This window comes from Sphingobium sp. L-44 (assembly GCF_056859495.1).
The window spans coordinates 1-56,013 of the sequence record NZ_JBSXOQ010000121.1 but is presented as its reverse complement, the minus strand read 5'-3'; the positions used below and the strand labels follow the sequence as shown (position 1 = coordinate 56,013).

Here is a 56,013-nt window from a genome sequence, read left to right as displayed (position 1 = left end):
CCGTGGGCCAGGAGCGACGAAATGAGGCCGCCTTCCTTCAGCATTCCACGACATTGACGGCCAGGCCGCCAAGCGATGTCTCCTTGTAGCGGCTGGCCATATCCTCGCCGGTCTGGCGCATCGTCTCGATCACCGCGTCGAGGCTGACGATGTGACGGCCATCACCCTGGAGGGCGAGATAGGCGGCGTTGATCGCCTTCACCGCGCCCATCGTATTGCGTTCGATGCAGGGGATCTGGACGAGGCCGCCGATCGGATCGCAGGTGAGGCCCAGATTATGTTCCATGCCGATCTCGGCGGCATTTTCGACCTGGCTGTTGGTGCCGCCCAGCACGGCGGCGAGACCCGCCGCCGCCATCGAGCAGGCAACGCCGACTTCGCCCTGGCAGCCCATTTCGGCAGCCGAGATGGAGGCGCGCTTCTTGTAGAGGAAGCCCATGGCGGCGGTGGTGAGAAGGAAGCGGCGCTCCCCTTCCCGATCAGCGCCGGGGACGAAGCGGCGATAATAATGAAGCACCGCCGGGATCACGCCGGCCGCGCCGTTAGTGGGTGCGGTAACGACCCGGCCGCCGGCCGCATTTTCCTCATTCACGGCGAGTGCGAACAGGCTGACCCATTCGAAGATCTGGGCGGGGCCGACGCTGGCGCCCTGCAACCGCAGCTTGTTGTGGATTGCCTTGGCCCGGCGACGCACCTTGAGCCCGCCGGGCAGCAGGCCTTCTTCTTTCAGGCCGCGATCGATCGAAGCGGACATGGCGTCGATCACGCTGTCGAGAAAGGCCTCGGTCTCACCCTGGGCGCGCCAGGCGCCTTCGTTGCGGAGAACCAGCGTGGCGATGCTAAGGCCGGTCGCCTCCCCCTGCGCGAGCAGTTCGGCGCCGGACGAGAAGGGAAAGGGCTGGACCACATTATGGCCGAGCGGAATATCCGGGTCGGCGGGAATGGCGCCAGGCAGCACCGCGCCGCCGCCGATCGAATAATAATCGCGCACCAGCGGCTCGTCCCGGCCCGGCAGCCAGGCGGAAAAGCGCATGCCGTTGCTGTGCGCCTCCAGAAATTCGCCCATGCGGAAGACCAGGTCGCGCGCTTCCTCGAACGGCACCCAGTCGAGATGGGCGCTGCCGGCGCGAATGCGGCCATCGTCGCGGATCGCCTGAAGGATGGCGGGGATGGCATCGGGATCGACATTTTCAGGGCTGTGGCCCGACAGGCCGAGCAGGATCGCGCTGTCGGTGGCATGGCCCCGGCCGGTCAGCGCCAGCGAGCCGTAAAGTTCGCACTGCACCCGCACCGGACAGGTCGGCAGCGTATCCATGAACATCAGCGCGGCGCGCATCGGCCCGACCGTGTGCGAACTGGACGGGCCGATGCCGATGGTGAACAGATCCATCACGCTGATCGCGGCGGCGCTGTCGATGCGCGATTTGGTCACGTCAATAATCCTTGGAAATACGCAGGTTGGCGCTCTGGCGGCCGAGGGTGGAAATGGCGCCTAGCAGGGACAGCCAGCGTGTCACCTGATATTCCATCCGGGTGGCGCTATAGCCCTGCCCGTCGCTGATCAGTTCGACATAGGTCTTGCGGGTCAGATATTTGCCGGCGGCGAGCGAGGTGCCCTGCCCCTGGGTCGGATCGGCCGCGATGATGCGCAGACGATCCAGGCCAGCCGCCTTGCGCACCGCATTGATCGGATCAAGCCCGCCCTCACCCTGGAGCGAACCGACCGCCGAGGCGAGCTGGAGCGCTTCGGGCGCGGACAGGTTGGTGATCGAGGTGCCGAACAGGATACGCGAGAGCAGTTCGTCCTGCGGCAGCGAGGGCACGGAATTGAAGCTGATGTCGGGCTTCAGGCCGGTGCCGCCGACATGGATGGTGGCGGTGAGATCGCTGACGTCCGCCTCCGCATCGATGTCGAGCGTCGGGTTGACCGGGGTCTTGCCGTCGAACTGGATGCGCCCTTCGCGCAGTTCGAAGCGGCGGCCGGCAAATTCATAATTGCCGCGCACCAGTTCGGCCCGGCCTGCGATCGCCGGATTGGTGACGGTGCCGCCGATATTGAGATCGGCGCGCCATTCGCTGTCGAGGCCAAGGCCGGTCACGGTCAGGCGATTGCGCGCCCGCGCCTTGACCGCCATGGTCCAAGGCTCGGCCGCGCGGGGGCGTTCGATTTCCTCGCCGCGCCGGTTGATCTCCATCACCTTGAGTTCGGGGATCTGGGCGACGGCGGCGGCGCGGCCCATGGTGAAGCGGCTCCTGTTGAGGGTGACGTCGCCACCAATCTCGCCGCCCTTGCCGTCGGAGCGGATGGTGAGCGGGCCGGTGACGGTGGCAGCGATATCGTCGCGTTCCAGCAGCGCGGCATTGTCCGCCTGGAAGGCGAGGTCCATGCCGACGCCGCCAATGCCGTTGAAGGTGAAATTGCCGGTGCCGGTCACGCTGCCGCCATTCTGGGCATTGGCGGTGAAGCTGGAGAAGACCAGTTGCGCCCCGGCGAAACGGGCACGCGCCTTGACGTTGCGCAGGCGCATGCCGGTGACCGGGCTGTTGAGCGCGGCATTGTCGGTCGCGAGCGAGCCGGTGATGACCGGATCGGCAAGCGTGCCATGCGCGTCGGCGGTGACGCTGACCGGGCCGGCAATGTCGACAATCTCCACGCCGGTCAGGCGCCAGAGCGTGTCGGCGGTGCCGTTGAAGCGCAGTTGCGCGATCAGCGGCGCGCCGTTGAGCCGTTCGACCAGGCTGCCGGTCGAGATGAGTGGGGTGAGCAGCGCCTGACCGCGGCCGATGGTCTGGCCGTCGGCGACGAAGACCATGCGGGTGGCGAGCCGGTCGAGGGTCAGCACGGCGTTGACGCCGACATCGACCGGGCGGGAGCTGAGGGACAGGCCCGAGCGGGACAGGCCACGGATGCGCAGTTCCGCCTTACCGGTCGGCAGACCACCGCGCGGGCGGCTGTAGCTCAAGGTGCCGGTGGCCATGCCGCCCAGACCCAGATTGTCATAGGCGATGTCGAGCAGGGCGAGCGGCATCTTCTGCGCGCGCGCCTCGATCCGGGTGGTTTCGCCGCCCAGTTCGCCCGCCAGTTGCAGCGTGCCGCCGGCATAGCTGATGGTCGCGGGCGACAGGCGCCAGCCATCCTCCGCACGGGTGAAGAGCGCCGCGCGGGTCAGGCGGATCGGCCGCTTGTCGATCGTGCCGCTGGCCGACAGGCGGACCCGGTCGAGATCGACCTGCGCCTCGCCCTTGAGGTCGAACAGGCGGCCGCGCTGGCCCGAGAGATTGCCCGAGACCTTGCCGCGCCCGTCGACCAGCGCGGCGGTGGCGTCGAGCCGGCCGAGCAGCATGCCGCCGACGCGCAGCCCGCGTGCCTGGGCGGTGGCGTTGATCGAGGTGCCGTCGGGATCGAGCAGGATGGTGGCATCGAGCGAGCCGCGCCGCACGGCGATGGTCGAGGGGCCGTCGAAGCTGGCGTCATTGGCGTCGAGATCGAGCTTCAACTGCTGGATGCCGCCGACCGGCTGGAAACCGATCGTGCCGCTGACCGGGCCGGCGACCAACAACTGGCCGTCGAGGCCGCCAGTGACGGGGCGGATGTCGCCGCTGGCGGTGACGCCCGAGACCGCGATGCGCGCGACGCGGACCACCGCCTGGCCGCCGGGCGGCAGCAATATGCTGCCTTCGCCGGTGAACGGGCCGAGCGTCGATCCGCCATTGGCGGTGAAGCTGTAATTGCCGTCGGCGCCGGGCAGAAATTCGCCGCGCACGTCGCGCAGGCCGAGCGCATCCATCGGCCGCGCAAGCTGGACATGAACGATCGGCCGGTCGATCTTGCCATCGAGCACGACATTGACCGGGCCATATTGCTTGTGGCTGCCATTGCCTTCGAGATGGACGGTGCCGTCGCGGTGGCGCACGCCCTTGGCATTGAGGCTGACGAGCGGCGCGTCGAGCTTCATGTTGGAGAAGCCGATCTCGCCGCCGGGCAGCAGGGCGAGCGCGCTGCGGACCGTGGGCAGGCCGCCGCCCAGCCCCCTGAGAAAGGCATTGTCGAGCCGGCGGACCTTGGCCACGGCATTGCCCGACAGGCCGAAGGCGCCATTGGCGCCGGGGGCCGCACGCAGTTTCGAGTCCAGATCGACAATGCCGAGGCCGCGAATGAAGAGGCCGCTGATCCGGCCGTCGATGCCGACATCATAGCGGCCGCTCTTGAGGTCGGCCATGACCAGCAGCTTGCCGTTCAGGCGGTCCGACCGGAAAGGCATGGGGTTGCTGAGGATCTGCTGCCCCTTGAGCTGCAGCACGCCGTCGAGCGCGAAATTGCGGACGATGCCGGCAACCAGATCGCCCTGCCCGTCGAGGCTGCGGGCGCGCAGCCGGACCGGCAGCAGCACCGGCCCGCTTTTCGCCTGACGCCCCTTGCCGTCGATGCGGACATCGTTGATCTGGGTCTTGCCGAAGGCGAGCTGGCGCGCGGTGAGCAGATATTCATAGCCAAAGCCAGCGAACGGACCGTCGAGCCGGACCTTCGCCACGACGTCGCGGCCGCGCATATCCTTGAGCAGCGCTTCAGGCCGGGCGAGGTTCATGTCGACGCGCAGATTGTCGAAGGCATTGTTGCGCAGGTCGATCGCGCCGTCGGCGACCATGTCGATCGCGGCCGAGCGCAGCGTGAGCCTGCCATCGACCACCCGGTCGGCGAGCGTGCCCTGGGCGCCGATGTTGAGGCGCGGCGAAGCGAGGCGCGGCAGCAGGCCCTTGCCGGGAATGGCGCTGCCCTCGATCGTGCCCTGGATGGTGTAGGCGCCGCTGCGCGCACCGAGTTTGAGGTCGGCGACGGGATTGCCGGCCAGGGTGGCGGCGAGGCGACCATCCCATCTGGTCCAGCGCCCCTTGCCGCTGATGCGCAGATTGCCGTCCTGATTGAGGCCGGCCATCGCCGCCAGCACGCCGCCCCTGGGCGCGTTGACGGTGACCGCCAGGTTGAACCTGTCATCGTCGGGCCGGCTGTCGAGCGTGAGGTTCAGCGCATCCTCCGCGCCGATCACGCGGGCAGACAGGTCGATGATCGCGCGGCCGCCACGAATGTCCGCATCGCCCGACAGGGTGGCCAGTTCGACCTTGCCAGTGACGGCGGGCGCGACGGTCAGCCGATCGACCGAGAACTGCATCAGGCGAATGTCGAAGCCCGGCAGGATAGGTCCCTGCCGCTCGCTGGGATTGAGTTTGGGCAGTTTGTGCAGGGTCGCCTGCGGGATCACCAGCCGGTCGATGTCGAGCCGGTTGGAGAGCCAGGCGAAGGGCCACCAGTCCAGCTCCACCCGCGGCGCGTCGAAGAAGCGGCCCTTGGGATCGGACAGGACGAGGCCGCGCAGCACCGCCTTTCGATAGATGCTGCCCTCGATCCGGTCGACATGGATGCGCAGACCCGATGGCGGGCTGACGGCGGCGATGCGCGAGACGAGGAAGCGGTGTCCGGGCGCGCTGTCGAGCCAGGCCAGCGTCGCCACCACGACCAGCAGCGCGAGCGCCAGTGCGCCCGCCAGCCAGCGCTGCCAGCGCCCGTCCCAGGCGCGGCGGCGCGGCGGCGCGGCGGGTGGCGGCGGCACGGGCGGCTGGCTGTCGGGCGGCGGCGTGGCCATCAGAAGGCCTGCCCCAGCGAGACATAGACGGCGACCTTGGCATCGCCCGGCTGCGGATTGATCGGCGTGCCGACATCGACGCGGATCGGGCCGAAGCTGCTATAATAGCGCACGCCAAGCCCCGTGCCGACGCGCAGGTCACGGAAGCGCGGCAGGAAAGTGGTCGAGATATTGCCCGCGTCGAGGAAGGGCACCACGCCGAAATTGCCGAAGCGGATGCGTGCTTCGGCGGAAAATTCGATCAGGCTCTTGCCGCCGACCGGATCATCATCCGGGCCGTAGCGCGGGCCGATCGCCTGATAGCCATAGCCACGCACCGACGCGCCGCCGCCGGCATAGAAGCGCCGCGACGGCGCGATGCGATCGACGGTGGAGCCGAGGATGGTGCCGAGCCGGGTCCGCCCGGCGAGCACGACACGATCATTGATCGGCTGATAGGCGCTGGCGTCGACCTGCGCCTTGGCATAGCCGAAGGTCGACCCCTGAAAGGAGAGTTCGGGGCTGAGGCGGCCGCCAAGGCGGAAGCCCTTGCTGGGGTTGAGCAGGTCGTCGCTGCCATCATAGGTCAGGCTGAGCGGCACCGCGCCGATGAAGAAGGTACGGCGGCTGCCGCCGGAAAAGGCGTCCGCTTCGTCCGAGGCGATGAGTTCGGCACCGACGCGCCAGACCCAATGTTTCTGGAACAGGATGTTGGTCTGCCGCTCCAGCCCGCCTGACAGGGTGATGGTGCGCGCGTCATAGGCGTCGCGGCGGATATTGCTGTAGGAAACAAGCCCGGTCAGCACATGGTCGCGCTCGCGGAAATTGTTGCGGCGATAGGTGGCCTGCGCCGTCTGTTCCTGGGTGCCGAGAACGCCGCGCAGGGTGAGCGATCCTTCGGGCGGGAAGAGATTGCGATGCTGCCAGCTGACCTCCGCGCGATAGCCTTCGCCCGTGCCATAGCCCAGTTCGCCCGCAATGGTGCGCATCGGCGCCGGGCGCAGATCGACATCCAGATCGACATGTTCGCCATCGCCCGCATCCTTCGGCGTCAGGGTGACGGAGGAGACGAGGCCGGTGGTGACGATGGCGCGGCGCAGATCCTCCACATCGGTGGCGCGGTAGGTTTCGCCGGGTTCGAAGCGAGCCATGCGCTGGAGATGGCGGGCGCTGAACACATCATCATTGTCGAGCAATATCTGGCCGAAGCTGCGATAGCCGCCGGGCGTGACGATGATGTCGAGATCGCCATTGCGCGCTTCATGGTCGATCCGCACTTCGGGTTCGTCTACCCTGGCGAAGGGATAGCCATTTTCGCCCAGCGCCGTCGCCAGCGCGGTCTGGCCCGCAAGGATGCGGTCGGCGTTGATCGGATCGCCCGACTTCATCGTGAAGGCGCCGCGCAGCGTCTCCTCCCGCGGGCCGGTTTCGGCGAGACCGGCAATCTCCACCGTGTCGAGGAGATAAAGCGGGCCCGGCGTGACATCGAAGATGACGGACAGCTTGTCGCTGCCGGCGGGCGGCGGCGCGACGCTTCCGCGCACCCGCGCGGCATAATAGCCGTCGGCGCGCAATAACCGGTCGAGCAGGTCGCTGTCTTCCTTCACCCGGCGGTTGATCTGGGCAAGGTTGGCGGCCTTCCCCTCCGACTGGTGCAGCACCGAGAGACTGTCGAAGCGGGTTGCGACCTGATTGTCGCCGATCGCCTCGATACCGCGCAGGGTGACGCCATATTTGCGCTCCTCCCCGGCGTCGGTGAAGGTGACGACCTCCTCGGCCGGGCCGGTATCGGCGGCGTCGGCGGCCTGCTGCGCCGGCTGATCGGCCATGTCGGGCTCGCTGGCTGCAACCGGATCCTCCGGCAACGGGGCGACCGTATCGGGCTGGCCCATGTCGGGCCAGTCGATGCCGATGTCGGGCATGGCATCGAGCGACGCGGAGGGATCGACCGGCGGGCTGGCGGGATCGGCAGCGGGATCAGGCGCAGGCTGGGCCGCCTGCGCGAACGCAGTGCCGGCGGTGCAGAACGCCAGGGACAAGAGACATAGCCCTGCGGCGCGCGGATCAACGGGAAAGCGGCGCCCTGTCCGCAAGCCATGGGTCATGCAACCGGTCTAGACCAAGTCGGGGCGATTATGCCAGCCAAGAGATGGCGATGGCCCAATGGTCAGAAGGCGGTGTTGAGCCGATCCATGAGTGCGCGGGCCGGACTGTCGGCCAGCGGCGCGTCCGGCGACAGCATCCGCTCCTCCAGCCGCGCCACCCGGCCATAAAGCTCCTGGCTCGCCTCGATCAGCGATCGGGCGGCGAAGGGGAAGTCGCCGGCAATGCCAGGATCGGTGGCGGTGGCGCGGCCGAGCCGATATTTCTCATCGGCCACGTCCGCATCGCCAATCTCGCCACGCTGCCAGGCGCGCTGACTGAGCAGCCAGGCGATGATGTGCATCAGCCGGGTCGTGACCTTGAGCGATTCACAGGCGAAGGACACGCGGCGCAGCGGATCGTCGGCGGCAAACTGCCCGGCCTCGTCCGCGTCGAAATAAGAGCGCGCCTCATCCGCCATCACCATCGCCTCCATATAGAGGCCATCGACAAGGCGGCGATGAAGACCGGGATCAAGGGCGGCTGCGTTGCGCATAGGCCTAGCTGACATATCGCGGGGCGATTGTCAGGGCCGTGGATGGCGCCGGAAGCCCGCCTGTCCCATTTGGGATCGCTTTACGCCGCAGTCCCGCAATTTTGCGACGCGGCGGACGCATCAGGCGATGATATCCGGGACCAGCGCGTCTTCGAGCGCGACGATCTCGTCCCGCAGCCGCAGCTTGCGCTTCTTGAGGCGCGCGACCTGCATCTGGTCGCCCACCCCGCCATCGACCAGCGCCGCGATCACGGCGTCGAGATCGCGATGCTCGACCCGCAGCAGCTCCAACCGGCGCATAATGTCTTCGCGGCTCACCAAGCCCCCGCCTTCCGAACCCAACATAGCCTCTCCTGATAGCCCGGCGCAGGCGCGCGGGCCATCGCAATTTTACCGACGGCCCATCGCAAAGCGCGAATCATCGCGAGACAGGTCCGCCGAATCATGATCTACTTCGTCATCCATCACCCTCGTAAGGAGAATGTCATGGAAAATTCCCACGTTTCAGCTCTTTCCGCAAAGCATGCCGGGCTCGAAGCCCGGATCAAGGCCGAGTCGAGTCGGCCGATGCCCGACGACATTCTCGTCGCCTCGCTGAAGAAGCAGAAATTGCGGGTCAAGGAAGAGATGCAGGGCCGACATTAAGCCCATTCCGCACGGAAAAGGCCGGGGCCGGATCACCGGACCGGCCATTTTCCTGCCAGCGGGAGGCAGCGCATCGATCCGGCCAGAACCCCGGCCAGATTTTCGACATAGTGCAACGGATGACGCCTAGCCGGGGAAGATGACCTGGCGATGACAGGCGTTGGGCATGGCAGCCTTCGCCTAACGCTCGCCCCAAGTGGAGGCGTCGCGGCGGCATGGAACAGGCCGCATATGAAAAAGCCCCGCGCGGCGAACCGGCAGGGCCTTTTGCCAACCCATTTATATCATCGATATCAGCGGCGCGTGATCGTCGCGGAACGCAGATAGTCCGGCAGGGCCTGCCGCGACACGCCATTGGCAACCGGCTTGCGCGCCAGTTGCGGATCGATCGGCGCGTCGAAGGCAAAGCCGATCTTGTCATCGCGCGACCAGGCGACCGCCCCCTCGACCAGGCCAACACCGCGCAGTTCGAGACGAAGACGCGTGCCGGCAGGAATGGCGCGTTCGCAATCCGCCATCAGGCCGGTGGCAGACAGATTGCGCACGCGCGCCTTGCCCAGATCGACGCCATCGATCGTGCTGAGGCTGGTGAGCAGGAACAGGCTGTCGCGCGGCGCGGAACGAGCCGGTCCCCGATCAGAATTTCCCGTTTCCTTGTCCATGACTATTCCCGCAAAATGACACTTGGCCAACAGGATAGTCACGCGACGTGGAGAAAGGGTTAACCGCCGCAGGGGGTTAATCGTCGCGGGAGACTTTTTCCTGACGCTCGTGCCGCTCCTGTGCCTCGACCGTCATGGTCGCGATCGGACGGGCTTCCAGCCGGCCCAGCGAGATCGGCTCGCCGGTGACTTCGCAATAGCCATATTCGCCTTCGTCGATACGGCGGAGCGCCGCGTCGATCTTGGAGATCAGCTTGCGCTGGCGGTCGCGGGTGCGCAGCTCGATCGACCAGTCGGTCTCGCTCGATGCGCGGTCGTTGAGGTCGGGTTCGCGCAGCGGTTCATTCTGCAGCACAGCGAGCGTGCCTTCAGCTTCGGACAGGATCTGTTTCTTCCAGTCCCAGAGACGCTGCCGGAAATATTCCTGCTGCAGGGGGTTCATGAATTCTTCGTCAGCCGACGGACGATAATCGTCCGGGAGTGTTACGGTCGATTTTGGCGGCTTCACACCGTCTTTATCGGAATTCAGTACCGATGCCATCTGGCTCTCCGACTCGAGAGGCCCCGGCGCTGTAAGTTCCGGGCGCCCATGACTTTTGTTTGAGCGGGCCTCATAGCCACCGCGACGAGGCGATACAAGCGGACAATGCGCACTCCGGCGCATCCCCTAGGCCAGCTGACGCACCCGGAACGGACAGCGCGACTCCATCAGGGTTTTCCCCGATCTCGCCATCCGGATGTTCATGCAGCCCATCCTTAACGTTCCACAATGACACGTTAACCATTGCGATTGACTCAAACGCCCGGTTTTTCGGACCTTTTACGGCGCAAAGATGGTTAATGCCCTTGCAGTTAACGCTTTATTTTGCGTTGGTATGCAGTAGGGAATGGCAGGGTTCACGCTACGGAAGGGTCCGATGGCGCGAATGGGTAAACAGGACTAGAGAAGATCCTATGTCGGTTCGGATGGCTTTGGCAAAATTGTGCGCCTGCACTTGTGGCGGCGCCATCATTGGCGGGGGCGCCGTCCATGTGGCGGAAAATGCGCGTCCGGCAACGGTCTACAGCACCAAGAGTGTGAAGGCCAAGCCGCGCCAGCGCGTCCTGGCCACGGCCAAGCGCCCGCCGGCCAAGAAGCCCGACCCGATCCGCTTGACCGTGACCACGCCGTCGCCGCCCATCCCACTGCCCCCGCCGCCGGTGCAGGCCGCCCTGCCCCTGATGGCGGGTGGACCGACTCCGACCGCAGCGCCGATCGGCGGTAGCAGCGGCTTTGGCGGCAGCAGCGGTTTCATCGGCGGCTTCTTTGGTGGCGGCAGCAGCGGTGGCGGCACGGTGGTGATCTCCACCACCGGTTCGACCGGTTCGAGCGGTTCGAGCGGGTCCAACTCGCCCACGCCGCCAACCTCCACCACCAGCACGACGACCACGTCGAGCGGTTCGGATTCGCCGACTCCGCCGGGTGGAACGACCACGACGACCTCGACGTCGACCTCTACGTCGACATCGACCTCTACGTCCACATCGACGTCGACCTCTTCCTCTTCGGGTGCGACATCGACCTCGACGTCCAGTTCGACCTCAACCGGATCGTCGAGCTTCGGCAGCACGTCGTCGAGCAGCTCGACCAGCAGTTCGACGTCGACCTCGACATCATCGGGCACCTCTTCGGGCACGCCGCCGCCTCCCGCGCCGCCGCCGCCGACCGATGTGCCGGCGCCGCCGATGGTGCTGCTGTTCGGCGCCGGTGCCGCCGCGCTGCTGATGCGCAAGCGCCTGGCCGATCGCAATACGGAGCTGTCCATCGAGGGCCATGGCCCGGCCAAGCCGATCCCGATCATCCGTACCGGCAATATCTGAGCCGGCACTGTCCGAGAACCAAAAAGGGCGGCCCTGGGGCCGCCCTTTTCTTTTACCGACAGGATTTCCCGCTCAACTGCGGGCGATGATCTTCTCGATCTCACCGACCGGATGATTGGCCAGATCCTTGGCGATCTCGCCGACCAGCCGGTCCTGCACTTCCTTGTGATAATGTTTGCGCATCTCGCCCAATGCCGTGGGCGGGGCGACGATGATCAGCTTCTCATAATCCTGAGCAAAGGCGCGGCGCTTGAGCAGGTCGGCCGCCTCCGCCGCGAAGCGTGCCTCTTCCAGTTCATGGAAATCGGTCTGTTCCATGCTGCTGCGATGGCTGCCAACCGAATTGAAGGCGCGGCCGGGCGCGTCCGATGCCTGGTCCCGGTCGGCCGGATTGTCCTGCACCTTCACCTCTTCCGCCTCCAGCTGGGGAAAGGCGCGGTCGCCCTTGTTGCGGAAGAAGAGCAATTTGCGCCCGTCCGCCACCAGCACCATCGCATCATGATCGATCTGCATCGCCTTCTCCTTCATTTTGTGGATGCATCACCAACGGGTGAAGGCGCACAGGGTTGCGTGGCCTCGTTCGCGGCGGCATAGGGCAGCGATGCACGACATCCGCTTCATCCGCGAAAATCCCGCCGCTTTCGACGCCGCTCTGGCGCGCCGTGGCCTGGCCCCGCTGTCCGCCGACATATTGGCGCTGGACGAGAAGAGCCGCGCGCTCAAGACGGAACTGCAGCAGGGGCAGGCCCGCCGCAACGAGGCGAGCAAGGCGATCGGCCAGGCGATGGCGGCCAAGGACATGGTTAAGGCCGAGGCGCTGAAGGCCGAGGTCGCGGCGCTCAAGGAAGGCACGCCCGCGCTGGAAGCCGAAGAGGCCGAGGTCGGCGCGGCGCTCAATGCCATGCTGGCGGCGATCCCCAACCTGCCCGCCGACGACGTGCCGCAGGGCGAGGATGAAGCCGGCAATGTCGAGCTGAGCCGCTGGGGCAATATCCGCGCATTCGATTTCGCGGCGCAGGACCATGCCGATTTCGGCCCGGCGCTGGGACTGGATTTCGAGGGTGGCGCGGCCCTGTCGGGCGCGCGCTTCACCGCGCTGCGTGGCCAGATGGCGCGGCTGCACCGGGCGCTGGCGCAATATATGCTCGACACCCAGAGCGGCACCAACGGCTATGAGGAAACCAATCCGCCGCTGCTGGTGCGCGACGAGGCGCTGTTCGGCACCGGCCAGTTGCCGAAGTTCGCCGAGGATCTGTTCCGCACCACCGATGGCCGCTGGCTGATCCCGACCGCCGAGGTATCGCTGACCAATCTGGTCGCCGAACAGATCGTGCCGACCGATGCCCTGCCGGTGCGGCTGACCGCGCTGACCCCCTGTTTCCGGTCGGAGGCCGGATCGGCCGGACGCGACACGCGCGGCTTCATCCGCCAGCATCAGTTCGAGAAGGTCGAGCTGGTCGCGATCTGCGCGCCCGAGGAATCGGACGCCGAGCATGAGCGGATGGTGCAGGCGGCCGAGGGCATTTTGCAGGCGTTGAACCTGCCCTATCGCAAGATGCTGCTGTGCAGCGGCGACATGGGCTTTGGCGCGCGCAAGACCTATGACCTGGAAGTCTGGCTGCCGAGCCAGGCCACCTATCGCGAGATCAGTTCCGTCTCCAACTGCGGCGATTTCCAGGCGCGGCGGATGAATGCCCGCTACAAGCCGGAGGGGGAGAAGGCGACGCGCTTCCTCCACACCCTTAACGGATCGGGCCTGGCGGTCGGCCGCACGCTGGTCGCGGTGCTGGAAAATTACCAGCAGGCCGACGGCAGCGTGATCGTGCCCGACGTGCTGGCCCCCTATATGGGCGGCATCACCAAGCTGGAGCCGCGATAAAAGGGAACGGGCGATGCGCATCCTCCTCACCAATGACGATGGCGTCCATGCGCCGGGGCTGAAGGTGCTGGAGGCGATCGCCCGCACCCTGTCCGACGATATCTGGATCGTCGCGCCCAGCGAGGAACAGTCCGGCGCGGGCCACAGCCTGACGCTGACCCGCCCGCTGCGCATCCGCAAGCATGGCGAGAAGCATTATAGCGTCACCGGCACGCCGACCGACGCGGTGATGATGGCGGTCGGCCATCTGATGAAAGACGCGAAACCCGACCTGGTCCTGTCGGGCGTCAATCGCGGCGCCAATCTGGCCGAGGACGTGACCTATTCGGGCACCGTCGCCGCCGCGATGGAGGGCGCGATTTCCGGCATCAAGTCGATCGCGCTGAGCCAGGTCTATGCCCGCGAGGCGATGGGCGACGCCGTGCCCTTTGCTGCGGCAGAGGCCTGGGGCGAGCGGGTGCTGCGCCCGCTGATCGCGATGCCGGCCAGCCCGCGCCTGCTGTTCAACGTCAATTTCCCCGCGATCGACCCGGACAGGGTCAAGGGCGTGCGCGTGGTGCGGCAGGGCTTTCATGACATCGACCGGACCAAGATCATCGAGGGCACCGACCCGCGGGGCTATCGCTATTACTGGTTTGGCCTGGACCGCAGCGATTCCGCGCCCGAGGGGACCGATCTGGCGGCGATCGCAGAAGACTATATCGCGGTGACGCCGCTTCATTATGATCTGACGCAGGATGGCGCGCTGGCGGCGACGGCGCAGGCATTTTCGGACTGATTAACGCTCCGGGGGGAGACCATATGGCTGGACATTCAAGGGGGCGGCGCTGGCTGCCCATGGCGCCGCTGCCGCTGCTGCTGGCGGGTTGCATCCCTGCCCCGGTACAGGACAGCGCGCCCTATGCCGCGCCCCTGCCCCCGGCCCAGCCGGCGCCCGCCATTCCGCCATCGCCCAGCATGCCGCCGCAACCGGCCCAGCGCCCCTCGTCCGAACCGCAGATGATCGAGCGCAAACCGGTCTGGACCGCACAGCAGGTGACGGCGAACGCCCGGACGGTGGCTGCCAGCACCTATAGCGTGCAGCCGGGCGACACGCTGCGCGGCATCGGCAACCGCACCGGTGCGGGATCGGACGCGATCGCGCGGGCCAATGGGCTGGCGCCGCCCTATGCGCTGCGGCCGGGGCAGAGCCTGTCGATCCCCGGCGGGCGCTATCATGCGGTGGCAGAGGGGGAGACCGGCATCGCCATCGCCGTGGCCTATGGCGTGCGCTGGAGCGACATTGTCGACATCAATGGCCTGACCGAACCCTATGTGCTGCGGCGCGGGCAGCGGCTGCTGCTGCTCGGCGGCGAGACGCCGGCCGCCCCGGTGGCCGCAGCGCCGGTCCGGGCGCCCGCATCCAGCCTGGAGCAGCGCGCCGCCGCCTTCCGCATCGATATCGACGATGTGCTGACCGGCGGCCAGCCCGCTGTCGCGGAGGAGAAGCCGCGCACGGTGGCCAAGGCCCAGCCCCGCCCCCTGCCCTCCAATGTGGCGATCGCCCAGCCCGGCGGTTTCTCCGGCCAGTTCGCCTGGCCGCTCAAGGGCAATATAATCTCGCACTTCGGCCCCGGCGAAAGCGGCGCCAAGAATAACGGCATCGACATTGCCGCGCCGATCGGCACGCCGATCCGGGCGGCGGCCGACGGCGTCGTCGCCTATGCCGGTGACAGCATCGCGGTGTTCGGCGGCCTGGTCCTCATCACCCATGGCAGCGGCTGGGTCAGCGCCTATGGCCATGCCAACCGGATCGACGTGGTGCGCGGGCAGAAGGTGACGAAGGGCCAGGTGATTGGCCTCAGCGGTGACACAGGCTATGCCAGCAAGCCGAAGCTGCATTTCGAGCTGCGCAAGGACCGGGTGCCGATCAATCCCATGACCCAATTGCCCACCCCATGAAGATCGCGCCGCCGCCTTCGGCATCGCCCATGGCCGGCTTCTTGCGGCGGCGGTCGGCGCTGCCGGTGTGGGCGGACCTGGCCTGGCGGGTTGTGCTGGTCTTTGGCCTGATCGCGATCGTGCTGGCGCTCCACTGGTTCGGGCGCGACGGTCTCAAGGACAATTATGACGACCAGATAAGCTTCATCGACGTGCTCTATTTCACCACGGTCACCGTCACCACGGTCGGCTATGGCGATATCGTGCCGGTCTCGCCCGAAGCGCGCCTGTTCGAATCCATCTTCGTCACGCCGATCCGGCTGTTCGTCTGGATCATCTTTCTGGGCACCGCCTATAATCTCTTCTTCCGCAACATCCTCTACAGGTGGCGCATGGCACGCATTCAGGCCGATCTGCACAATCATATCGTCGTCACCGGTTTCGGTACCAGCGGCCAGGAGGCGGTGAACGAGCTGCTGGCGCGTGGCACCGACCCGCGCGAGATCGTGGTGATCGACGGCAGCGAGAAAGCGCTGGACCATGCCGAGGCGCTGGGCTGCAACGTGCTGTGCGGCGACAGCACGCGCGACAAGACGCTGAAGGACGTGGCCATCCACCGTGCCCGCACGATGATCGTGTCGGCCGGGCGCGACGACACGTCGATCCTGATCACCTTGACCGCGCGTCACCTGGCCCCGCGCCTGCCGATCAGCATCGTCGTGCGCAACGAGGATAATGAAGTGCCCGCGCGCCAGGCCGGCGCCACCACGGTCATCAACCCGGTCAGCTTTGCCGGGCTGCTGCTGGCCGGCAGCACCAGCGGCAAGCATATCGCCGACTATATGGCCGATCTTGCCGCATCGGGCGGCCGGGTGAAGCTGCACGAACGGCCAGTGCTGCCGCAGGAAATCGGCCAGCCGCTTTCGGCGATCGGCACCGGGCTTGGCGTGCGCATCTATCGCGGCGACCATCCGATCGGCTTCTGGGAGGAAGGCGCGCGAGCGCTCCAGACCGGCGACTGCATCATCGAGATCGTGGAAGAAACCGGCGCCACGCCCCGCCCCGACGATCAATAGGTTCAAATCAGCGACAGACTGAACATGTTTGTTGCGTCACAGCAACATAGAGCAAAATTCGTGCTACCAACGGTGCAGCGCAGCATGCGGCCAATTGCCTTGCTGTCATAGAATGGCAACACTCCCCCTCAGGTCTGATTTTTGAGGGGTAGAATATGCGCTTGAAAAATGTCCTGAAAACCGGCGTTCTGCTGTCCGCCTTCCTTTATAATGCACCGTCTTTCGCCCAATCCGCCGCGCCGCAGGCCGAGGATGCCGGGGCCATCATCGTCACCGGATCGCGCATCCGCCAGAATCCGCTGGACCAGGACAAGCCGATCGTCACGGTCGATCAGGAAGCGATCGCGCGGACCGGCCTTTCCTCCATCGCCGACGTGCTGCAGCGCATTCCGAGCGCTGGCGGCGGCCTCAACACCAAGGTCAACAATGCCGGCAATATCGGTGGTCCGCCCGACGGCACCGGCGTCAGCTCCGGCTCGGCCGAAATCGACCTGCGCTACCTGGGCGCCAAGCGCACGCTGATCCTGGTCGACGGCATGCGCTATGTGAACGGCTCGGCGGCCGGTGGCATTCCCGCCTCGGTCGACTTGAACTCCATCCCCGCCAGCATGATCGAACGGGTCGAGGTGCTGCAGTCCGGCGCCTCCCCGCTCTATGGCTCCGACGCGGTTGCCGGCGTCGTCAACATCATCACCAAACAGTCGCAGAAGGGGCTCGATCTGTCCGCCCAGTTCGGCACCTACGAACAGGGCGATGGCGAAACCTATGACCTCAACGCCAGCTATGGCCTGCAGTCCGATCGGGTGTCGATCGTCTTCGGCGGCAATTATGTGAAACAGCAGAGCGTGCGGACCGCCGACCGCTCCATCTCGCGCTATCCCAATCCCGGCCAGACCAGCTGCGCCGACCCGATCGGTGGCTGTTCCGGTGCCACGCCCAATGGCCGTTTCATGATCGGCGACGAGGATCTGACGCTGATCGCGCCGGTCAGCGGGCGCCCGACCTATCCGGGAGACTTCAAGAATTTCACCTCGGCCGATCGCTATAATTTCGCGCCGGAAAATTATCTGCTGACGCCATCGGAACGCTATGGCGGCTTCCTCAACGCCAAATTCGAATTTTCCGACAATGTCAGCCTGCGCACGCGGCTGGTCTATCAGCATCGCAGTTCGACCACCCAGGCGGCGCCGCTGCCGCTGTTCGTCGGCCCGGATGCGGGCAACGGCAATCTGCTCGACACGATCAGCATCGATGCGACCAATCCCTATAATCCGTTCGGCTTCACCTTGTCGTCGGGTGCCAATGGCGAGCCGGCTACCTATTCGCTGATCGCCCGTCGCTTCGTCGAGGGCGGGCCGCGCATCTTCAGCCAGGATGTCGACACCTTCACCATGCAATCGACGCTCGAAGGCTCCTTCGGGGTCGGCGACAAGACATGGTATTGGGACGTCAACGGCATGTATGGCAGCAATGACGCGCATCAGGTGTTCACCGGCAACCTGAACGCCGCCAAGCTGTCCCAGGCACTCGGTCCGGTCGCGGGCTGCACCGGCGATTGCGTACCGTTCAACATCTTCGGCGGGGCCGGGTCGATCACCCAGGCCATGCTCGACTATGTGACCTTCGACCAGAAGGATCGCAGCACGCAGGAATTGTGGGACGCCACCGCCAACCTGTCGGGCGAATTGTTCGACCTGCCGGGCGGCGCGGTTGGCTTCGCCGTCGGCTACGAGCATCGCAACCAGCGCGCCAGCTACACCCCCGACCCGATCATCACGGCGGGCCTGGGCGCCGACGTGCCGACCAGCCCGGCCGCCGGCAGCTTCAATGTCGATGAAGTCTATGGCGAAATCCGCATCCCGATCCTCGCCGACGTGCCCTTCTTCCAGAAGCTGGAACTGGACGGCGCGGTGCGCCATTCCAACTATAGCAGCTTTGGCAGCAACACGACCTTCACCGTGTCGGGCCTGTGGAAACCGGTCAGCGACCTGCTGCTGCGCGGCGGCTATGCCGAGAGCCTGCGTGCGCCCAGCATCGGCGAAATGCATGCCGGGCGGTCGCGCACCGATCAGACGATCAACGACCCCTGCACCAGCGCAGCGGGCGGATCCTGGGACAATCCGACCGTGCGCGCCAACTGTATTGCCAATGGCGTGCCGGCCGATGGCAGCTATGACGAGCCGACCGGTGGCCAGCTGGGCGTCTTTTCCAGTGGCTCGACCAACCTGAAGCCGGAAACCGCCAAGACCTGGACCGCCGGCATGGTCTACAGCCCGGCCTGGGCACGCAACGGCTTTGCCAGCGCGCTCAGCCTTGAGGTCAATTATTATAATATCCGCCTAAAGAACGCGATCGACTCGGTGCCTGCGACGCTGACGCTGCGCCGCTGCGCCTTCGATGCCGATCCGGTCAGTTGCGCATCGATCAGCCGCACGCCCAGCGGTCTGGTCGCCGGCATCGACGCCACGCTGCAGAATCTCAACGCCATCAACACCGACGGCATCGACGGATCTTTAATCTATCGCTCCAAGCCGGTGGGCGACGGCACGGTCGGCCTGACGGTCAATGCAGCCTATCTGCTGAGCTATGACATCAAGGCCCCGGCCGAGCTCAATGCGCCGACCATCAAATGCGCCGGCACCGAACGCTGCGGTTCGGTCGACCAGGCCTATCCGCGCTTCAAGGCGACCACCACGCTCGACTATTCGGCCGATGCCTGGGGCGTTTCCTTCACCGGCCGCTATATCAGCAAGGTGACGGAGAGCGACGGCCATGTCATGGGATCGACCTTCTATGGCGACATGCAGGCCTATTTCTCGCCGGCCTGGCTCGACCATCGCACCCGGCTGACGATCGGCGTCAACAACCTGTTCGACAAGGATCCGCCGGCCTGCTTCACCTGCGACAGCGCCAATTTCGACCCGACCACCTATGATGTGCCGGGCCAGTTCGGTTACATCCGCCTGTCCTACAAGATGTAACGGATCAAGGGCTTAGCTAGAACGAAGGGCGCGTCCATCCGGGCGCGCCCTTTGTCTTTTCGGCTACCCCGTGACATTTGGCGCAAAAATCCCTATGTGCGCGCCGATCATGGCAACCAAAATCCCAGACGCGCCGAAGATCGGCATGGTTTCGCTCGGCTGTCCGAAGAATCTGGTCGACTCCGAACGTATCCTGACCAAGCTGCGTTCCGACGGCTATCAGATGTCCGCCGACTATGCCGGCGCCGACGTCGTGCTGGTCAACACCTGCGGCTTCCTAGATTCCGCCAAGGAGGAATCGCTCGAGGCGATCGGCGAGGCCATGGCCGAAAATGGCCGCGTCATCGTGACCGGTTGCATGGGCGACGAAGCGGACGTGATCCGCGCGAAATTCCCGCAGGTGCTGGCCGTTACCGGCGCGCATCAATATGAGCAGGTGGTCAATGCGGTGCATGATGCATCGCCGCCCATCCCCAATGCCTTCATCGATCTGGTGCCCGAGGGCGGGCTAAAGCTCACGCCGCGCCATTACAGCTATCTGAAGATTTCAGAGGGCTGCAACCATCGCTGCTCCTTCTGCATCATCCCCTCGATCCGTGGCGACCTGGTGTCGCGGCGCATCGACGCGGTGCTGCGCGAGGCGGAAAAGCTGGTCGCGGCCGGCACCAAGGAATTGCTGGTCATCAGCCAGGATACCTCGGCCTATGGCGTCGACACGCGCCATGAGCCGCGCATGTGGAAGGGCCGCGAGGTCCGCGCCCATATGACCGACATGGCGCGCGAGTTGGGCCAGTTGCGCACGGCGGACGGCGTCGCCCCCTGGGTCCGCCTCCACTATGTCTATCCCTATCCCCATGTCGACCATGTCATTCCGTTGATGGCGCAAGGGCTGCTGACGCCCTATCTCGACATTCCCTTCCAGCATGCTTCGCCGAGCGTGCTCAAGGCGATGAAGCGCCCGGCCAATGAAGCCAAGGTGCTGGATCGCATCCGCAAGTGGCGCGACATCTGCCCCGACATCGCGATCCGCTCCAGCTTCGTCGTCGGCTTCCCCGGCGAGACCGAGGCGGACTTCCAGTATCTGCTCGACTGGCTGGACGAGGCGCAGCTCGACCGCGTCGGCGCCTTCCGCTTCGAGCCGGTCGAGGGCGCTGCCGCCAATGACCTGCCAGGCGCGGTGCCCGAAGAGGTCAAGGAAGAACGCTATCAGCGGATCATGGAAAAGACCGCCGCGATCAGCGCCGCCAAGCTGCAGGCCAAGGTCGGCCGGGTCATGCCGGTGATCATCGACGAGGTCGGCGAGCCCGACGAGGAAGATGGCAGCATCGGCGCCACCGCGCGCAGCCAGGCTGACGCGCCGGAAATCGACGGCAATGTCTTCCTGCGCGACGTCGGCGAAGGCCGCAAGGCCGGCGACATGTTCGACGTGCTGATCGAGGATGCCGACGATCACGACCTGTACGGCGTGCCGGCCTGACCGATCGGGAACCGGATATCAGGGCCTGGCGAAGGCATCCTGATATTCGGTCTTGATCGCCTTGTAGATCGCCGCATCGACCGGCAGCTTGATGTCATAGCTGCCCTCGGCATAGGGGCCGGCGCCATAGGGGCCGATCGTCACCTGGATGCCGTCGATCAACTTGCCGTCGCGCGATGTCGGCGCCAGCACCTGCTTCATCGGATCGATGCATTTGGTGAAGTCGTCATCGCCCGGCACCACCGGCGCGCCGCGCTTTTCCGCCCGCGCCCGGTCCAGCGCCTCGCAGAAACTGTCATGGATCGCCGCTGCAAAGGCCGCTTCGGAGGTCAGCAGCGCGCCGAAATCGGTTTCGCGCCGCCGCTCCCTGTCCCACAGCAGCGCTTCATAGCCGGTCATGCCATGGGCGCCGCCAGTATACATGTAATTGGCGGATTCGAGCGCCAGGAAGCGCGGCGTATCGGCCATCACGCTCCAGCGCGTCTCGCGGCTGTGGGCGTGGAAGGGGAAGCCCGCTTTCCTGGCTGAGTCCCGGTCCTGCGTCGCCATCTTGAGCGCATCGGCCTTGTTCTCGGCCATGGCGCGGGCAAAGCGATCGACCAGCGTCGGGATCGCCGCCGCCTGCGCCGGATAGGCGTAGAGAAATTCCAGCAGCTCGGTCTTGTCCGACTGCTCGAATGGTTTGGCGGGTGGGGCTGCGGGGCGCGTGGTGCCGGCCATGCGATCGGCAAAGGCACGCATCGTCGCATTGGCGGGCATGTTGCCGCCGGGCGTGTCGTCCTCAGTCGATTTCGAGCAGCCGGACAGCAACAGGGCTGCGAGCAGCAGCCCCGTCGTCCCGTTCCCCCACCCTGCCCGCATCAGTGCGGCTTGGCCGTCAGGCAGCGTTCGCTGATCGCCTTGCGCGCATAGTCGCCGGCGAGCGCGCGATGGATATTGGGCCAGCCTTCGGCCACCAGCGCCTGCTCGACCGCATGGGCGTTGGCGAACTGGCCGCTTTCGGCCAGCGCATAGGCGCGGGCGCGCAGCGCCTGCAGGCCGCTATTGTCGGAACGGATCATGGCTACTCTCCTTGCCGTTTATTATGAACTGGAACCTAGGCACTCGGGCCACAATAGGCAAATGCCCTGACGGCCGACCGGGTTTCCACCGGGACGAAAGAAGATGCAAAAATGGCCCGTTCCCATGTGGAGCGCTTTCTCCTACATCCCTGTGCATGACCGAATTTGCCGACCTGCTCAAAGCCGATAATGGCCAGCCCGCCCGTTCCATCCAGTTGATCGAAGCGGCCGAGCTGGACGCCTGGTTCACCGCCCAGCCCGAGCGGGTCCGCGCCCTGATCAGCGCCCAGAAATTCCACGCCAAGCCGAACGAGCATGCGATCATCCCCGGCGAGGGGCAGAGCGACTGGTCGGTCGTGGCCGGAGTGGCCAAGCGCGACGCGCTGGGTAGCTGGTGCCTGGCCAGATTGGCCGAAAGCCTGCCCGAGGGCAGCTATCGCCTGGCCGAGGGGGGCACCGGCGCGGCGGCGCTGGGCTGGCTGACGGCGCAATATCGGTTCGAACGCTATCGCAAGGATGAAGGCGCGGCCGGCCCGCGCGTGCTGCTGACCGGCGACGTCGCCCGGATCAAGGCGATCGTGCAGCAGGCCGAGGCGGTGGCGCTGGTCCGCGATCTGGTCAACACGCCGGCCGCCGACATGGGGCCGCAGGATCTGGAAGATGCCGTCCGCCAGCTGGCGCAGGCCCATGGCGGCGAGGTGCAGGTGACGCGCGGCGATGCGCTGGAGCAGGGTTTCCCGATGATCCATGCCGTCGGCAAGGCGGCGGACAAGAGCTTCGCCCCGCGCCTCATCGAAATGAGCTGGGGCGATCCCAGTGCGCCGCGCATTGCCGTGGTCGGCAAGGGCATCTGCTTCGACAGCGGCGGCCTCGACATCAAGCCATCATCGGGCATGCGCCTGATGAAGAAGGATATGGGCGGCGCGGCCCATGCGATCGCGCTGGCCCGGCTGATCATCGGCGCGCGCCTGCCAGTGCGGCTGCACCTGCTGGTGCCGACCGCCGAAAATGCCATCAGCGGCAATGCCTTCCGCCCCGGCGACATATTGCGCAGCCGGCAGGGGCTGACCGTGGAGATCGGCAATACCGACGCCGAGGGGCGGCTGGTGCTGGGCGACGCGCTGACCCGCGCGGGTGAGGAAAAGCCCGAGCTGATCGTCGATTTCGCGACCCTGACCGGCGCGGCGCGCGTCGCCGTCGGCCCGGACCTGCCGGCGCTGTTCACCAATGACGAGGCGCTGGCGAGCGACATCGCGGCGGCCGGCACGGCGGTCGACGACCCGACCTGGCGCCTGCCGCTGTGGGACGGCTATTATGACATGCTGAAGTCCGACATTGCCGACATGAACAATGCCGGCGAAGGCGGTTTTGCCGGCGCGGTGACCGCCGCCCTGTTCCTGCAGCGCTTCGTGCCGGAAGGCACGGCCTGGATCCATCTCGATACCTTCGCCTGGCGACCGGCGGCGCGTCCTGGCCGGCCCAAGGGCGGCGAGGCGCTGGGCCTGCGCGCGGTCTTCCGCCTGCTCCAGCAGCGCTATGACGGCGCGCGATAGCCAAACTGCAATATCCTGCGATCCGTTACGCAACCGGATTGGCTATCATGCGTTAGGGGGGCATGAACGCGCTCGCTTCCCCGCAACAGGCCGCCCAGATCGACCGTCCCGGCATACAGCCGCTCAGCCAGTGGATGCGGACCCTGGTGGATTATGTGCGATCGGGGAAACCCGACCTCACCAACCGCCAGATGGCCCTGATGCTGACCGTCTATATCGGCGATGGCCCGCATACCGTGCGCGGCCTGGCCGAGCAGTTGCACGTATCCAAGCCGGTCATCACCCGCGCGCTGAACAAGCTTTCGGCGCTCGGCTATCTCCGACGAGAGCGGGATGCGGCCGATCGGCGCAATATTTTCATCACCCGCACGTCGAAGGGCGCGGAATTCCTTGACGCCTTTCACCATTTCATCGCAGGAACCGCGCGCGATGACAGGCCAGATCAACACCACGCGGAACGCACCGCCTGAAAGAACCCGGTTCAAGCTGGACGGCAGATCCGTAGCGCTCGACCACCGCGTCCATGCGGCGCGTGGCGATCTTGCGGACATCTCGCTCGCCGGCGTGCTCTTTTCCGCCCATCATGCGCGCGCGGTCGAACTGACCTGCGTGGCGCCCGGTGCGCCGATCCTGTCCCAGCCCTCGCACAATGCCGAGGCGGTCAGCGAATTGCTGCGCGGCGAAAGCTTCCATGCGCTCGACGTCACAACCGACTGGGCCTGGGGCTTTTGCGGGCATGACGGCTATGTCGGCTATATCCGCCGCGACTCACTGGACGTGAAGGAGGCGGTCAGCCACCGCATCGTCAACCAGAGCGCGCCGCTGTTCAGCCGCGCCGACATCAAGGCGCCGATCGCCGATCACTGGCCGCTGGGCGCCCGCTTCGGCGGCGAGGCCGAGGACAGCTTCCTCGCGACCGGCGACGGCTTCATCCATGGCCGCCATGCCGCCCCGCTCGACTCGCGGGAAAGCGACTGGGTCGCGGTGGCGCAGCGCTATCTGGGCCAGCCCTATGTCTGGGGCGGCCGTGGCCATCGCGGCATCGACTGTTCGGGGCTGGTGCAGGTTGCGCTGGGCGAATGCGGCATCGCCGTGCCACGCGACACCGACCTGCAATGCGAGGGCATTGGCGCGCCGATCGAGGCGAGCGCGCCGTTGCAGCGCGGCGACCTGGTCTTCTTCCCCGGCCATGTCGGGATCATGACCGACGCCACCCATATGCTGCACGCCAACGCCCATTGGATGGCCGTGGTGGTCGAGCCACTGGCCGATGTCGTCGCCCGGCTGGCGCCCGACCATGAACAGCCGATCATCGCGCGGCGGAGGATTGCCCCATGACGACGAAGATCTTCATCGACGGCGGCCATGGCACCACCGGCATCGAGATTGCCGATCGGCTGGCCGACCGGCCCGAACTGTCGCTGATCACGGTCGATGAAAAGGATCGCCGCAACATGGCGGCCCGGCGCGACGCGCTGAACGCGGCCGATATCGTGATCCTGTGCCTGCCCGACGATGCCGCGCGCGAATCCGTGTCGATGATCGACAATGACCGCACCCGCGTGATCGACGCATCGACCGCGCACCGCGTCGCCGACGGCTGGACCTATGGCTTCCCCGAACTGGAGCCGGGCCATCGCGAGCGACTGGCCAACAGCCGCTTCGTCGCCAATCCCGGCTGCTGGCCGACCGGCTTCCTGGGCCTGGTCCGTCCGCTGGTACTGGCCGGCCTGCTGCCGGCCGACTGGCCGGTGACGGTATCGGGCGCGTCGGGCTATTCGGGTGGCGGCAAGGCGATGATCGCCGAATATGAGGGCGCCGAGGGCGCCCCGACTGCCTTCCGCGCCTATGGCCTGAGCCTGGCGCACAAGCATGTGCCGGAAATGACCCGCTATTCGGGCCTGGCCCATCCGCCGCTGTTCGCGCCGGCCGTCGCCAATGCCTATCGCGGCATGCTGGTGGAAGTGCCGTTGCAACTGCGCGCCATGCCCGGCACGCCATCCCCGGTGGACATCCATGCCGCGCTGGCCGCCGCCTATGCAGGATCGCCGATCGTCAGCGTGACACCGCTGGCCGACAGCGAAGCCATGGCACAGATTGAGGTCGAGCATGTCGGCGCGACCGACCGCCTATCGCTGTCGGTGTTCGGCAATGCGCAGAGCGGACAGGCCCGCCTGGTCGCAACGCTCGACAATCTGGGCAAGGGGGCGGCGGGCGCCGCCGTGCAGAATCTCAATATCCTGGCCGGCCTGCCGGAAACTGCCGGCCTGCGGCTCTAAAGCGCCTTCAGCCAGACAGCAAAAAGGGCCGGCGCGTTCCATGACGCTCCGGCCCTTTTGCGTTCAGAAGATCAGTGGATCGTGCCGAGCGGCTGGTGATGAGCGAGCAGCACGATCAGCCGCTCGATCTGGCGCCAGTGGCAGAAATGGATGTGGTTGCCGAGGTCGCGGCTGCGATCGGCCCGCGCCGCCGCCTCATAGCCGGCATTGGCGCCGAAGGTCGCGATCAGTTCCGTTGCATCCTCATAGCTCTTTCGATCCGAAAGATATGGCATGTGCATGCGACCCCCGATTTTTGCGCGCCCTTTCCCCTCCCCTATCAACCCCCATGCCAGTTTGGCGCTTTGGCGCAGCAGGCCGATGACGAGGGTGAACAGGCAGTTAGCCAAGTCCCGCAGCGGGACAGGCGCGCCATTTCGGGACGCCGGCCGTTCCGATCCGGGACAGGGGAGACGCGGGCGACAAGCGACTGGCCATGGGCGGCGGGCCATGGCAAGGATGAGCCATGAACAAGGCGAAGAATCCGACCGGCGCGGGCGCCATCATCGCATTGCTGATCATGGCCGGGGCGATCGGCGGCGGCCTGCTGGGCCAACCCAGCATCGGCCTGCTCGTCGGCACCGGGGCCGGCATCCTGATCGCCCTGCTGCTGTGGCTGCGCGAACGAAAAGCTTAACTAACCACCCGCGATACGGAGCGCCTTGCCGGGCGCCGCATCGCCGCATAGATGTGGCGACATGAAGAAGCATTTCATCGCCATCCCCCTCGTCGCGCTGGTCATTGCCGGCGGCGCCTTCCTCTACTTCGCGCAGGGCGACACGGCCCAGTTGCCGGCCGGCGCCGATGTCGGCCGGGAACCGCGCTTCACCACGCCGCGCAACGAGTTTTTCCCGACCGTTAACATCGCCGAGGTCAAGCCGTGGAAGGCTGGAGAGAAGCCGGTCGCGGCCAAGGGTCTGGTGGTCGAGCGCTTTGCCGAGGGGCTGAGCCATCCGCGATCGCTGCTGCGCCTGCCCAATGGCGACATATTGACGGCCGAGACCAACAGCCAGCCCCGCCCGCAGACCGGCATCGTCAGCCGCGTGATGAATTTCCTGATGAACAAGGCCGGCGCCGGCGTCCCCTCGCCCGACCGCATCAGCCTGCTGCGCGACACCGATGGCGATGGCAAGGCGGACACCAAGACGGTGTTCCTGAGCGGCCTCTATTCGCCCTATGGCATGGCGCTGATCGGCGACACCCTCTATGTCTCCAACACCAATGCGCTGATGGCCTTCCCTTATAAGGAAGGCGAGACCAAGATCAGCGACAAGGGGCGCAAGATCCTGAACCTGCCCGCCCAGGCGCCGAACATGCACTGGACCCGCAGCCTGACCGTCGGCCCCAACGGGCTGCTCTATGTCGGCGTCGGATCGAACAGCAACATCGGCGAAAATGGCCTGGAAAGCGAAGCGAACCGCGCCGCCGTGCTGGAGGTCAATCCCAAGACCGGCGACTATCGCATCTATGCGTCGGGCCTGCGCAATCCGGTCGGCCTGGCGTTCGAACCCAAGAGCGGCGTGCTGTGGGGCGTGGTCAATGAGCGCGACATGCTGGGCGGCGACCTGGTCCCCGACTATCTGACCCGCGTCGAATTCGGTGCCTTCTATGGCTGGCCGTGGAATTACTGGGGCGGCTATGAGGACCGCCGGGTCCAGCCGCAGCGGCCGGAAATCCGCGAATATACCAAGCGCCCCGACTATGCGCTGGGCAATCATGTCGCGCCGCTGGGCCTCAGTTTCTCCAAGGATGTGCAGCTTGGCGCCGCCTATGGCAATGGCGCCTTTGTCGGCCTGCATGGCAGCTGGAACCGCAAGCCGGCCGCCGGCTACAAGGTCGTGTTCATTCCGTTCGAGGATAATGGCGAAGTCGGCAAGGCCAAGCCGACCGACGTGCTGACCGGATTCCTCGACGCACAGGGCGCGGCGCGTGGCCGCCCGGTCGACGTGACCGTGGACGCCAAGGGCGCACTGCTGGTGGCGGACGATGTCGGCGGTGTCGTCTGGCGGGTGACCCGCGCACAATAATCTTGGGCGCCCGGCCGATGCGTCGAAAAAACTTGTTCGCAAGACCAGACGCTTAATTTCGGCCGGGCGACAGCCGGGATATATTGCCCCGTTCGCGCGCTGATGCTTCATGCGACAGGCGTCCAAGATGAAACCGATCGAACCGGCGGAGCTATATCAGCTGCGGGCGGACAGCGCGCGGCGATCCCTTCATCACTTGCGCATGGAAGCGCTGGGCCAGCCGGACCGACGACAAGGCTATGACCTGGAGCATGACCGACGGCTGGCGGAAATGTATTTCAACACCTTCGCCGCGCTCGCCCATCGACAACGTCACAGCGACACGCTGAGCCTGGCCCGCGTCATCAAGACGATGGCGGATGCCGCGCCGCTGTGCGACACCGCCGTCGATCCGCCGCGTTGCCGCAAGGAACTGGACCGACTGGTCGACGAATTTCTGAGCCTGGCCGAAAAGGACAGCGACTGAGAATCAGACCGAGAGGCCGTGGCGGCCGGCGAGTTCGACCACATATTGCCAGGCGACGCGGCCCGAGCGGCTGCCGCGCTGGGTTGCCCACTGGATCGCGTCGAGCGGCTCGACGCTGAGTCCCAGCGCCTGGGCATAGCCCTCGACAATGGCGACATAGGCGTCCTGATCGAGCGCATGGAAGCCCAGGCTGAGGCCGAACCGGTCCGACAGCGCCATCTTGTCATCGACCACGTCGCGCGGATTGATCGGATCATCCTGTTCCGACAGGTTGCGCGGCACGATATGGCGGCGGTTGGACGTCACATAGAGGCGGACATTGGCCGGACGCGCGGCGGTGCCGCCCTGGAGCAGCGAGCGCAGCGCACGGGCATCCCCCACGCCTTCGTCAAAGCCCAGATCGTCGAGGAACAGGATGAAGGGCCGGGTCGTGCTGCGCAGCAGGGTGAAGAGCGCCGGCAGGCTGGCCAGTTCATCGATCGCGCATTGCAGCAGGGCGATGTCCTGCCCTTCCGCCTGAAGCTTGCCGACCACCGAAGCCACGGTCGCCGACTTGCCGGTCCCCCGCGCCCCCCACAGCAGCACGTCATGCGCGGCATGGCCGGCGGCATGGCGACGGCTATTGTCCAGCAGCGCGCTCTTTTGCGCATCGATGCCGGTCAGCAGGTCATAATCCACCGGGTCGAACGCATCCACAGCGCGGATCGCCACCCCGTCCCACACATAGGCGGGAGCAGCCGCAAGGTCGGCAGAGGAAGCCGGCGGCGGCGCGAGCCGTTCGAGCGCTTCGGCGATACGGGTCAGCAGGGCGTCGTTCATGGCGCCGGATTAGCCGGGCCACGCCGTTGCGGCAAGCTTTGCCAACAATGTCATGTCACTGTCGCAATGGCCTTTTACTGCAGCGTTCCGGGGTCTATATCGCGGGGGTCGTGACTATCCCAAATCCAGCCTTTTCCACCAGGGTCTGCCGCTATGGCGCGGAAGCGCTTCGCGAGGCAGCCTTGCTGATCCGCGCCGGCGAGCCCGTCGCCGTTCCCACCGAAACCGTCTATGGCCTGGCGGCCGATGCCACCGATTCCCAGGCGGTCGCGGGCATCTACAGCGCCAAGGGGCGGCCCAGCTTCAACCCGCTGATCGTCCATGTCGCCGACATGGAGATGGCGCGGCGGCTGGCCGATTTTTCGCCCCAGGCCGAGCAGCTTGCCGCCCGCTTCTGGCCGGGGGCGCTGACCATGGTGCTGCCGGTGCGGGCCGATAGCGGCCTGTCGCCGCTGGTGATGGCCGGCCTGCCGACCGTGGCGCTGCGCCTGCCCGCCCATCCGGCGATGCGCGCGCTGATCCGCGAGAGCGGTAGGCCGCTGGCGGCGCCTTCGGCCAATCGCAGCGGATCGATCAGCCCCAGCCGGGCCGAGCATGTGCTGGCGAGCCTCAACGGCAAGATCCGCATGATCCTGGACGAAGGCCCGACCAGCGAAGGGCTGGAATCGACCATTGCCGCACCCGAAGCGGACCGCATCCGCCTGCTGCGCCCCGGCCCAGTCACGGCCGCGATGCTGGAGGAGGCCAGCGGCCTGCCGGTCATCACGGGGAAGGACAATGCGAAGATCGAGGCGCCCGGCCAGCTCGAAAGCCATTATGCGCCGTCGAAGCCGGTGCGGCTCAACGCGCTGCGGGCGGAGAAAGATGAATATCTGATCGGCTTCGGGCTGATGCCCTGCCATCTGAACCTGAGCGTCGACGCGGATCTGCGCGAGGCAGCGGCCAATCTGTTCGCCGCGCTGCACGTCGCCGATGCCAGCACCCAGGAGCGGATCGCGGTCGCGCCCATCCCCGACGAGGGGATCGGCACCGCCATCAACGACCGGTTACGTCGCGCCGCGGCCTGACCGGTCGATCTGACGAATTTCGGGGCTCAGCCGCAATTGTCGTAGCCGGCCTTGCGGCATTCGCGGCGGCGCTGTTCGTCGGCCTTCTTGCGCGCCTTGCCTTCCTCGGCCTCCTGCTTGCGCATCTTGCGGCCATAGTTGCGGTCGGCCTCGTCCTGGCTGGTCGTCGCCCAGTCCGCCGCCTGCGCACCTGCGCGAACCGGCAGGGTCACGATATCCACCGCCGTCCTGGCGATGCAACCCGGCAGCATCAACTGCATCGCCGGCGCCAGCAGCATGATCATCCTGGTCATTCTCAAAGTCCCCCGACTCGTCCGTTGCGCTGCATCTGCCATGGTCGACATTAACCATAGGCTAAGAACGCGGCGAAACGGGACGAGCCGTCGGGAAATCGGCCAGGCCGAGGCTTATTCCTCGATGCGCGCAGCAAAACCCTTGCGCAGCTTGGCCAGCTTGGGCGGGATCACCGCCATGCAATAGGGATTCTGGTCGCCGACCCGCTCCCAATATTTCTGGTGATAATCCTCGGCCGGATACCAGGGGGCGTCCGCCTCGATCGCGGTCACGACCGGATCGACCTGGTCCACCTGCGCCCGCGCGATGCCGGCCAGCGCCTCGGCCTGCTGCTCGGCCGAATGGGGGAAGATCGCCGAGCGATACTGCGTCCCGATGTCGTTGCCCTGGCGGTTCAGCGTCGTCGGATTGTGGGTGGCGAAGAAGATGTCGAGCAGGTCGGCATAGCTGATGACGGCCGGGTCGAAGGCGATGCGGATCGCTTCGGCATGGCCGGTATTGCCGGTGCAGACCTCCTCATAGGTCGGATCGACCTTGGTCCCGCCGATATAGCCGCTCTGGACCGATTCCACGCCCTTGAGCGTCTGGTAGACTGCTTCCGTACACCAGAAGCAGCCACCAGCCAGCGTTGCGATTTCCTGCGCCATATATCGATAATCCTTATCCAGCTTTGGTGCGCTAGATAGGAGCAATCAGGCCGCGGTTCCAGTCTGCGCCGCATTCTGGGCCATCGCCTGTTCGGCCTTGGCCCGTTCTTCGGCGACCAGTTCCTTGCGCGACAGCTTGCCGACCAGAGTCTTGGGCAGGCTGGCCCGCACCTCGACCTCGCAGACCCGCTCATGCTTGCCCAGTTGCGGGTTCAGCCAGTCCTTGAGCCCCGGCCCGTCGATCGTCGCGCCTTCGTTCAGGGTCACGAACGCCTTGGGCTGTTCGCCGCGATAGCGATCGGGCACGCCGATCACCAGCGCTTCCTTCACCGATTCATGATGATAGAGGACCGATTCCACCTGGCTCGGGAAGACCTTGAAGCCACCGACGGCGATCATGTCCTTGAGCCGATCGACGATCCGCACATAGCCGTCGTCATCAACCTCGCCAACGTCACCCGTGCGCAGGAACTCGCCCACGAACACCTGCGCATCCGCATCCGGCCGGTTCCAATAGCCCTTCATGATCTGCGGACCAGCGAACATCAGTTCGCCCGGCTCGCCTTCTGGCGGGGGCTGGGTCGGATCCTCGCGGCTGACGATCTTGACGCGGGTGCCCGGCACGGGCTGGCCGACGGTGCCGGTCTTGTTCAACCCCTCATAGGGGTTGGCGCAGACGATCGGGCTGGTTTCGGTGAGGCCATAGCCCTCGATCAGGCGCGCGCCGGTCACCGCCTCGAACTTCTGCTTCACCTCCATCGGCAGCGGCGCGCCGCCCGAGATGCAGGTGCGCAGCGACGAGAAATCGATGTTCGGCAGGGCCGGATGATCGAGCAGCGCCTGATACATGGTCGGCACGCCGGGCAGCGACGTCGCCTTGGTCCGCTGGACGGCCGAGAGCACCTGCACCGCCTCGAACCGGGGCAGCATCACCATCTCGCCACCATTCATCACGGTCCGGTTCAGCGTGCAGGTATTGGCGAAGACGTGGAAGAAGGGCAGCACCGCGATGATGCGGTCGTCGCCCTCGCCCGCATGCGGGTCGATCCCCTGCGCCTGGCGCGCGTTGGCGGTCAGATTCTGGTGGGTCAGCATCGCGCCCTTGGGCGTGCCGGTGGTGCCGCCGGTATATTGCAGCAGCGCGACGTCGTTGACCGGATCGATGTCGGCCACGATGCATTCGCCGGAATTGGCGATCAGCCGGTCATAGCGGATGACGCGCGGATCATGCGGCAGCGGCGTCGTCTCGCCGCGCTTGAACAGGCGGAAGAGGATGCTCTTGGCGGTCGGCAGCACCTCGGCGATCGAACCGACCACCAGCTTTTCGAGGCTGCTATTGTCCAGCACCTTGAGCGCGGTCGGCAGCAGTGCCTTGGCCGACAGGGTGAACAGGATCTTGGTGCCGCTATCCTCGACCTGATGCTCCAGTTCGGCGGCTGTGTAGAGGGGGGAGAAGTTGACGACGATCGCGCCAGCCAGCAGCGCGCCATAATAGGCCGCGACATAATGGGGGGTGTTGGGCAGGTAGAGACCGACCCGGTCCCCCTTCTTCACGCCCATGGCCTGCAAACCACAGGCGATGCGCCTGATGTCGTCCATCATCGCGCCATAGCTGAACTTGCGCCCCATGAAGTCGATCATGTGGGCCTGCGGGTGGGCGGTGGCGCTCTGCGTTACCATGTCCCCCATCGACATCGGCGGGAACGTCTGCTCCCACGGCGTAGGGTGCTGATAATGCTCGCGCCAGATCTTTTCTCTGCTCTCCATTTACAGAAGTGTAAGTGGCCCGAGCGCTTTACGCAAGCGTCAACCTGTGTCTGGATTGTAGCAAAAAGGCCGCGCCGGAAAGCCGGCGCGGCCCTTGAAAATGCTGCATTGCAGCGGGTCAGAAAGAGCGTCGGATGACGCTACGTCTTCAGACCTCGCCCTTGTTGCTGCTGAACGGATCGAGGATCGTCGCGGCGCCCGAAATCAGCTCGGACTCGTTCTTGAGCGCCTGCTCGATGCGGCGCGCATTGTCCTCGCGCTCGCGGCGCAGTTCCTCGATCAGCGCCTCGCGATCGCCATTCAGACGCGAATCGGTCGGCATCTCGATGCCGGCCTTCTTCGCCGCCTTGCTGACCAGCGCATCCAGTTCGCGCTGCGAGCACAGGCCCAGCGTCACCGGATCCTTGGGCGTGATGTTGCTGATGTTCCAGTGGCTGCGATCGCGGATCGCGGCGATGGTGGTGCGGGTGGTGCCGATCAGCTTGCCGATCGCGCCGTCCGAAATCTCCGGATGGTTGCGCAGGATCCAGGCGATGCCATCGGGCTTGTCCTGGCGCTTGCTGACCGGGGTGTAGCGCGGCCCCTTGGTGCGGCGGACCGGCTCGGGGCCCTTCAGCATCTTGAGCTTGTAGTCGGGATTGCTCTCGCCCTTGTGGATTTCGTCCATGGTGATTTCATGGGCGCGCACCGGATCGCGGCCGGTATATTTGATGCCGGCAGTGTCATCGGCGATGGCCTGGACTTCCAGGATGTGGAGCCCGCAAAATTCCGCGATCTGGTCAAAGCTCAGAGCGCTATTGTCGACCAGCCAGCTGGCGGTCGCATGGGGCATGAGGGGCTGGGACACGGGGTCTTCTCCGGCTCTAAAAACGATAAGGGCCGCCCAAGCAGGGCGGCCACGACATGTCAGGGATAGAGCATCGCGGGGCGTGCGGCAAGGAAAAGCGTCAGGCGGCGCTGTCCATCACCACCGGATCGATCGGATGCAATCCGGCCAGGAATTCCTGCGCGCTGCGTTCCCAGCTGAAGCTGCGGCCATAGGCGGCACAGGCAGCCCGATCGCACAGCAGCGCGGCGGCGATGGCATCCTCCAGCCGCTCCGACAGCGCGCCGGTTTCCGGCGTGACAATATCGATCGGCCCGGTGACCGGATAGGCTGCGACCGGCGTGCCGGCGGCCAGCGCCTCGATCATCACCAGCCCGAACGTGTCGGTGCGGCTGGGAAAGACGAACACGTCCGCGCCGACATAGATCGCCGCCAGATCGGCACCGAACTGCGCACCCAGGAAACGGGCATCGGGATAGGCCCGTTCCAGCGCCCCGCGTGCCGGGCCGTCGCCGACGATCAGCTTGGTTCCGGGATGCTCGCTCGCCAGAAAGGCTTCGAGATTCTTCTCGACCGCAACCCGGCCGACATAGAGCTGGATCGGGCGCGGCAGGTCCGCCAGCAGGGCCGAGGGGGCGACACCGCCGGCAAAGGTCTTGAGGTCCACGCCCCTGCCCCATTTGCGGACATTGGCGACGCCATGGGCACGCAATTGCTGCCGCACCGACCGGGTCGACACCAGCACCGCCTGCGCCGGCCCATGGAACCAGCGAATATAGCGCCAGAACCAGCCCGCCGGCAGGCCGGTGCGCTGCGACACATAATCGGGGAAATGGGTGTGATAGGCGGTGGTGAAGGGCACATTGCCGCGCAGGCACCAGCGGCGGGCGGCAAAGCAGAGAGGCCCTTCGGTCGCCAGATGGACGGCATCGGGACGAAAGGCGGCGATCGCCTGCCCCACCACGCCCGATCGCACCAGCGCCAGCCGGATTTCCGGATAGGTCGGACAGGGAATGGAGCCATAGAGATCGGGCGAGATCACCTTCACCTCATGGCCCATATGCTCCAGCTCGGCCTGGATCGTCTGCAGCGTGCGCACCACGCCATTGACCTGCGGCGTCCAGGCGTCGGTGACGATCGCGATCCGCATGGCCCCTCTCCGCGTCAGGCCGCCATCAGCGCCGGCGTCTTTTCGCCGCGCTTGGCGATCTCGTCGGCCCAGTGCAGCACCTCCATCGCGCCGCTGGCATGTTCGACCAGCGCGGTGCAGCCCTCCACCCAGTCGCCATCATTATAATATTCGATGCCCTCGATCTCGCGCATCTCGGCATTGTGGATATGGCCGCACACCACGCCGTCGACGCCGCGCGCGCCGGCTTCATGCGCCACCACTTCCTCGAAGCGGGAGATGAAGGACACGGCATTCTTGACCTTGTGCTTGGCCATCTTGGACAGTGACCAATAAGGCAGGCCCATGCGCCGGCGCACCGCGTTGACCACCACGTTGAGGCGCATCAGCGTCGTGTAGGCCGCGTCCCCCACGAAGGCGAGCCAGCGATGCGCCAGCATGATCGTGTCGAACTCGTCGCCATGCAGCACCAGCAGCTTGCGCCCGTCGGCGGTCTCGTGGATCGCCTTGCGACGGATCTCGACCCCGCCGAAATTCATGCCGGTGAACTGACGGAACATCTCGTCATGATTGCCGGGGATATAGACGACACGGGTGCCGCGCTTGGCCCGCTTCATGATCCGCCACAGCACGTCATTATGCGCGGCCGGCCAGTAGAAGCGCTTCTTGAGCCGCCAGCCGTCGATGATGTCGCCGACCAGATAGATGGTGTCGCTGTCGACGCTGTCCAGAAAATCGATCAGCATCGTCGCGTTGCAGCCGCGCGTGCCCAGATGGATGTCCGAAATCCAGATGGTGCGATAGCGGCGACGCGCCCCTTCCCGCTCGGGGATGTGGAAGCGGTCGTCAGCCCCCTCTTCCAGTTCGCTCAGGAAGGGCAAGCGCGTGATGGCGTCCATGTCTACGTCCTCAAGGGCTGTTGTCCTTGAGGCCGAATCCCTAGCGCCGCTCTGTTACAACTCCGCACCGAATATGACGGAAATGCTACGACCTTCGACCATCCAATGCAGGGTGCCAAGTGACTTTCCCTCCCCAATGCCGCGCGAACTCAGTAGCTCGCTGCCGCAATTCAGGAGTGGCGTCTAAAAGGAAAAATGCTCGCGCAGTTCCCACTGCCGACCTGAGCGCATCAACCTTAAAACCCAATTCCGCGAGGCGCTCACCCCAGTGCATCAACTCCACGATGTTGCCGCCTGCCATCCTTGTATGATGGTGATAGACCACAATGGTCCGACCATCTCGTTGCAACGCCTTTAATTCTGCCAAAGCCACACTTTTACCGGCCTTGGCAGATCCGACACTATAGGTCGCTGGTTCAAGGCCGTTGTCGGGATCTACAAATATAAGATCGCAACCATCCACAAACTCGGCGGCTCGCGCGAACCAAGATGCTCGCAAGGCGCGTCTGGATTTTGCATCGCCAGCAGGAAGCATCGCGTTGTGATAGACAGCACCGTCAATCAGTCCGGCCCGCTCCAAAGCATCCACACTACGATCGTTGCGCTGAACAATAAGCTTCAACTTATCAAACAACACCGGATCAATGGCGCGCCATATCTGTGGTCGATCCAAATAGGCTATGTGCTTACCATCCGCATTATGGGCTTCATCAGGGTATAGCCACCACAGAACACCCAGTTTCAACCCTGGCGCCAATCGACGCAACATCGACAGCTTCACATAATCGCCGACGTCAGCGGCATAACGGTTCTGCACTAAACTATCCTCACACCGTCAGCACGATCTTCCCGAAATGTTCGCCCGCATCCATGCGGGCATGGGCCTTGGCCGCGTCAGCGAGGGCAAAGCGCTGGTCCATCGCCGGGCGCAGCTTGCCCTGTTCGACGAAGGGCCAGACGGTGCGCATGATCTCGTCCGCAACCAGGCTCTTGAAGCCCGAGGAGCGCGGCCGCAGCGTCGATCCGGTCAGGGTCAGGCGCCTGGACATCACCGTCGGCAGGAAGATGCTGGTCTTGGCACCGCCCAGCACCGCGATCGACACATGGCGGCCATCTTCGGCCATGCATTCGATGTTGCGCGGGACATAGTCGCCGCCGACCATGTCGAGCACCGCCTGCACCCCCTGCCCGCCGGTGATGCGCTTCACCTCGGCGACATAGTCCTGGCTCTTGTAATTGATCGCATGGGAAGCGCCCCATTCGAGCGCCTGCGCGCATTTGTCGTCGCTGCCGCAGGTAACGATGATCTCTATGTCGAACAGGCGGCAGAGCGAGATCGCCATGGTGCCGATGCCGCTGGTGCCGCCATGAACCAGCACCCGGTCGCCGCCAACCACATAGGCGCGCTCGAACAGGTTGGTCCACACGGTGAACAGGGTTTCGGGCAGCGCCGCCGCCTCGACCAGATCATAGTCCGCGGGCACCGGCAGGCACTGGCCGGCAGGCGCAATCGCATATTCGGCATAGCCCCCGCCCGGCAGCAGCGCACAGACGCGCTGGCCCACCAGCATGTCGGCGGACCGGCCGGCGGCGACGATCGTGCCCGCCACCTCGAGTCCGGGAATGTCGGACGCGCCGGGCGGCGGCGGATATTTGCCCTGCCGCTGCAGCACGTCGGGCCGGTTGACGCCGGCGGCGGCGACGCGGATCAGCACCTCATCCTCGCCGGGCACCGGCACCGGCCGCTGTTCGGGCACCAGAGCGTCGGGACCGCCCGGCACCGGGATGCCGATGGCCGTCATCTGCGATGGAATCGTGAAACTGTCGAGGATCATATGTGCCCCCCCGGGCCAGAGATATTGCGCCGCACCCAAAATCGACGGACGGAGCTTCGCTTCTTATTGACAGACTAGCCTACAGGGTCAACATTACCCTTTATGGACATGGACAATGATCTGCCGAGAAAGGCCGATGATCCGCTGGCCCAACTGCTCCGACAGGATCTGGGTCCCCTGTCCGTTGCGGAACTGGAAGCGCGCATCAGGGCGCTGGAAACCGAAATCACCCGCACTCGAACAAAAATTGAAAGCGCCGTTAACCATAAGGCAACTGCCGAGGCGTTATTCAAGCGATGAACCCGCGCCTAGCCCCTGACGGCCCGACCATGGGCTCCACCGGGCATGGGCAGTCTGGCAATTCCGGCGGTCAGGGCCTCTCCCTTGAACCGTCGTCGAGCAATGCCGACATAAGGTTCAAGTCAGCCCCTAACCGGGGCCAGGAGTAGAAAAGACATGCCATCTTTCGCAGCCGCCCTTGAAACCACCCTGCACAATGCGCTGACCCATGCGTCGGAGCGCAAGCATGAATATGCGACGCTGGAGCATCTGCTTCTCGCGCTGATCGACGATGAACATGCGTCGAAGGTGATGCAGGCGTGCGGCGTGGAACTGGGCGAACTGGCCGATGCCGTCACCCAGTATCTCGACACCGAACTTGACAGCCTGAAGGTGGAGGGCGCCAGCGACCCCTCGCCCACCAGCGGCTTCCAGCGCGTCGTCCAGCGCGCCATCCTCCATGTCCAGTCGTCCGGCAAGGATGAGGTGACGGGCGCAAATGTCCTCGTCGCGCTCTTCTCCGAACGCGAATCCTATGCCGTCTATTTCCTGCAGCAGCAGGACATGAGCCGCCTCGATGCCGTCAGCTACATCAGCCACGGCGTCGGCAAGGGCACGCCCACGCCCGAGCGTCAGGAGACCAAGGGGGCAGCCGAGGAGGAAAAGAAGGTGCAGGACGGCAAGGGCAAGAAGGACAGTGCCTTGGAGCAGTTCACCGTCAACCTCAACGAGAAGGCGGAACGCGGCAAGGTCGATCCGCTGATCGGCCGGTCGTCGGAAGTGGATCGCACCATCCAGATCCTGTGCCGCCGTTCGAAGAACAACCCGCTCTATGTCGGTGATCCGGGCGTCGGCAAGACCGCGATCGCGGAAGGCCTGGCGCGCAAGATCGTCGAGGGCGAAGTGCCCGACGTGCTCAAGGAAGCGGTCATCTATTCGCTCGACATGGGCGCGCTGCTGGCCGGCACCCGCTATCGCGGCGACTTTGAAGAGCGCCTGAAGGCGGTCGTCACCGAACTGGAGAAGATGCCGCATGCGGTGCTCTTCATCGACGAGATTCACACCGTGATCGGTGCCGGCGCGACCAGCGGCGGCGCGATGGATGCCTCGAACCTGTTGAAGCCGGCCCTGTCGGGCGGGACGATCCGCTGCATCGGTTCGACCACCTACAAGGAATTCCGCAATCATTTCGAGAAGGACCGCGCGCTGCTGCGGCGCTTCCAGAAAATCGACGTGAACGAGCCTTCGGTCGAGGATACGATCAAGATCCTGACCGGCCTGCGCACCGCGTTCGAGGAACATCATCACGTCAAATATACGCCGGACGCGATCAAGGCGGCGGTCGAGCTGTCGGCCCGCTACATCAACGACCGCAAGCTGCCCGACAAGGCGATCGACGTGATCGACGAAGTCGGCGCGATGCAGATGCTGGTGGTGCCCTCCAAGCGCAAGAAGACGATCACCCCCAAGGAGATCGAGGCGGTCATCGCCACCATGGCGCGCATCCCGCCCAAGACCGTGTCGTCGGACGACAAGAGCGTGCTGGAATCGCTGACCACCGATCTGAAACGGGTCGTCTTCGGCCAGGATCAGGCGATCGAGGTACTGTCGTCCGCGATCAAGCTGTCGCGTGCGGGCCTGCGCGACCCCGACAAGCCGATCGGCAACTATCTCTTCTCCGGCCCGACCGGTGTCGGCAAGACGGAGGTGGCGCGCCAGCTCGCGACCCTGCTCGGCATCCCGCTGCAGCGGTTCGACATGTCGGAATATATGGAACGCCATTCGGTCAGCCGCCTGATCGGCGCCCCTCCGGGCTATGTCGGCTATGACCAGGGTGGCCTCTTGACCGATGCCGTCGACCAGCAGCCGCACAGCGTCCTGCTGCTCGACGAGATCGAGAAGGCGCATCCCGACCTGTTCAACATCCTGCTGCAGGTGATGGACAATGGCCGCCTGACCGATCACCACGGCAAGACCGTCGATTTCCGCAACACCATCCTCATCATGACCACCAATGCCGGTGCGTCGGACATGGCGAAGGAATCGATCGGCTTTGGCGAACTGACCCGCGAGGATGTGCAGGAAGACGCGGTGAAGAAGCTCTTCACCCCCGAATTCCGCAACCGCCTCGATGCGATCGTGCCGTTCGGCTATCTGCCGCCGGAAATCGTCGCCCGCGTCATCGACAAGTTCGTGCTGCAACTGGAACTGCAACTGGCCGACCGCGACGTCCACATCACCCTGGACGAGGATGCCAAGGCCTGGCTCACCAAGAAGGGCTATGACAAGCTCTATGGTGCCCGCCCGATGGGCCGCCTGATGCAGGAAAAGATCAAGCAGCCGCTGGCCGAGGAACTGCTGTTCGGCAAGCTGGTCCATGGCGGCGAGGTCCATGTCCATATGAAGGATGAGGCCCTGGCCTTCCAGATCACCCCCGCCGCGCCCAAGAAGGGCGGCAAGAAGGGCGGCAAGGCCAAGGCGCCGGAAGGCACGAAATAAGCGGCTTTGGAGCTTAAAACAAAAAGGGCGACCCGCTTGGGTTGCCCTTTTTGTTTGCGGGCGCCCCTCCTGTTCCCCCTCCCTTTCAGGGAGGGGCCGGGGGTGGGTAGGCGCGCACCGCGCGCCTCGCTATCAATCGATCATGCGCCTCAATGATCGTCTCCATAACCTCCGTCGTCGTCTCTGCGGCTCCTGGTCGATTGACGATCCACGCCCGATCCAGGCCGGCGCGCCTTACACCTATTTCCTGCCCTCGGCCGAACGGATCGACGCCTTGCGACCTGATGATCTGGTCAAGCTGGTGATCCGCAGCCATCCGCCCGGTCGCGAATGGGATGCCGAACGCATGTGGGTGGAAGTAAAAAGCATCGCGCCGGACGGCTGGACCGGCATATTGGCGAATACGCCGTCCGACATGCCGCAACTGCGCAAAGGTAGCATGCTCGCATTCCAGTCCTTCCACATCATCGACCTCATCTACGACGGCGACAGGCAAGGTCCGGCAGAACCGCCAAGGCGCGCCTATTGGGACCGCTGCATGGTCGACCGCTGCGTGCTCGATGATAATGTGCCGGTCTATTACCTCTATCGCGAACAGCCCGACATGACGGAGGAAGGCGATTCCGATCCCGACAGCGGATGGCGGATCAGGGGTGATTATCGCGACCTCAGCGATGAACAGCTAGACGCCCGCAAGGCCGATTACATCGCGATCGGCAAGGTGCTGAACGCGGACGATAGCTGGCTGCACCTGATCGACAGCCCGATCGGATCGGCATGGCTGCGCAACTTCGAGACCGGGGAATATGAGCCACTCGAAGAAAATGAATGAATCCGTCATCCTTCTCCACGGCTTTGGCGGGCATCAGGTGCAGACCGCGCTGCTTGCCCGGCGGCTGCGCGGGGCGGGGTATGACGTCGCCAATATCGGCTATCCCAGCTGGCGCTGGCCGCTGGCCCGCGTCATCGATCATCTCCACGCCCGCATCATCGCCAGCCCGGCCTACGCCGCCCAGACCGTGCATTGCGTCGGCCATTCGATGGGCGGCCTCATGCTGCGCGCCTGGCTCTCGCGCCATCGTCCCGACCATCTGGGCCGCGTGGTCATGCTCGGCACGCCCAATGGCGGCAGCGAGATTGCCGACCTTCTCTACCGCCTGCGCCTCCATCCGCTGATCCTGAACCAGGCCGGCGCGCTGCTGCGCACCCGCCGCGACGCGGCCACGCTGGCGGCGCTGGGCGCGGTCGACTATCCGCTCGGCATCATCGCGGGCGACCGGCCGATGAACGGCCTGCTCCCCAGCCGCATCTTCCGTGCGCCCAATGACGGCAAGGTCAGCGTCGCCGCCACCCATTGTCCGGGCGAAGGCGACCATATCACCCTGCCCGTCGCCCATACCGCAATGATCTACACCCGCCCCGTCGCCGATCAGGTCGCGCATTTTCTGCGCCATGGACAGTTCGCGCGGAGCTGATGCCCCGCCCCACATGCGCGCGGCGGCCGTTGCGCAATTATTAGGGAATTGCGGTCAGATCGACAGGACGGATTGGGTCCGCAGGGATTGGGGAAAACATGGTCATGATCGGAAAATGGGCGGCAGCGGTCGGTGCAATGGTCGCGTTGGGCGGCGCTATGTTGCCGCATGTCGCCAACGCCAAGGCGCCCGGCCAGATCATCCTCACACCCCAATCCGAAGAGGCGCTGGTCATCATCAAGACCGACTGGTGGCAACCGGCGCCGTCGATGCACTCGGCGTTCAAGCTGCTGCTCTCCACCTATGTCGATGCGGAAGCCCGGCTTTCCAGTGGGCCTTTCAGCGGCACCGCGCTGTTCGAAGCCAAGCAGAAGAATTTCCTCGACGGCTATCTGATGGTTCCCGTCAAGCCGGGGCGCTGGGTCGTGCGCAGCTATTCCCAGCAGGACAGCTGGGCGCTCTGCTTCAACGCCGCCTCGCTCCAGTTCGAGGCGAAGCCGGGCCAGGTCGTCTATCTCGGCCGGTTCGACGCGCTCTCCCATCGGCAGCAATTGACCAGGCAGGCGATCGCATCAGGCAATACCAGCATTCGCGGCGGCGGCTTCGTCGATTATTTCGACCTGCCGCAGGGACCGATCTTTGCGCCGGTGGATGCGCCCCAGATCGCCGCCGTGCAGACCATGCTGGCGCGCCGCGTGCCCGGCGTCAGCGTGCCGGTGCAGGCCGTCGCCTTCACTCCCGCGACATTCGGCACCGGTTCCACTTTGTATGGCACACGGCGCTGCGGCGGCTATTTCCCGGCCAGCGGCAAGGGCAAGGCTGACAAAAGCTAAAACGGGAAGGCAGGTCGCCTAGCGGCGCGCCCCTCTCCCCGCCCCCCGTAAATTCTGCTAAGCCGACTCCAGAACAGAAAGGTCGCATGTCTTCCACGCTTTCATAGGGGAATGCATGTCCACTTCGCTTCATCTGCGGTCCGCCGCGCCACGCGCCGCGCTGCTCAGCATCAGCTTCGTCCTTCTCGCCACGCCCGGCGCCAGCCAGCAGGCCGGCGGACCGATCGCCCGCTATTCGATGGATGCCGGCACCATGTCCGGCATGGCCGCAATGGCGGGCGGCGGTGGCATGGGCGGGGCCATGTCGATGATGATGGGCGGCGGTAACCAGCCGATCCATGAACTGGTGCTGCGCCTGGGATCGACCCAGGCCGCGAGCGGCTCGCCGGCGGCCGAGCATTATATGCCCGCCGGCGCCCGGCTGGGTGCCTCCGTCCCGCTGGTCACGCCCAAGGTCACGCCGAGCGACGAGCCGGCGCTGCCCGGTGAGAAGCCCAAGGGGCGGCTGCTCATCTATTGGGGATGCGGCGCGACCGCCGGGCCGAACCAGCCGGTGGTGATCGATTTCGCCAAGGTCGCGCGCGGCCAGTTTCCGCCCGGCCTCTACATGACCGGCGCGACAATCCCGCAGGAATGGCAGGTCCGCTTCACCAACAGCAAGACCTATGGCGAATGGCCCAATGGCCAGACGCGCAAGACGCTGTCGGGCAATTCCTCGCTGATCGGCGACCATCGCATCGCCGGCAATTATTCGCCCGAGATCAAGTTCGCGCTGAACCAGGACTTCATGCCGCCGATCACGGGGCGCGCCAGCCCGGCGGCGGGCGGCGCCACCCAGTTGAGCTGGAACGCGGTGCCCAATGCGACGGGCTATTATGCCTCGGTGTTCGCGGCCAAGCAGGGCGGCGACATGGTGTGGTGGGCGTCATCAGCCAGTCAGGCCTTTGGCGGGCCGGTGTGGGACTGGCTTTCCCCCGGTGCCGTGCGCAAGCTGATCGGCGACAAGATCGTCATGCCGCCCAGCCAGACCAGTTGCACCGTGCCGTCGCAGGTGGTGCAATCGGGCGGCGAGATGCTGATGGGCAGCCTCTATGCCTATGGCCCGGAAGCCAATTTCGCCTATCCGCCGCGCCCGGCCGATCCCAAGATCGCCTGGAAACCGGAATGGATCGCCCGCGTGCGCTATCGCTCCAACACCATGTGGATGCTCAATGGCCCGGACATGGGATCGATGATGAGCCAGGGCAGTGACGACAGCGCCGATGCCTCCGGTGACAATCCGCCACCCAAGAAGAAGAAATGCAAGGGTGGCCTTGGTGGCATGCTGGCCGGCGCGATGGGCGCGGGCTGCTGAAGCTCCAGCCGGGGCGCGGCGCCACCCGTCGCGCCCCGGCCACGAGTTGCACTTGAAACGAAAGGAAAATCCGGCAAGTCTCGCGCCATTCTTCCGTTTCGAGGTTTTCATGCGACATAAGCTATTGGCCGCGCTGCTGCTCGGCGCCGCCCTCTCTCCCCTGCCGCTCGCCGCCCAGTCGGCTGCCCCGTCGCCCAGGTTCGAGGGCCGCGACATCTTCGCGCTGCAGGTCGCGACCGATCCGCAGATCAGCCCCGACGGAAAGAGCGTCGCCTATGTCCGCCGCCAGGGCGACATCATGACCGACCGGCAAAAGGGCGCGATCTGGCTGGTCGACACCGCCACCGGCGCGCAGCGCCCGCTGGTCGCCGACGCCAGCCAGCCGCGCTGGTCGCCCGATGGCAAGCGCATCGCCTATATCGCCGCCGATGCGGGCAAGCCGCAGCTGTTCGTGCGCTGGCTGGACACCGGCGCCACCGTGCGCGTCACCACCCTGCCAGACGGCCCGCAGTCGGTCACCTGGTCGCCCGACGGCAAGTCCCTCGCCTATATCATGCGTGTGCCCGCCGACCCGATGAAGCTGGGCAAGGCGCCCGACAAGCCGGAGGGCGCCGAATGGGCCAAGCCGCTGGAGGTGATCGACCGGGTCGATTATCGCAATGATGGCGGCGGCTATGTCCAGGCCGGCTATGACCATATCTTCCTGGTGTCGGCCGATGGCGGCCCGGCGCGGCAGCTGAGCTTTGGCGATTATCAGGATGGCGGCCCGTTGAGCTGGACGCCCGATGGCCGCGCCATATTGTTCAGCGCGGTGCGCAAGCCCGACTGGCAGCAGAAGATATTCGATCCGGAAATCTACACGCTCGACATCGCTTCGGGCGCGATCAGCCCGCTCACCAGCCGCGACGGGCCCGATGTCGCGCCGGTCGTCTCGCCCGACGGCAGCAAGATCGCCTATCTCGGCTATGACGACAAGCGCCTGTCCTATCAGAATACCTATCTCTACGTCATGAACCGCGACGGCAGCGGCGCCCATGCGATCACCGCCAGTTTCGACCGCAGCATCGACCGCGCCTACTGGGCGGCGGACGGCAAGTCGCTCTACGCCCAATATGACGAGCGCGGCGTCAACCGCCTTGCCCGCATCACCCTCGACGGCCATGTCACCGAACTGGCGAGCGGCCTGACCGGCACGGCCTTCGACCGGCCCTATAGCGGCGGCGATTTCAGCGTCGCGGCCAATGGCACGCTCGCCTTCACCAGCGGATCGGCACTGCGCCCGGCCGACCTGTCGGTCAGCAGCGGCAGCAAGAGCCGCCAGCTCACCCGCCTCAATGAGGATTTCCTGGGTCACAAGGCGCTGGGTCAGGTGAAGGAACTGGCCGTCACCGCGCCCGACGGCCGCACCGTGCCGGCCTGGCTCGTCACGCCGCCCGGCTATCAGCCCGGCACCCGCGTGCCGTTGTTGCTGGAAATCCATGGCGGTCCGCACACCGCCTATGGCCCGCATTTCTCGACCGACGACCAGCTTTATGCCGCCGCCGGCTATGCCGTGCTCTACACCAATCCGCGCGGATCGACCTCCTATGGCGAGGAATTCGCCCAGCTGATCCATCATAAATATCCCGGCGACGACTATGGCGACCTGATGGCCGCGGTCGACGCCGCGATCGCCGCGGGCGTGGCCGATCCGGACAATCTGTTCGTCACCGGCGGTTCGGGCGGCGGCGTGCTGACCAGCTGGATCATCGGCAAGACCGACCGGTTCAAGGGTGCCGCCACGCAGAAGCCGGTGATCAACTGGATCAGCGAAGCGCTGACCATGGACAATACCCTCTTCACCTCGCGCTACTGGTTCCCGGCCAAGCCGTGGGAAGATCCGATGGGCTATTGGAACCGCTCGCCGCTCAGCCTGGTTGGCAACGTCAAGACGCCGACCTTGGTGGTCGTGGGCAGCGAGGATTATCGCACCCCGGTCAGCGAGGCGGAGCAATATTATGGCGCGCTGCAGATACGGGGCGTGCCGACCGCGCTGGTGAAAGTGCCGGGCGCCAGCCATGGCGGCATCGCTGCCCGCCCGTCGCAATCGGCGGCCAAGGCGGCGGCGATCATCGCCTGGTTCGATCGCTATCGCGACAAGCCGGCGGCGGCCACCGCACCGGCCCAATGATCCGGCTGGCCGGAGCATATTGTTCATGATATGTTCTGACCACTTTCCAAGGAGGATGCACAATGGCGGACCCGGTTCTTCTCTATACCAACCCCATGTCGCGCGGGCAGATCGCCCGATGGATGCTGGAGGAGGTCGGCACGCCCTATGAGGCGGTGATCCTGGATTATGCCGGCGGCATGAAGACCGCCGACTATCGCGCGATCAACCCGATGGGCAAGGTGCCGGCGATCGTCCATGGCGGAAAGGTGGTGACCGAATGCGCCGCCATCTGCGCCTATCTGGCCGATGCCTTCCCCGCCGCCGGCCTGGCGCCGGCGACCGATGACCGGGCTGATTATTATCGCTGGCTCTTCTTCGCTGCCGGTCCGGTGGAGGCCGCCGTCACCAACAAGGCGATGGGATTCGTCCTGCCCGAAGGACGCGAGCGCAGCGCGGGCTATGGCTCGCTCGACGACACGCTCGATACGCTGGAAACGGCAGTCACCGGCCGCAGTTGGATCTGCGGCGGCACCTTCACCGCGGCGGACGTCTATGTCGGCGCGCAGATCGACTGGGGGCTCGCCTTCGGCACCATCCCCAGCCGCCCGGCATTCGAGGCCTATGCCGCCCGATTGCGCGAACGCCCGGCCTATAAGAGGCAGAAGGAGATCGACAACGCCCTGATCGCCGAGATGCAGAAACAGGGCTGAGCCTGTCCCTTCCCAACAAAGCAAAAGACCCGGCGGAGATGTCCACCGGGCCTTTTTCCTGTTTTCGTTCCGTTCGCTGGAGATCAGCGGCGATCGCCCATGAAGCGCAGCAGGAACATGAACATGTTGATGAAGTCGAGATAGAGGTTCAGCGCCCCCATCACCACCGACTTGCCCATCATGTCGGTGCCGGCGACATAGCTGTAGATGCTCTTGATCTTCTGCGTGTCATAGGCGGTCAGGCCCGCGAACAGCAGCACGCCGACGAAGCTGATCACCAGGTCCATCATGCTGGAACGCAGGAACAGGTTGATCAGGCTGGCGACCAGCAGGCCGACCACAACCATGATCAGGAAGGTGCCGAAGCCCGACAGATCCTTCTTGGTGGTGTAGCCGAACAGGCTGAGGCCGGCGAAGGCCGCGGCGGTCGCGAAGAAGGTCTGCGCGATCGACGTGCCCGTATAGACCAGGAAGATCGACGACAGCGACAGGCCCATCACGGCGGCATAGGCCCAGAACAGGCTCTGCATCGCGACGGTCGACAGCTTGTTGATGCCAAAGCTCATCACCATGACGAACGCCAGCGGCGCGAACATGATGACATATTTCAGGATGCCGGGGCCGGCGAGGATCTGGAGCGCCAGACCGCTCGACGCGAACAGCATCGCGACGACACCGGTCAGCAACACGCCGCTCGCCATATAATTATAGACCGACAGCATATATTTGCGCAGCCCGGCATCGAACGCCTCGCTGCGCGCGGCGCTGGCATTGCCAAAGCCTGCGATATCGGAACGGGGGTCGGACCAATTGGCCATGGGTAAAATCTCCTTGGACGGCCTTTCTCGGCCGATCGTCATAGTATCGGCGCTAACGCCTCTCAGTTCAAGTGAAAGCCGAAGCCTAACAGCGATGTCATGCTTGAAGGCAATGCCACAAGATCATGTCAAATCGACTTGCGCGAAGGCCCGCACCGGGAATGTGCCCATGCCGACGATCTTGGGCGGCACGGCGGTGAAGGCGAAGCCGGCATCCGGCAGCGCGCCCAGATTGGTCATATGTTCGCAGATCAGCACACCGGCGCCGAGAAGTTCGCGGTGCACAGGGCGACCAGTGCCGGGCCGCGTATCGTCGATATTATGGCTGTCGATGCCGACCAGCCGGGCGCCGCGTGCCACCAGCATCTGCGCCGCCGCTTCGGTCAGGAAGGGATGATCCTCAAAATAGGCCGGCGTGCGCCAGTGCCGGTCCCAGCCGGTGTGGACCAGCACCGCGCGGCCGGCGACGTCGATGCCGTCGAGATCGGCGGCGTCGGTCGCCAGGCCCACTGCGTCGAACGGCCTGCGCACGACGATCGCCGGCAGGCTGGCCAGCCGGTCGAGATCGAGCATCGAGAGGTCATCGCCCTCCTCGAAGCGGTGGAACGGCGCATCGAGATAGGTGCCGGTATTCGACACCATGTCGATCCGCCCCATCTGGAAGGCGCTGCCATCGGCATAATTGGCGCGCGACTGTTCGCGGGTCCAGTAATCGCAGATATGCGGCGCGGCGACGCCCTTATAGGTGGTCATGCCATGTTCGATGGCGTGGCTCAGGTCGATGAAGCGGGTCATGACGGGGACATTCTCCGACGGAAGATGCGCCACAGGGTGGAAAAGCCGACGACTGCCCAGATGATGTTGAGCACCATCGAGGGAAAGGCGTCGTGCCACCAGGTGTTGAGGATGAAGAAGGCAGCGCCGACGGCATTCAACCACTGAAAGGTTGCCGACCCGCCCGACAGCCGCCCGGTCGAGACGCCGACATAGGCGATCAGCACCAATATCGCGCCGACCCAGCCGACGATCTCCACGAACAGCGCCACCATCCACCCCCAAGAAAAAGGGCTCCCTCCTTACGGAGAGAGCCCTTTTTCCTTAGCTCAACATGTCAGTCGATCAAGCGGCGAGCTTGCGCAGCACATATTGCAGGATGCCGCCATTGAGGAAATATTCCAGCTCATTGACGGTATCGATGCGACAGAGCGCGGTGAAGCTGAAGGTCGAACCGTCGGCGCGGGTGACCTGCACTTCGACATCCTGGCGCGGCTTGAGGTCCGCGACACCGGTGATGGTGAAGCTGTCATCGCCCTTGAGGCCCAGCGTGTCGCGGGTCTGGCCATCCTTGAACACCAAGGGCAGCACGCCCATGCCGACCAGGTTCGAACGGTGGATACGCTCGAAGCTTTCGACGATCACGGCACGCACGCCGAGCAGGTTGGTGCCTTTGGCCGCCCAGTCGCGCGACGAGCCGGTGCCATATTCCTTGCCGCCGATGACGACCAGCGGCGTGCCGTCGGCCTTGTGCTTCATCGCCGCGTCATAGATCGGCATAACTTCGCCCTGATAGCTGGTCATGCCGCCCTCGACGCCGTCGAGCATCAGATTCTTGATGCGGATATTGGCGAAGGTGCCGCGCATCATCACCTCATGATGGCCACGGCGCGAGCCATAGCTGTTATAGTCGGCCTGGGCGACCTGATGCTCGCTCAGCCATTTGCCCGCGGGCGACGTCGCCTTGATCGAACCGGCCGGCGAGATGTGGTCGGTGGTGATCGAGTCGCCGAAGATCGCCAGCGGCATGGCGCCGATGATGTCGGTGACCGGCGCCGGGGTCATGGTCAGTCCCTCGAAATAGGGCGGATTGGCGACATAGGTCGACCCGGCGCGCCACTTGTAGGTGTCCGACCCGGTCACCTCGATCGCCTGCCAATGGGCGTCGCCCTTGTAGACATTGGCGTAGCGGGCGCGGAACATCTCCCGGTCGACCGCCCCCGCAAGGGTGGTCGCGACCTCGTCATTGGTCGGCCAGATGTCCTTGAGATAGACCGCTTCGCCACCCTTGCTCGTGCCGATCGGGGTGGTGATGAAATCCTCGATCACCGTGCCCTTGAGCGCATAGGCGACGACCAGCGGCGGCGAAGCGAGGAAGTTGGCGCGCACGTCGGGCGAGACGCGCCCTTCGAAGTTGCGGTTGCCCGAAATGACGGCGGCGGCGACCAGCCCATTCTCGTTGATCGCCTTGCTGATCGGCTCGGCGAGCGGCCCCGAATTGCCGATGCAGGTGGTGCAGCCATAACCGACCAGGTTGAAGCCGATCGCGTCGAGATGCGCCTGGAGGCCCGCCTTTTCCAGATAGTCGGTGACGACCTGGCTACCGGGCGCCAGCGAGGTCTTGACCCAGGGCTTGGGCTTCAGGCCCAGCTCGTTCGCCTTCTTGGCGACCAGGCCGGCGGCGATCAGCACATTGGGGTTGGAGGTGTTGGTGCAGCTGGTGATCGCGGCAATGGTGACGTCGCCGTCGCCAATGTCATAATCCTTGCCCTCGACCGGAACGCGGGTCTGCGCCTTCTTATAGGTCTTCTCCATGTCCGCGTTGAACACGTCATCAACTTCGGGCAGCGCGACGCGGTCCTGCGGGCGCTTGGGACCGGCGAGGCTGGGCACCACGGTGGACAGGTCCAGTTCCAGCGTGTCGGTGAAGATCGGCTCGACCGACGGATCGATCCAGAAACCCTGCTGCTTGGCATAGGCCTCGACCAGCGCGATATTCTCGTCGCTGCGGCCGGTCAGCCGCATATAGTCCAGCGTCTTGTCGTCGATGCCGAAGAAGCCGCAGGTCGCGCCATATTCGGGCGCCATATTGGCCAGCGTCGCACGGTCGGCGAGGCTGAGCGTGGCAAGACCGGGGCCGAAATATTCGACGAAGCGGCCGACCACGCCGCGCGCGCGCAGCATCTGGGTGCAGGTCAGCACCAGATCGGTGGCGGTCACGCCTTCCTTGAGGTTGCCGGTGAACTTGAAGCCGACCACTTCGGGGATCAGCATCGATACCGGCTGACCCAGCATCGCCGCTTCCGCCTCGATCCCGCCCACGCCCCAGCCCAGCACGCCCAAGCCATTGACCATGGTGGTGTGGCTGTCGGTGCCGACGCAGGTGTCGGGATAGGCGATGGTGGCGCCATCAGCGCCGGTGCTCGACCAGACGCCCTGGGCGATATTTTCCAGATTCACCTGATGGCAGATACCGGTGCCGGGCGGCACGGCGTAGAAATTGGCGAGGCTCTTGCTGCCCCATTTCAGGAAGTCGTAGCGCTCCATGTTGCGCTGATATTCGATCTCCATATTGTCCTGGAACGCGCGTGGCGTGCCGAACTCGTCGACCATGACACTGTGGTCGATGACGAGATGGACGGGCACCTGCGGGTTGATCTTGCTGGCGTCGGCGCCGAGCGCATTCATCGCGTCGCGCATCGCGGCCAGATCGACGACGCAGGGCACGCCGGTAAAGTCCTGCAGCAGCACGCGCGCCGGGCGATACTGGATCTCGCGCTCGGCCTTGCCCTTGTCATTCTGCCAGTCGACGATCGCCTGGATGTCATCAGTGGTGACGGTCACGCCGTCCTCGAAGCGCAGCAGATTTTCGAGCAGCACCTTCATCGAGAAAGGCAGGCGCGAAACGTCTCCAAGCTTCGCAGCCGCCTTTTCCAACGAATAATAGGCGATGTCCTTGCCGCCGACATTGAGCGTGTCGCGCGTGCCGAGAGTATCCTGTCCGGTGGCGGTCATAAGATATGCGTCTCCTCGCATAGGCCCGACCATGCGGAAGGAAGCGTCGCGTTCCCACCAGAAGCCACGAAGACGCGGCAAGGTGGAGGGAGGCGCCCCAACCTATGGTCGAAGCAAGTGTGTCCCGATGAGCGGTGGCATACAGATTGCCACCGCCAAGTCAAAGGGACAAAATGGTCGAAACCACCTTTATTTCCGCCATTTTTGCTTACTGAAAATCATTCGCAGCGACGCGCACAAGGGCCGCACTTTTATTGTGCGCGGGGCGTGGAAATCACGCCCGCCCCGCCCCACATCTTGCCTTTATCGGCGCTCTTTTCAGCGTGCCTTTTCCGCGGCGATCCAGCCGTCGATCTGGCTTTCCAGCACAGTGAGCGGCACCGCCCCCTGCGACAGTACCGCATCATGGAAACGGCGCAGGTCGAACTTGGGCCCGAGCTGCTGTTCCGCCCGCGCCCGCAGCTCGCGGATCTTGATCTCGCCCAGCTTGTAGCCCAGCGCCTGCCCCGGCCAGCTGATGTAGCGATTGACCTCCGCATCGATATTGGCGTCGCTCAGGGCGCTGTTCGCCTTCATGAAGGCGACGGCCTTTGCCTTGTCCCAGCCCTTGGCATGGATGCCGGTGTCCACCACCAGCCGGCAGGCGCGCCACATCTCGTAGGACAGGCGGCCCATCATCTTCTCGGGCGTGTCGTAGAGGCCCATCTCCTCGCCCAGATATTCGGTGTAGAGCGCCCAGCCCTCGACATAGGCGGTGAAGCCGGCAAGATATTTGCGGAAGGGCGGCAGCGGCAATTCCTGCTGCAGTGCGATCTGGTTGTGATGGCCCGGCACCGCCTCATGCGCGGTCAGCGCCGGCAATTCCCAGAAGGGCCGCTGGTCGAGCTTCGACGTATTGACCCAATAGGTGCCGGAAATCCCGGCCTCTGGCGCGCCAGGGCCATAATAGGCCGTGGTCGTTCCTTCCGCTTCGGCCGCCGGGATCGGCTTGATGCCATAGGGCAGGCGCGGCAGCGTCGCGAAATAGCGCGGCAGCAGGCCGTCGATCGTCTTGGCCTGGCGCGCGGCAACGCGCAGCAGTTCCTCGGGCGTCTTGGCGTAATAGCTGGGATCGGTGCGCAGATGCTGGATGAAGGCGGCGCGGCTGGGATAGCCCGCCTTCGCGGCGATCGCATCCATCCGCTTGCCGATGCGCGCGACCTCATCCAGCCCGACCTGGTGGATTTGATCGGGCGTCAGGTCGGTCGTCGTGTGGGTCCGCACCCGGCTGGCATACCAGGCCGCGCCCCCCGGCAGCGTCGATGCGCTGTCGCTCTTGCGGCATTTGGGCAGATAGTCGGCCACGAACAGGTCATGCCATTTGCCATATTCCGGCGTGATGACATCGCGGATCACCGCCACCGCGCGCGCCTGCAGCGCCGCCCAATCGGCATCGCTGATGTCGCGCGGCTTGGCGCGGGTGAAGGGTTCGTAGAAGCGCGTCCCTTCCGGCGGCTCGGCGACGATGCCGCTGATCCCCTTGGCAAAGGCGCCCAGCACCGAACAGGGCAGCACATAACCGCCCCTGATCGCCTGGCGGGTGATCGCCATGCCATCGCCATTCTGCTTCGGGTAGAGCGCCAGGCGCTTCAGATAGCTGTCATAGTCGGCGCGGGTGTAGAAAGGCAGGCCGTCGGCCATGCCGGAAAAGCCCTGATGCCAGCTATAATAGGTGGTGAAGAGCATCAGCCGTTCGGCCTGATGCTTGTCGCTGGCGATATCGTCGCGCAGCATCCACAGCAGCACCGCGCGATTGACCTTGTCGGCGGTATCCAGCCCCGCCTCCGGCACCGCATCCAGCCGGGTGACGAAGCCCTGTTCCGCCTTGATCTGGGCATCGCGGCCGCCAAGCGACAGGTCCGAAATCTGGTCGTCATAGTCGCGCACGCCGCGCGCGGTAGCCTCCACCGGATGGACCGACAGATACCATGCCCAGTGATCGTCGATCACCTTGGTCAGCTGGTCATGGGGAGTCTGGGCGTGAGCCAGAGCGGGCGCCGCAACGGCGAGCATCAGGGATATGATCTTGCGCATGGGCGCAACTGATCGCGCGGCGCAACGATTCTGGCAAGATGGCCCCAGGTGCCGGTTCAGGCGGCGGCTACGCCATCCGCTTCGACAATGTCGTCGCCGGCATAATAGCCGCGCACCCGGACCCGCTTTTCGACATGGTCGACTGGCACGCGCAGCAACACAAGTCGCCAGGTGCCGCCAAGATCGCGCTGGAGCAGGAAGCCGGCCTCGTCGCGCAGCAACCGCCCGGTCTCATCCACTCCAGCGCTAATCTCGATCATGCGTGTCAGTCTATCGCGTCCTTGACGCCCTTGCCAGCCAGAAGGCCCAGGACAAGGAAAATCAGGAACAGGGCGATGGCGATGCCGAACAGCAATTTGGCGATGCCGACGAAGGTGCCGGCGGCGCCGCCGAAGCCGAGGACGGCGAGCACGGCCGCGATCACGAGGGCAATGATGGCAAGACGAATCATGGTGGGATTCCTTCCGTTTCTCTGATGTTTCCAAACGGAGGAAGGCGCGCATTGTTCCGCGCGCGCAGCGATCAGACCCAGCCTTCGAGCACCTGATTGGGCGGGCGATGGCCATCGGCCCAGGTGCGGATATTGGCGATGACGCGGGCACCGGTGGCGTCGCGCCCCTCGAAGGTCGCCGAGCCGACATGGGGCAGCAGGGTGACGTTGGCGAGCGCCAGCAGCCGCGGATCGACCGCCGGCTCATGGGTGTAGACGTCAAGCCCGGCGCCGGCGATCCGTGCTTCGGCGAGCGCAGCGATCAGTGCCGGCTCATCGGTGATTTCCGCGCGGGAGGTGTTGATGAGATAGGCGTCGGGCCGCATCAGGCCGATCCGCCGCGCATCGATCAGGCCGCGGCTATCGGCGTTGAGCGGGCAATGGATCGAGACGATGTCGCATTCGCGCAGCAGCGCGTCGAGATCGTCATGCCAGCTGGCCTCCAGTTCCTGCTCCACCTCGAAAGGCAGGCGGTGGCGGTTATGGTAGGCGATGGAGAGGCCGAAGGCCTTGGCCCGGCGGGCGACGGCGCGACCGATGCGACCCATGCCGATGATGCCCAGCTTCTTGCCGCCGATGCGATGGCCGAGCATCCCCGACGGACTCCAGCCATGCCACTGGCCCGAGCGCACCAGCTTCTCTCCCTCGGCCAGGCGGCGGGGCACGGAGAGGATCAGCGCCATGGTCATGTCGGCCGTATCTTCGGTCAGCACGCCGGGCGTGTTGGTGACGATCACGCCTCTGGTCCGCGCGGCGGCGAGGTCGATATGGTCGACGCCGCTGCCGAAGCTGGCGATCAGTTGCAGCCGGTCGGGCGCGCCGGCGATCAGTTCCGCGTCGATCTGGTCGCTGATGCAGGGAACCAGCACATCGCACTGCGCCATGGCGGCGGCGAGTTCGGCCCGGTTCATGGGGATATCGCCGGTATTGAAGCTGGCGTCGAACAGTTCGGCCATGCGCGCCTCCACATTGGGCGGCAGGCGACGCGTCACGATGACGCGCGGCGTTGCGGGGCGCGGTTTCCTGGCCATAGCATGGCCGCTATTCCCGCCTGCCCCGCCGGTCAAGCGGATATGCGGCTGCCTGCGATTGAAAGCTTGTCGCGACCGGCCGGACAAGCGTATGGAAAGACCATGGGTGATATGGGCAAAGGGTCGGGCATGAAGCGCCTGCTGCTGGGCGCGGGCATGATCGCGGCACTGACCAATATGAGCGGCGCGGCGGCGGCCCCGGCCAAGCCGGTGCCCTATTGGGCGTCGCTGTCGCATGACGAGGCGCGGATGCGCGTCGGCCCCAGCCTCGATTATCCGTCCAACTGGGTCTATCAGCGCCGCGACCTGCCGGTGAAGGTGGTGCAGGTGCTGGGCCTGTGGCGCAAGGTGGAAGACCCTGACGGTGGTCAGGGCTGGATGCATGTCCGCCTGCTGAGCGATACCGCCACGGCGATCGTCACCGCGGCGCAAGCACCGATGCACGAGGGCGCGAGCGAAACCAGCCGCACCCTGTTCCGCGCCGAAAAGGGCGTGGTCGGCCGGATCGGTTCCTGCTCAAGCGGCTGGTGCGCGTTCGACGTGAAGGGCCAGAAGGGCTTCGTGAAGGCGAGCGACGTATGGGGCGCCACCAGCGGCTGAGGCCAGGGCGGCAAAATAGGAAATGCCGCGCTTAACTTCGCATATTTCCCGCACATCCTGACATTTTCGTGCCGATGATGGAAATTATCGTGCGAAACCGTGGATGCGCGCGGACGATGGGAAAGAGCCGGCGACGGTATAGCGGAAAGCCAGCGCTGTAGGACAGGTTTTGGGGTGGGAAGCGGACTGGGGCGGCTTACGCGAAATCAGATGGGCGATAAGGACGCTTGCGCCCTATGAGGGCCGCATTTGTATGCGGCAACCGAAGTTCAAATCGCTTCAATTCGCGAGCGGCATCAACGTCTCCAAGTTAGCGTCCGCGCTCGTGGTGTAATTTCCGGTGTAGATTGAGGTGATCGCATGGGGTTGGGCATGCCCAACCCCATGCGATTTCGAACTCGGTGGCCACCGGGCTCATCGGTAAGGTGGAGTTACCACACGTCACA

Annotated in this window: 54 protein-coding genes; 25 read left to right on the top strand and 29 right to left on the bottom strand. The window is 65.3% G+C overall.

What is annotated here, in order from left to right:
* Positions 1–37 precede the first annotated feature (37 nt).
* The 5 genes from AC13EK_RS22670 to AC13EK_RS22650 form a co-directional block, all read right to left on the bottom strand.
* Positions 38–1,432, bottom strand: a complete 1,395-nt coding sequence (locus AC13EK_RS22670) for an L-serine ammonia-lyase (protein ID WP_037507584.1) — start codon at positions 1,430–1,432, stop codon at positions 38–40.
* A gap of 1 nt (position 1,433) precedes the next feature.
* Positions 1,434–5,639, bottom strand: coding sequence for a translocation/assembly module TamB domain-containing protein (locus AC13EK_RS22665; RefSeq protein WP_069337574.1), 4,206 nt, complete (start codon positions 5,637–5,639; stop codon positions 1,434–1,436).
* The gene (locus tag AC13EK_RS22660) at positions 5,639–7,657 is read right to left on the bottom strand and encodes an autotransporter assembly complex protein TamA (protein ID WP_069337575.1); all 2,019 of its coding nucleotides are present in this window, start codon (positions 7,655–7,657) and stop codon (positions 5,639–5,641) included. The genes AC13EK_RS22665 and AC13EK_RS22660 overlap by 1 nt, the downstream gene beginning before the upstream one ends.
* 128 nt (positions 7,658–7,785) lie before the next feature.
* On the bottom strand, positions 7,786–8,256 hold the full coding sequence (locus tag AC13EK_RS22655) for a DUF1465 family protein (RefSeq protein ID WP_010337951.1): 471 nt from the start codon (positions 8,254–8,256) through the stop codon (positions 7,786–7,788).
* A gap of 120 nt (positions 8,257–8,376) precedes the next feature.
* Complete coding sequence (locus tag AC13EK_RS22650; protein ID WP_069337576.1) at positions 8,377–8,556, bottom strand: YdcH family protein; 180 nt, start codon at positions 8,554–8,556, stop codon at positions 8,377–8,379.
* Positions 8,557–8,742: 186 nt separating this feature from the next.
* Here AC13EK_RS22650 and AC13EK_RS22645 point away from each other — a divergent pair, with 186 nt between their 5' ends.
* The gene (locus tag AC13EK_RS22645) at positions 8,743–8,901 is read left to right on the top strand and encodes a YdcH family protein (RefSeq protein ID WP_010337949.1); all 159 of its coding nucleotides are present in this window, start codon (positions 8,743–8,745) and stop codon (positions 8,899–8,901) included.
* 293 nt (positions 8,902–9,194) lie between these two features.
* On the opposite strand, the gene AC13EK_RS22640 is transcribed toward AC13EK_RS22645, so the two are convergent.
* The 3 genes from AC13EK_RS22640 to AC13EK_RS22630 all read right to left on the bottom strand — a co-directional run bounded on the left by AC13EK_RS22640 (position 9,195) and on the right by AC13EK_RS22630 (position 11,239).
* Complete coding sequence (locus AC13EK_RS22640) at positions 9,195–9,563, bottom strand: PilZ domain-containing protein (RefSeq protein WP_004211402.1); 369 nt, start codon at positions 9,561–9,563, stop codon at positions 9,195–9,197.
* Between the two features lie 76 nt (positions 9,564–9,639).
* Positions 9,640–10,104: an RNA polymerase-binding protein DksA gene (dksA, locus tag AC13EK_RS22635; protein WP_004211401.1), complete on the bottom strand. Its 465-nt coding sequence runs from the start codon at positions 10,102–10,104 to the stop codon at positions 9,640–9,642.
* Positions 10,105–10,624: 520 nt separating this feature from the next.
* Positions 10,625–11,239 (bottom strand): hypothetical protein, encoded by a 615-nt coding sequence (locus AC13EK_RS22630; RefSeq protein ID WP_483022395.1) that lies wholly within the window; start codon positions 11,237–11,239, stop codon positions 10,625–10,627.
* A gap of 49 nt (positions 11,240–11,288) precedes the next feature.
* On the opposite strand from AC13EK_RS22630, the gene AC13EK_RS22625 reads away from it, so the two are divergent.
* On the top strand, positions 11,289–11,423 hold the full coding sequence (locus tag AC13EK_RS22625) for a hypothetical protein (protein ID WP_017501572.1): 135 nt from the start codon (positions 11,289–11,291) through the stop codon (positions 11,421–11,423).
* A 72-nt stretch (positions 11,424–11,495) separates the two neighbouring features.
* Here the strand turns inward: AC13EK_RS22625 and AC13EK_RS22620 are convergent, their stop codons facing one another.
* Positions 11,496–11,936, bottom strand: coding sequence for a host attachment family protein (locus AC13EK_RS22620; RefSeq protein ID WP_029547763.1), 441 nt, complete (start codon positions 11,934–11,936; stop codon positions 11,496–11,498).
* 88 nt (positions 11,937–12,024) lie between these two features.
* On the opposite strand from AC13EK_RS22620, the gene serS reads away from it, so the two are divergent.
* The 6 genes from serS (at position 12,025) to rimO (ending at position 20,756) form a co-directional block, all read left to right on the top strand.
* Positions 12,025–13,302 (top strand): serine--tRNA ligase, encoded by a 1,278-nt coding sequence (gene serS, locus AC13EK_RS22615; RefSeq protein WP_069337579.1) that lies wholly within the window; start codon positions 12,025–12,027, stop codon positions 13,300–13,302.
* Between the two features lie 13 nt (positions 13,303–13,315).
* A complete protein-coding gene (surE, locus tag AC13EK_RS22610; RefSeq protein WP_069337580.1) occupies positions 13,316–14,080 on the top strand; it encodes a 5'/3'-nucleotidase SurE in 765 nt (254 codons plus the stop codon).
* 59 nt (positions 14,081–14,139) lie between these two features.
* On the top strand, positions 14,140–15,243 hold the full coding sequence (locus AC13EK_RS22605) for a peptidoglycan DD-metalloendopeptidase family protein (protein ID WP_483022394.1): 1,104 nt from the start codon (positions 14,140–14,142) through the stop codon (positions 15,241–15,243).
* Complete coding sequence (locus AC13EK_RS22600) at positions 15,240–16,298, top strand: potassium channel family protein (RefSeq protein ID WP_069337582.1); 1,059 nt, start codon at positions 15,240–15,242, stop codon at positions 16,296–16,298. The genes AC13EK_RS22605 and AC13EK_RS22600 overlap by 4 nt, the downstream gene beginning before the upstream one ends.
* Before the next feature lie 155 nt (positions 16,299–16,453).
* Positions 16,454–19,279, top strand: coding sequence for a TonB-dependent receptor domain-containing protein (locus AC13EK_RS22595; protein WP_069337583.1), 2,826 nt, complete (start codon positions 16,454–16,456; stop codon positions 19,277–19,279).
* A 94-nt stretch (positions 19,280–19,373) separates the two neighbouring features.
* Entirely contained in the window at positions 19,374–20,756 is a 1,383-nt protein-coding gene (gene rimO / locus AC13EK_RS22590; protein ID WP_170828709.1) for a 30S ribosomal protein S12 methylthiotransferase RimO, read from the top strand.
* A gap of 18 nt (positions 20,757–20,774) precedes the next feature.
* On the opposite strand, the gene AC13EK_RS22585 is transcribed toward rimO, so the two are convergent.
* The gene (locus AC13EK_RS22585) at positions 20,775–21,617 is read right to left on the bottom strand and encodes a DUF4163 domain-containing protein (protein WP_069337584.1); all 843 of its coding nucleotides are present in this window, start codon (positions 21,615–21,617) and stop codon (positions 20,775–20,777) included.
* A complete protein-coding gene (locus AC13EK_RS22580; RefSeq protein ID WP_004211387.1) occupies positions 21,617–21,817 on the bottom strand; it encodes a hypothetical protein in 201 nt (66 codons plus the stop codon). Before AC13EK_RS22580 ends, AC13EK_RS22585 begins: the two co-directional genes overlap by 1 nt.
* A 155-nt stretch (positions 21,818–21,972) precedes the next feature.
* Between AC13EK_RS22580 and AC13EK_RS22575 the strand changes: the two genes are divergently transcribed.
* The 4 genes from AC13EK_RS22575 to argC all read left to right on the top strand — a co-directional run bounded on the left by AC13EK_RS22575 (position 21,973) and on the right by argC (position 25,649).
* Positions 21,973–23,370 (top strand): leucyl aminopeptidase family protein, encoded by a 1,398-nt coding sequence (locus AC13EK_RS22575; RefSeq protein WP_069337585.1) that lies wholly within the window; start codon positions 21,973–21,975, stop codon positions 23,368–23,370.
* Between the two features lie 62 nt (positions 23,371–23,432).
* Positions 23,433–23,840: a MarR family transcriptional regulator gene (locus AC13EK_RS22570; RefSeq protein ID WP_004211384.1), complete on the top strand. Its 408-nt coding sequence runs from the start codon at positions 23,433–23,435 to the stop codon at positions 23,838–23,840.
* Positions 23,800–24,708, top strand: coding sequence for a C40 family peptidase (locus AC13EK_RS22565; protein ID WP_483022393.1), 909 nt, complete (start codon positions 23,800–23,802; stop codon positions 24,706–24,708). The genes AC13EK_RS22570 and AC13EK_RS22565 overlap by 41 nt, the downstream gene beginning before the upstream one ends.
* A complete protein-coding gene (argC, locus tag AC13EK_RS22560) occupies positions 24,705–25,649 on the top strand; it encodes an N-acetyl-gamma-glutamyl-phosphate reductase (RefSeq protein WP_069337587.1) in 945 nt (314 codons plus the stop codon). Before AC13EK_RS22565 ends, argC begins: the two co-directional genes overlap by 4 nt.
* Positions 25,650–25,720: 71 nt before the next feature.
* On the opposite strand, the gene AC13EK_RS22555 is transcribed toward argC, so the two are convergent.
* A complete protein-coding gene (locus AC13EK_RS22555; RefSeq protein WP_004211380.1) occupies positions 25,721–25,924 on the bottom strand; it encodes a hypothetical protein in 204 nt (67 codons plus the stop codon).
* 230 nt (positions 25,925–26,154) lie between these two features.
* Here AC13EK_RS22555 and AC13EK_RS22550 point away from each other — a divergent pair, with 230 nt between their 5' ends.
* From AC13EK_RS22550 to AC13EK_RS22540, 3 genes are all read left to right on the top strand, one after another.
* Positions 26,155–26,325: a hypothetical protein gene (locus AC13EK_RS22550; RefSeq protein ID WP_010337933.1), complete on the top strand. Its 171-nt coding sequence runs from the start codon at positions 26,155–26,157 to the stop codon at positions 26,323–26,325.
* A gap of 61 nt (positions 26,326–26,386) precedes the next feature.
* Positions 26,387–27,715, top strand: coding sequence for a PQQ-dependent sugar dehydrogenase (locus AC13EK_RS22545; RefSeq protein ID WP_069336705.1), 1,329 nt, complete (start codon positions 26,387–26,389; stop codon positions 27,713–27,715).
* A 127-nt stretch (positions 27,716–27,842) separates the two neighbouring features.
* A complete protein-coding gene (locus AC13EK_RS22540) occupies positions 27,843–28,181 on the top strand; it encodes a hypothetical protein (protein WP_234792201.1) in 339 nt (112 codons plus the stop codon).
* A gap of 3 nt (positions 28,182–28,184) precedes the next feature.
* On the opposite strand, the gene AC13EK_RS22535 is transcribed toward AC13EK_RS22540, so the two are convergent.
* On the bottom strand, positions 28,185–29,000 hold the full coding sequence (locus tag AC13EK_RS22535; RefSeq protein ID WP_004211373.1) for an ATP-binding protein: 816 nt from the start codon (positions 28,998–29,000) through the stop codon (positions 28,185–28,187).
* 110 nt (positions 29,001–29,110) lie between these two features.
* Here AC13EK_RS22535 and AC13EK_RS22530 point away from each other — a divergent pair, with 110 nt between their 5' ends.
* Entirely contained in the window at positions 29,111–30,067 is a 957-nt protein-coding gene (locus AC13EK_RS22530) for an L-threonylcarbamoyladenylate synthase (RefSeq protein ID WP_029547760.1), read from the top strand.
* Between the two features lie 26 nt (positions 30,068–30,093).
* Here the strand turns inward: AC13EK_RS22530 and AC13EK_RS22525 are convergent, their stop codons facing one another.
* The 8 genes from AC13EK_RS22525 to AC13EK_RS22490 all read right to left on the bottom strand — a co-directional run bounded on the left by AC13EK_RS22525 (position 30,094) and on the right by AC13EK_RS22490 (position 37,464).
* Positions 30,094–30,360 carry a hypothetical protein gene (locus tag AC13EK_RS22525; protein WP_069336707.1) on the bottom strand — a complete coding sequence of 89 codons (267 nt, stop codon included), beginning with the start codon at positions 30,358–30,360 and terminating at the stop codon, positions 30,094–30,096.
* Between the two features lie 114 nt (positions 30,361–30,474).
* Positions 30,475–31,008: a peptide-methionine (S)-S-oxide reductase MsrA gene (gene msrA / locus AC13EK_RS22520; RefSeq protein ID WP_004211369.1), complete on the bottom strand. Its 534-nt coding sequence runs from the start codon at positions 31,006–31,008 to the stop codon at positions 30,475–30,477.
* Between the two features lie 45 nt (positions 31,009–31,053).
* The gene (locus AC13EK_RS22515) at positions 31,054–32,775 is read right to left on the bottom strand and encodes a long-chain-fatty-acid--CoA ligase (RefSeq protein WP_026109646.1); all 1,722 of its coding nucleotides are present in this window, start codon (positions 32,773–32,775) and stop codon (positions 31,054–31,056) included.
* 148 nt (positions 32,776–32,923) lie between these two features.
* The gene (locus tag AC13EK_RS22510; RefSeq protein ID WP_483022404.1) at positions 32,924–33,607 is read right to left on the bottom strand and encodes a DUF1013 domain-containing protein; all 684 of its coding nucleotides are present in this window, start codon (positions 33,605–33,607) and stop codon (positions 32,924–32,926) included.
* 115 nt (positions 33,608–33,722) lie between these two features.
* Positions 33,723–34,751, bottom strand: a complete 1,029-nt coding sequence (locus tag AC13EK_RS22505; RefSeq protein ID WP_069336709.1) for a glycosyltransferase family 4 protein — start codon at positions 34,749–34,751, stop codon at positions 33,723–33,725.
* Between the two features lie 14 nt (positions 34,752–34,765).
* Complete coding sequence (locus AC13EK_RS22500; RefSeq protein WP_010337926.1) at positions 34,766–35,629, bottom strand: UDP-2,3-diacylglucosamine diphosphatase; 864 nt, start codon at positions 35,627–35,629, stop codon at positions 34,766–34,768.
* 85 nt (positions 35,630–35,714) lie between these two features.
* Positions 35,715–36,446, bottom strand: coding sequence for a hypothetical protein (locus AC13EK_RS22495; RefSeq protein WP_139149976.1), 732 nt, complete (start codon positions 36,444–36,446; stop codon positions 35,715–35,717).
* Between the two features lie 10 nt (positions 36,447–36,456).
* A complete protein-coding gene (locus AC13EK_RS22490) occupies positions 36,457–37,464 on the bottom strand; it encodes an NAD(P)H-quinone oxidoreductase (protein WP_004211363.1) in 1,008 nt (335 codons plus the stop codon).
* A 102-nt stretch (positions 37,465–37,566) separates the two neighbouring features.
* Here AC13EK_RS22490 and AC13EK_RS22485 point away from each other — a divergent pair, with 102 nt between their 5' ends.
* The 8 genes from AC13EK_RS22485 (at position 37,567) to AC13EK_RS22450 (ending at position 46,766) form a co-directional block, all read left to right on the top strand.
* Positions 37,567–37,764 carry a DUF1192 domain-containing protein gene (locus AC13EK_RS22485; RefSeq protein ID WP_004211362.1) on the top strand — a complete coding sequence of 66 codons (198 nt, stop codon included), beginning with the start codon at positions 37,567–37,569 and terminating at the stop codon, positions 37,762–37,764.
* A 156-nt stretch (positions 37,765–37,920) separates the two neighbouring features.
* Complete coding sequence (clpA, locus tag AC13EK_RS22480) at positions 37,921–40,242, top strand: ATP-dependent Clp protease ATP-binding subunit ClpA (protein ID WP_004211360.1); 2,322 nt, start codon at positions 37,921–37,923, stop codon at positions 40,240–40,242.
* Between the two features lie 142 nt (positions 40,243–40,384).
* A complete protein-coding gene (locus tag AC13EK_RS22475; RefSeq protein WP_081331663.1) occupies positions 40,385–41,074 on the top strand; it encodes an immunity protein Imm33 domain-containing protein in 690 nt (229 codons plus the stop codon).
* Positions 41,067–41,717, top strand: coding sequence for an esterase/lipase family protein (locus tag AC13EK_RS22470; RefSeq protein ID WP_234792203.1), 651 nt, complete (start codon positions 41,067–41,069; stop codon positions 41,715–41,717). The genes AC13EK_RS22475 and AC13EK_RS22470 overlap by 8 nt, the downstream gene beginning before the upstream one ends.
* Positions 41,718–41,821: 104 nt before the next feature.
* Positions 41,822–42,550, top strand: coding sequence for a hypothetical protein (locus tag AC13EK_RS22465; RefSeq protein WP_483022392.1), 729 nt, complete (start codon positions 41,822–41,824; stop codon positions 42,548–42,550).
* Between the two features lie 115 nt (positions 42,551–42,665).
* Positions 42,666–43,904, top strand: a complete 1,239-nt coding sequence (locus tag AC13EK_RS22460) for a hypothetical protein (RefSeq protein ID WP_069336712.1) — start codon at positions 42,666–42,668, stop codon at positions 43,902–43,904.
* A 109-nt stretch (positions 43,905–44,013) separates the two neighbouring features.
* A complete protein-coding gene (locus AC13EK_RS22455) occupies positions 44,014–46,074 on the top strand; it encodes an alpha/beta hydrolase family protein (RefSeq protein WP_069336713.1) in 2,061 nt (686 codons plus the stop codon).
* Between the two features lie 62 nt (positions 46,075–46,136).
* Complete coding sequence (locus AC13EK_RS22450; RefSeq protein ID WP_069336714.1) at positions 46,137–46,766, top strand: glutathione S-transferase family protein; 630 nt, start codon at positions 46,137–46,139, stop codon at positions 46,764–46,766.
* A gap of 83 nt (positions 46,767–46,849) precedes the next feature.
* Here AC13EK_RS22450 and AC13EK_RS22445 read toward each other — a convergent pair whose 3' ends face one another.
* From AC13EK_RS22445 to AC13EK_RS22410, 8 genes are all read right to left on the bottom strand, one after another.
* Positions 46,850–47,584: a Bax inhibitor-1/YccA family protein gene (locus tag AC13EK_RS22445; RefSeq protein ID WP_069336715.1), complete on the bottom strand. Its 735-nt coding sequence runs from the start codon at positions 47,582–47,584 to the stop codon at positions 46,850–46,852.
* Positions 47,585–47,707: 123 nt separating this feature from the next.
* On the bottom strand, positions 47,708–48,379 hold the full coding sequence (locus AC13EK_RS22440; protein WP_069336716.1) for a cyclase family protein: 672 nt from the start codon (positions 48,377–48,379) through the stop codon (positions 47,708–47,710).
* Complete coding sequence (locus AC13EK_RS22435; protein ID WP_483022391.1) at positions 48,376–48,633, bottom strand: CBU_0592 family membrane protein; 258 nt, start codon at positions 48,631–48,633, stop codon at positions 48,376–48,378. Before AC13EK_RS22435 ends, AC13EK_RS22440 begins: the two co-directional genes overlap by 4 nt.
* Before the next feature lie 70 nt (positions 48,634–48,703).
* Positions 48,704–51,373: an aconitate hydratase AcnA gene (gene acnA / locus AC13EK_RS22430; protein WP_069336717.1), complete on the bottom strand. Its 2,670-nt coding sequence runs from the start codon at positions 51,371–51,373 to the stop codon at positions 48,704–48,706.
* A gap of 318 nt (positions 51,374–51,691) precedes the next feature.
* Positions 51,692–53,446, bottom strand: coding sequence for a DUF885 domain-containing protein (locus AC13EK_RS22425; RefSeq protein WP_069336718.1), 1,755 nt, complete (start codon positions 53,444–53,446; stop codon positions 51,692–51,694).
* Between the two features lie 56 nt (positions 53,447–53,502).
* Positions 53,503–53,706 (bottom strand): DUF5818 domain-containing protein, encoded by a 204-nt coding sequence (locus AC13EK_RS22420; protein ID WP_069336719.1) that lies wholly within the window; start codon positions 53,704–53,706, stop codon positions 53,503–53,505.
* A gap of 5 nt (positions 53,707–53,711) precedes the next feature.
* Positions 53,712–53,897 (bottom strand): DUF1328 domain-containing protein, encoded by a 186-nt coding sequence (locus AC13EK_RS22415; protein WP_069336720.1) that lies wholly within the window; start codon positions 53,895–53,897, stop codon positions 53,712–53,714.
* 71 nt (positions 53,898–53,968) lie between these two features.
* Positions 53,969–54,967 carry a 2-hydroxyacid dehydrogenase gene (locus tag AC13EK_RS22410; protein ID WP_010337376.1) on the bottom strand — a complete coding sequence of 333 codons (999 nt, stop codon included), beginning with the start codon at positions 54,965–54,967 and terminating at the stop codon, positions 53,969–53,971.
* Positions 54,968–55,069: 102 nt separating this feature from the next.
* On the opposite strand from AC13EK_RS22410, the gene AC13EK_RS22405 reads away from it, so the two are divergent.
* Entirely contained in the window at positions 55,070–55,567 is a 498-nt protein-coding gene (locus AC13EK_RS22405; protein ID WP_069336721.1) for an SH3 domain-containing protein, read from the top strand.
* The last annotated feature ends 446 nt before the right edge of the window (positions 55,568–56,013 follow it).

Excerpts from the sequence above, each read along its gene's own strand:
- AC13EK_RS22485 (WP_004211362.1), top strand. The coding sequence starts at position 37,567 with ATGGACATGGACAATGATCTGCCGAGAAAGGCCGATGATCCGCTGGCC.
- surE (WP_069337580.1), top strand. The coding sequence starts at position 13,316 with ATGCGCATCCTCCTCACCAATGACGATGGCGTCCATGCGCCGGGGCTG.
- AC13EK_RS22450 (WP_069336714.1), top strand. The coding sequence starts at position 46,137 with ATGGCGGACCCGGTTCTTCTCTATACCAACCCCATGTCGCGCGGGCAG.
- AC13EK_RS22470 (WP_234792203.1), top strand. The coding sequence starts at position 41,067 with ATGAATGAATCCGTCATCCTTCTCCACGGCTTTGGCGGGCATCAGGTG.
- AC13EK_RS22625 (WP_017501572.1), top strand. The coding sequence starts at position 11,289 with ATGGTGCTGCTGTTCGGCGCCGGTGCCGCCGCGCTGCTGATGCGCAAG.
- AC13EK_RS22645 (WP_010337949.1), top strand. The coding sequence starts at position 8,743 with ATGGAAAATTCCCACGTTTCAGCTCTTTCCGCAAAGCATGCCGGGCTC.
- AC13EK_RS22550 (WP_010337933.1), top strand. The coding sequence starts at position 26,155 with ATGAACAAGGCGAAGAATCCGACCGGCGCGGGCGCCATCATCGCATTG.
- AC13EK_RS22445 (WP_069336715.1), bottom strand. The coding sequence starts at position 47,584 with ATGGCCAATTGGTCCGACCCCCGTTCCGATATCGCAGGCTTTGGCAAT.
- AC13EK_RS22490 (WP_004211363.1), bottom strand. The coding sequence starts at position 37,464 with ATGATCCTCGACAGTTTCACGATTCCATCGCAGATGACGGCCATCGGC.
- AC13EK_RS22595 (WP_069337583.1), top strand. The coding sequence starts at position 16,454 with ATGCGCTTGAAAAATGTCCTGAAAACCGGCGTTCTGCTGTCCGCCTTC.
- AC13EK_RS22535 (WP_004211373.1), bottom strand. The coding sequence starts at position 29,000 with ATGAACGACGCCCTGCTGACCCGTATCGCCGAAGCGCTCGAACGGCTC.
- AC13EK_RS22600 (WP_069337582.1), top strand. The coding sequence starts at position 15,240 with ATGAAGATCGCGCCGCCGCCTTCGGCATCGCCCATGGCCGGCTTCTTG.
- AC13EK_RS22460 (WP_069336712.1), top strand. The coding sequence starts at position 42,666 with ATGTCCACTTCGCTTCATCTGCGGTCCGCCGCGCCACGCGCCGCGCTG.
- clpA (WP_004211360.1), top strand. The coding sequence starts at position 37,921 with ATGCCATCTTTCGCAGCCGCCCTTGAAACCACCCTGCACAATGCGCTG.
- AC13EK_RS22650 (WP_069337576.1), bottom strand. The coding sequence starts at position 8,556 with ATGCGCCGGTTGGAGCTGCTGCGGGTCGAGCATCGCGATCTCGACGCC.
- serS (WP_069337579.1), top strand. The coding sequence starts at position 12,025 with ATGCACGACATCCGCTTCATCCGCGAAAATCCCGCCGCTTTCGACGCC.
- AC13EK_RS22525 (WP_069336707.1), bottom strand. The coding sequence starts at position 30,360 with ATGACCAGGATGATCATGCTGCTGGCGCCGGCGATGCAGTTGATGCTG.
- AC13EK_RS22515 (WP_026109646.1), bottom strand. The coding sequence starts at position 32,775 with ATGGAGAGCAGAGAAAAGATCTGGCGCGAGCATTATCAGCACCCTACG.
- argC (WP_069337587.1), top strand. The coding sequence starts at position 24,705 with ATGACGACGAAGATCTTCATCGACGGCGGCCATGGCACCACCGGCATC.
- AC13EK_RS22415 (WP_069336720.1), bottom strand. The coding sequence starts at position 53,897 with ATGATTCGTCTTGCCATCATTGCCCTCGTGATCGCGGCCGTGCTCGCC.
- AC13EK_RS22455 (WP_069336713.1), top strand. The coding sequence starts at position 44,014 with ATGCGACATAAGCTATTGGCCGCGCTGCTGCTCGGCGCCGCCCTCTCT.
- AC13EK_RS22420 (WP_069336719.1), bottom strand. The coding sequence starts at position 53,706 with ATGATCGAGATTAGCGCTGGAGTGGATGAGACCGGGCGGTTGCTGCGC.
- rimO (WP_170828709.1), top strand. The coding sequence starts at position 19,374 with ATGTGCGCGCCGATCATGGCAACCAAAATCCCAGACGCGCCGAAGATC.
- AC13EK_RS22540 (WP_234792201.1), top strand. The coding sequence starts at position 27,843 with ATGAAACCGATCGAACCGGCGGAGCTATATCAGCTGCGGGCGGACAGC.
- AC13EK_RS22655 (WP_010337951.1), bottom strand. The coding sequence starts at position 8,256 with ATGCGCAACGCAGCCGCCCTTGATCCCGGTCTTCATCGCCGCCTTGTC.
- AC13EK_RS22505 (WP_069336709.1), bottom strand. The coding sequence starts at position 34,751 with ATGCGGATCGCGATCGTCACCGACGCCTGGACGCCGCAGGTCAATGGC.
- AC13EK_RS22510 (WP_483022404.1), bottom strand. The coding sequence starts at position 33,607 with ATGCCCCATGCGACCGCCAGCTGGCTGGTCGACAATAGCGCTCTGAGC.
- AC13EK_RS22605 (WP_483022394.1), top strand. The coding sequence starts at position 14,140 with ATGGCGCCGCTGCCGCTGCTGCTGGCGGGTTGCATCCCTGCCCCGGTA.
- AC13EK_RS22545 (WP_069336705.1), top strand. The coding sequence starts at position 26,387 with ATGAAGAAGCATTTCATCGCCATCCCCCTCGTCGCGCTGGTCATTGCC.
- msrA (WP_004211369.1), bottom strand. The coding sequence starts at position 31,008 with ATGGCGCAGGAAATCGCAACGCTGGCTGGTGGCTGCTTCTGGTGTACG.
- AC13EK_RS22465 (WP_483022392.1), top strand. The coding sequence starts at position 41,822 with ATGATCGGAAAATGGGCGGCAGCGGTCGGTGCAATGGTCGCGTTGGGC.
- acnA (WP_069336717.1), bottom strand. The coding sequence starts at position 51,373 with ATGACCGCCACCGGACAGGATACTCTCGGCACGCGCGACACGCTCAAT.
- AC13EK_RS22620 (WP_029547763.1), bottom strand. The coding sequence starts at position 11,936 with ATGCAGATCGATCATGATGCGATGGTGCTGGTGGCGGACGGGCGCAAA.
- AC13EK_RS22585 (WP_069337584.1), bottom strand. The coding sequence starts at position 21,617 with ATGCGGGCAGGGTGGGGGAACGGGACGACGGGGCTGCTGCTCGCAGCC.
- AC13EK_RS22405 (WP_069336721.1), top strand. The coding sequence starts at position 55,070 with ATGGGTGATATGGGCAAAGGGTCGGGCATGAAGCGCCTGCTGCTGGGC.
- AC13EK_RS22570 (WP_004211384.1), top strand. The coding sequence starts at position 23,433 with ATGAACGCGCTCGCTTCCCCGCAACAGGCCGCCCAGATCGACCGTCCC.
- AC13EK_RS22665 (WP_069337574.1), bottom strand. The coding sequence starts at position 5,639 with ATGGCCACGCCGCCGCCCGACAGCCAGCCGCCCGTGCCGCCGCCACCC.
- dksA (WP_004211401.1), bottom strand. The coding sequence starts at position 10,104 with ATGGCATCGGTACTGAATTCCGATAAAGACGGTGTGAAGCCGCCAAAA.
- AC13EK_RS22475 (WP_081331663.1), top strand. The coding sequence starts at position 40,385 with ATGCGCCTCAATGATCGTCTCCATAACCTCCGTCGTCGTCTCTGCGGC.
- AC13EK_RS22435 (WP_483022391.1), bottom strand. The coding sequence starts at position 48,633 with ATGGTGGCGCTGTTCGTGGAGATCGTCGGCTGGGTCGGCGCGATATTG.
- AC13EK_RS22410 (WP_010337376.1), bottom strand. The coding sequence starts at position 54,967 with ATGGCCAGGAAACCGCGCCCCGCAACGCCGCGCGTCATCGTGACGCGT.
- AC13EK_RS22500 (WP_010337926.1), bottom strand. The coding sequence starts at position 35,629 with ATGGACGCCATCACGCGCTTGCCCTTCCTGAGCGAACTGGAAGAGGGG.
- AC13EK_RS22440 (WP_069336716.1), bottom strand. The coding sequence starts at position 48,379 with ATGACCCGCTTCATCGACCTGAGCCACGCCATCGAACATGGCATGACC.
- AC13EK_RS22565 (WP_483022393.1), top strand. The coding sequence starts at position 23,800 with ATGACAGGCCAGATCAACACCACGCGGAACGCACCGCCTGAAAGAACC.
- AC13EK_RS22555 (WP_004211380.1), bottom strand. The coding sequence starts at position 25,924 with ATGCCATATCTTTCGGATCGAAAGAGCTATGAGGATGCAACGGAACTG.
- AC13EK_RS22425 (WP_069336718.1), bottom strand. The coding sequence starts at position 53,446 with ATGCGCAAGATCATATCCCTGATGCTCGCCGTTGCGGCGCCCGCTCTG.
- AC13EK_RS22580 (WP_004211387.1), bottom strand. The coding sequence starts at position 21,817 with ATGATCCGTTCCGACAATAGCGGCCTGCAGGCGCTGCGCGCCCGCGCC.
- AC13EK_RS22575 (WP_069337585.1), top strand. The coding sequence starts at position 21,973 with ATGACCGAATTTGCCGACCTGCTCAAAGCCGATAATGGCCAGCCCGCC.
- AC13EK_RS22640 (WP_004211402.1), bottom strand. The coding sequence starts at position 9,563 with ATGGACAAGGAAACGGGAAATTCTGATCGGGGACCGGCTCGTTCCGCG.